Annotated in this window: 54 protein-coding genes and 1 pseudogene (1 of these 55 only partly in view); 30 read left to right on the plus strand and 25 right to left on the minus strand. The window is 71.6% G+C overall.

The window, feature by feature from the left end; all coding sequences use genetic code 11:
* Positions 1–134: 134 nt before the first annotated feature.
* The gene (locus tag ACGFYY_RS05080) at positions 135–653 is read right to left on the minus strand and encodes a hypothetical protein (RefSeq protein WP_033224047.1); all 519 of its coding nucleotides are present in this window, start codon (positions 651–653) and stop codon (positions 135–137) included.
* Between the two features lie 364 nt (positions 654–1,017).
* Between ACGFYY_RS05080 and ACGFYY_RS05085 the strand changes: the two genes are divergently transcribed.
* Entirely contained in the window at positions 1,018–1,680 is a 663-nt protein-coding gene (locus ACGFYY_RS05085; protein WP_033224048.1) for a class F sortase, read from the plus strand.
* Between the two features lie 40 nt (positions 1,681–1,720).
* Here ACGFYY_RS05085 and ACGFYY_RS05090 read toward each other — a convergent pair whose 3' ends face one another.
* Entirely contained in the window at positions 1,721–2,614 is an 894-nt protein-coding gene (locus ACGFYY_RS05090; RefSeq protein ID WP_393707151.1) for a polysaccharide deacetylase family protein, read from the minus strand.
* Between the two features lie 146 nt (positions 2,615–2,760).
* Here ACGFYY_RS05090 and ACGFYY_RS05095 point away from each other — a divergent pair, with 146 nt between their 5' ends.
* Positions 2,761–3,201: a DUF6086 family protein gene (locus tag ACGFYY_RS05095; protein WP_393707152.1), complete on the plus strand. Its 441-nt coding sequence runs from the start codon at positions 2,761–2,763 to the stop codon at positions 3,199–3,201.
* A gap of 41 nt (positions 3,202–3,242) precedes the next feature.
* On the opposite strand, the gene lysX is transcribed toward ACGFYY_RS05095, so the two are convergent.
* Complete coding sequence (gene lysX, locus ACGFYY_RS05100) at positions 3,243–6,563, minus strand: bifunctional lysylphosphatidylglycerol synthetase/lysine--tRNA ligase LysX (RefSeq protein ID WP_393707153.1); 3,321 nt, start codon at positions 6,561–6,563, stop codon at positions 3,243–3,245.
* Between the two features lie 104 nt (positions 6,564–6,667).
* Between lysX and ACGFYY_RS05105 the strand changes: the two genes are divergently transcribed.
* The gene (locus ACGFYY_RS05105; protein ID WP_030716454.1) at positions 6,668–7,129 is read left to right on the plus strand and encodes a universal stress protein; all 462 of its coding nucleotides are present in this window, start codon (positions 6,668–6,670) and stop codon (positions 7,127–7,129) included.
* 18 nt (positions 7,130–7,147) lie between these two features.
* Here ACGFYY_RS05105 and ACGFYY_RS05110 read toward each other — a convergent pair whose 3' ends face one another.
* Positions 7,148–8,347 (minus strand): CapA family protein, encoded by a 1,200-nt coding sequence (locus ACGFYY_RS05110; RefSeq protein WP_393707154.1) that lies wholly within the window; start codon positions 8,345–8,347, stop codon positions 7,148–7,150.
* Positions 8,348–8,738: 391 nt separating this feature from the next.
* Here ACGFYY_RS05110 and ACGFYY_RS05115 point away from each other — a divergent pair, with 391 nt between their 5' ends.
* From ACGFYY_RS05115 to ACGFYY_RS05125, 3 genes are all read left to right on the plus strand, one after another.
* The gene (locus ACGFYY_RS05115; RefSeq protein ID WP_030756413.1) at positions 8,739–9,278 is read left to right on the plus strand and encodes a sigma-70 family RNA polymerase sigma factor; all 540 of its coding nucleotides are present in this window, start codon (positions 8,739–8,741) and stop codon (positions 9,276–9,278) included.
* A gap of 228 nt (positions 9,279–9,506) precedes the next feature.
* Positions 9,507–9,971 carry a hypothetical protein gene (locus tag ACGFYY_RS05120; RefSeq protein ID WP_051773767.1) on the plus strand — a complete coding sequence of 155 codons (465 nt, stop codon included), beginning with the start codon at positions 9,507–9,509 and terminating at the stop codon, positions 9,969–9,971.
* Between the two features lie 84 nt (positions 9,972–10,055).
* Positions 10,056–10,760 carry a DUF4913 domain-containing protein gene (locus ACGFYY_RS05125; RefSeq protein ID WP_393707155.1) on the plus strand — a complete coding sequence of 235 codons (705 nt, stop codon included), beginning with the start codon at positions 10,056–10,058 and terminating at the stop codon, positions 10,758–10,760.
* Between the two features lie 16 nt (positions 10,761–10,776).
* On the opposite strand, the gene ACGFYY_RS05130 is transcribed toward ACGFYY_RS05125, so the two are convergent.
* The 6 genes from ACGFYY_RS05130 to ACGFYY_RS05155 all read right to left on the minus strand — a co-directional run bounded on the left by ACGFYY_RS05130 (position 10,777) and on the right by ACGFYY_RS05155 (position 17,536).
* Positions 10,777–11,163, minus strand: coding sequence for a hypothetical protein (locus ACGFYY_RS05130; RefSeq protein WP_365278425.1), 387 nt, complete (start codon positions 11,161–11,163; stop codon positions 10,777–10,779).
* A 26-nt stretch (positions 11,164–11,189) separates the two neighbouring features.
* Positions 11,190–12,050, minus strand: a complete 861-nt coding sequence (locus tag ACGFYY_RS05135; protein ID WP_393707156.1) for an Fpg/Nei family DNA glycosylase — start codon at positions 12,048–12,050, stop codon at positions 11,190–11,192.
* A 20-nt stretch (positions 12,051–12,070) separates the two neighbouring features.
* Positions 12,071–13,324, minus strand: a complete 1,254-nt coding sequence (locus ACGFYY_RS05140) for a hypothetical protein (RefSeq protein ID WP_393707157.1) — start codon at positions 13,322–13,324, stop codon at positions 12,071–12,073.
* An 81-nt stretch (positions 13,325–13,405) separates the two neighbouring features.
* Complete coding sequence (locus ACGFYY_RS05145) at positions 13,406–14,062, minus strand: class I SAM-dependent methyltransferase (protein ID WP_393707158.1); 657 nt, start codon at positions 14,060–14,062, stop codon at positions 13,406–13,408.
* Between the two features lie 101 nt (positions 14,063–14,163).
* On the minus strand, positions 14,164–16,227 hold the full coding sequence (locus ACGFYY_RS05150) for a SpoIIE family protein phosphatase (protein WP_393707159.1): 2,064 nt from the start codon (positions 16,225–16,227) through the stop codon (positions 14,164–14,166).
* Positions 16,228–16,234: 7 nt separating this feature from the next.
* The gene (locus ACGFYY_RS05155) at positions 16,235–17,536 is read right to left on the minus strand and encodes a DUF6777 domain-containing protein (RefSeq protein ID WP_393707160.1); all 1,302 of its coding nucleotides are present in this window, start codon (positions 17,534–17,536) and stop codon (positions 16,235–16,237) included.
* A 168-nt stretch (positions 17,537–17,704) separates the two neighbouring features.
* Between ACGFYY_RS05155 and ACGFYY_RS05160 the strand changes: the two genes are divergently transcribed.
* Genes ACGFYY_RS05160 through ACGFYY_RS05170 form a run of 3 tightly spaced genes read left to right on the plus strand, consistent with a single transcriptional unit; the run spans position 17,705 to position 20,639 of the window.
* On the plus strand, positions 17,705–18,649 hold the full coding sequence (locus ACGFYY_RS05160) for a YndJ family protein (protein WP_393707161.1): 945 nt from the start codon (positions 17,705–17,707) through the stop codon (positions 18,647–18,649).
* On the plus strand, positions 18,646–19,179 hold the full coding sequence (locus ACGFYY_RS05165; RefSeq protein ID WP_393707162.1) for a DUF1990 family protein: 534 nt from the start codon (positions 18,646–18,648) through the stop codon (positions 19,177–19,179). Before ACGFYY_RS05160 ends, ACGFYY_RS05165 begins: the two co-directional genes overlap by 4 nt.
* 20 nt (positions 19,180–19,199) lie before the next feature.
* On the plus strand, positions 19,200–20,639 hold the full coding sequence (locus tag ACGFYY_RS05170; RefSeq protein ID WP_393707163.1) for a lipase maturation factor family protein: 1,440 nt from the start codon (positions 19,200–19,202) through the stop codon (positions 20,637–20,639).
* Here the strand turns inward: ACGFYY_RS05170 and ACGFYY_RS05175 are convergent.
* Both ACGFYY_RS05175 and ACGFYY_RS05180 read right to left on the minus strand, forming a co-directional pair.
* A complete protein-coding gene (locus ACGFYY_RS05175; protein ID WP_393707164.1) occupies positions 20,625–21,608 on the minus strand; it encodes an NAD-dependent epimerase/dehydratase family protein in 984 nt (327 codons plus the stop codon). The genes ACGFYY_RS05170 and ACGFYY_RS05175 overlap by 15 nt on opposite strands.
* 179 nt (positions 21,609–21,787) lie before the next feature.
* Complete coding sequence (locus ACGFYY_RS05180; protein WP_365266909.1) at positions 21,788–21,961, minus strand: hypothetical protein; 174 nt, start codon at positions 21,959–21,961, stop codon at positions 21,788–21,790.
* A gap of 321 nt (positions 21,962–22,282) precedes the next feature.
* On the opposite strand from ACGFYY_RS05180, the gene ACGFYY_RS05185 reads away from it, so the two are divergent.
* Complete coding sequence (locus ACGFYY_RS05185; RefSeq protein ID WP_393707165.1) at positions 22,283–22,762, plus strand: metal-dependent phosphohydrolase; 480 nt, start codon at positions 22,283–22,285, stop codon at positions 22,760–22,762.
* Between the two features lie 40 nt (positions 22,763–22,802).
* On the opposite strand, the gene ACGFYY_RS05190 is transcribed toward ACGFYY_RS05185, so the two are convergent.
* A complete protein-coding gene (locus ACGFYY_RS05190) occupies positions 22,803–24,302 on the minus strand; it encodes an SDR family NAD(P)-dependent oxidoreductase (RefSeq protein ID WP_365266897.1) in 1,500 nt (499 codons plus the stop codon).
* A 290-nt stretch (positions 24,303–24,592) separates the two neighbouring features.
* On the opposite strand from ACGFYY_RS05190, the pseudogene ACGFYY_RS05195 reads away from it, so the two are divergent.
* Positions 24,593–25,324: pseudogene (locus ACGFYY_RS05195) on the plus strand (DMT family transporter); the annotation flags it as partial.
* A gap of 105 nt (positions 25,325–25,429) precedes the next feature.
* Here the strand turns inward: ACGFYY_RS05195 and ACGFYY_RS05200 are convergent.
* A complete protein-coding gene (locus tag ACGFYY_RS05200; protein ID WP_393707166.1) occupies positions 25,430–26,695 on the minus strand; it encodes a transglycosylase family protein in 1,266 nt (421 codons plus the stop codon).
* 196 nt (positions 26,696–26,891) lie between these two features.
* Between ACGFYY_RS05200 and gndA the strand changes: the two genes are divergently transcribed.
* On the plus strand, positions 26,892–28,337 hold the full coding sequence (gndA, locus tag ACGFYY_RS05205) for an NADP-dependent phosphogluconate dehydrogenase (RefSeq protein ID WP_393707167.1): 1,446 nt from the start codon (positions 26,892–26,894) through the stop codon (positions 28,335–28,337).
* 237 nt (positions 28,338–28,574) lie between these two features.
* On the opposite strand, the gene ACGFYY_RS05210 is transcribed toward gndA, so the two are convergent.
* The 3 genes from ACGFYY_RS05210 to panD are packed head-to-tail and all read right to left on the minus strand — an operon-like array spanning position 28,575 to position 29,974.
* Complete coding sequence (locus tag ACGFYY_RS05210; protein WP_393707168.1) at positions 28,575–29,201, minus strand: aspartate/glutamate racemase family protein; 627 nt, start codon at positions 29,199–29,201, stop codon at positions 28,575–28,577.
* Entirely contained in the window at positions 29,198–29,539 is a 342-nt protein-coding gene (locus ACGFYY_RS05215) for a GNAT family N-acetyltransferase (protein WP_393707169.1), read from the minus strand. The genes ACGFYY_RS05210 and ACGFYY_RS05215 overlap by 4 nt, the downstream gene beginning before the upstream one ends.
* Before the next feature lie 15 nt (positions 29,540–29,554).
* Entirely contained in the window at positions 29,555–29,974 is a 420-nt protein-coding gene (panD, locus tag ACGFYY_RS05220; protein WP_393707170.1) for an aspartate 1-decarboxylase, read from the minus strand.
* A 644-nt stretch (positions 29,975–30,618) separates the two neighbouring features.
* On the opposite strand from panD, the gene ACGFYY_RS05225 reads away from it, so the two are divergent.
* Positions 30,619–30,789, plus strand: a complete 171-nt coding sequence (locus ACGFYY_RS05225; protein ID WP_393707171.1) for a helix-turn-helix domain-containing protein — start codon at positions 30,619–30,621, stop codon at positions 30,787–30,789.
* Between the two features lie 13 nt (positions 30,790–30,802).
* Here the strand turns inward: ACGFYY_RS05225 and ACGFYY_RS05230 are convergent, their stop codons facing one another.
* From ACGFYY_RS05230 to ACGFYY_RS05240, 3 genes are all read right to left on the minus strand, one after another.
* A complete protein-coding gene (locus tag ACGFYY_RS05230; RefSeq protein ID WP_393707172.1) occupies positions 30,803–31,558 on the minus strand; it encodes a transposase family protein in 756 nt (251 codons plus the stop codon).
* Positions 31,559–31,978: 420 nt separating this feature from the next.
* On the minus strand, positions 31,979–32,167 hold the full coding sequence (locus ACGFYY_RS05235; RefSeq protein ID WP_393707173.1) for a DUF397 domain-containing protein: 189 nt from the start codon (positions 32,165–32,167) through the stop codon (positions 31,979–31,981).
* A gap of 5 nt (positions 32,168–32,172) precedes the next feature.
* Positions 32,173–33,039 carry a helix-turn-helix domain-containing protein gene (locus ACGFYY_RS05240; RefSeq protein ID WP_393707174.1) on the minus strand — a complete coding sequence of 289 codons (867 nt, stop codon included), beginning with the start codon at positions 33,037–33,039 and terminating at the stop codon, positions 32,173–32,175.
* 322 nt (positions 33,040–33,361) lie between these two features.
* Between ACGFYY_RS05240 and ACGFYY_RS05245 the strand changes: the two genes are divergently transcribed.
* The 6 genes from ACGFYY_RS05245 (at position 33,362) to ACGFYY_RS05270 (ending at position 39,299) form a co-directional block, all read left to right on the plus strand.
* Positions 33,362–33,844 carry a hypothetical protein gene (locus ACGFYY_RS05245; protein WP_393707175.1) on the plus strand — a complete coding sequence of 161 codons (483 nt, stop codon included), beginning with the start codon at positions 33,362–33,364 and terminating at the stop codon, positions 33,842–33,844.
* A gap of 305 nt (positions 33,845–34,149) precedes the next feature.
* Positions 34,150–34,776, plus strand: coding sequence for a class I SAM-dependent methyltransferase (locus ACGFYY_RS05250; protein WP_393707176.1), 627 nt, complete (start codon positions 34,150–34,152; stop codon positions 34,774–34,776).
* Between the two features lie 549 nt (positions 34,777–35,325).
* On the plus strand, positions 35,326–36,486 hold the full coding sequence (locus ACGFYY_RS05255; RefSeq protein WP_393707177.1) for a glycosyltransferase: 1,161 nt from the start codon (positions 35,326–35,328) through the stop codon (positions 36,484–36,486).
* Positions 36,483–37,178 (plus strand): hypothetical protein, encoded by a 696-nt coding sequence (locus ACGFYY_RS05260; RefSeq protein ID WP_393707178.1) that lies wholly within the window; start codon positions 36,483–36,485, stop codon positions 37,176–37,178. The genes ACGFYY_RS05255 and ACGFYY_RS05260 overlap by 4 nt, the downstream gene beginning before the upstream one ends.
* Complete coding sequence (locus ACGFYY_RS05265; protein ID WP_393707179.1) at positions 37,175–38,380, plus strand: hypothetical protein; 1,206 nt, start codon at positions 37,175–37,177, stop codon at positions 38,378–38,380. Before ACGFYY_RS05260 ends, ACGFYY_RS05265 begins: the two co-directional genes overlap by 4 nt.
* Before the next feature lie 25 nt (positions 38,381–38,405).
* Positions 38,406–39,299 carry a hypothetical protein gene (locus tag ACGFYY_RS05270; protein WP_393707180.1) on the plus strand — a complete coding sequence of 298 codons (894 nt, stop codon included), beginning with the start codon at positions 38,406–38,408 and terminating at the stop codon, positions 39,297–39,299.
* On the opposite strand, the gene ACGFYY_RS05275 is transcribed toward ACGFYY_RS05270, so the two are convergent.
* On the minus strand, positions 39,257–39,775 hold the full coding sequence (locus tag ACGFYY_RS05275; RefSeq protein ID WP_393707181.1) for an ATP-binding protein: 519 nt from the start codon (positions 39,773–39,775) through the stop codon (positions 39,257–39,259). The two genes, ACGFYY_RS05270 and ACGFYY_RS05275, sit on opposite strands and share 43 nt — an antisense overlap.
* A gap of 70 nt (positions 39,776–39,845) precedes the next feature.
* Here ACGFYY_RS05275 and ACGFYY_RS05280 point away from each other — a divergent pair, with 70 nt between their 5' ends.
* The 5 genes from ACGFYY_RS05280 to ACGFYY_RS05300 all read left to right on the plus strand — a co-directional run bounded on the left by ACGFYY_RS05280 (position 39,846) and on the right by ACGFYY_RS05300 (position 43,744).
* Positions 39,846–40,799, plus strand: a complete 954-nt coding sequence (locus ACGFYY_RS05280) for an FkbM family methyltransferase (RefSeq protein ID WP_393707182.1) — start codon at positions 39,846–39,848, stop codon at positions 40,797–40,799.
* The gene (locus tag ACGFYY_RS05285; RefSeq protein ID WP_393707183.1) at positions 40,796–41,419 is read left to right on the plus strand and encodes a hypothetical protein; all 624 of its coding nucleotides are present in this window, start codon (positions 40,796–40,798) and stop codon (positions 41,417–41,419) included. The genes ACGFYY_RS05280 and ACGFYY_RS05285 overlap by 4 nt, the downstream gene beginning before the upstream one ends.
* A gap of 77 nt (positions 41,420–41,496) precedes the next feature.
* The gene (locus tag ACGFYY_RS05290) at positions 41,497–42,411 is read left to right on the plus strand and encodes a hypothetical protein (protein ID WP_393707184.1); all 915 of its coding nucleotides are present in this window, start codon (positions 41,497–41,499) and stop codon (positions 42,409–42,411) included.
* Positions 42,408–43,109: an MFS transporter gene (locus ACGFYY_RS05295; protein WP_393707185.1), complete on the plus strand. Its 702-nt coding sequence runs from the start codon at positions 42,408–42,410 to the stop codon at positions 43,107–43,109. Before ACGFYY_RS05290 ends, ACGFYY_RS05295 begins: the two co-directional genes overlap by 4 nt.
* Before the next feature lie 8 nt (positions 43,110–43,117).
* Positions 43,118–43,744, plus strand: a complete 627-nt coding sequence (locus tag ACGFYY_RS05300) for a hypothetical protein (protein WP_393707186.1) — start codon at positions 43,118–43,120, stop codon at positions 43,742–43,744.
* A gap of 63 nt (positions 43,745–43,807) precedes the next feature.
* Here ACGFYY_RS05300 and ACGFYY_RS05305 read toward each other — a convergent pair whose 3' ends face one another.
* The 3 genes from ACGFYY_RS05305 to ACGFYY_RS05315 form a co-directional block, all read right to left on the minus strand.
* Entirely contained in the window at positions 43,808–44,698 is an 891-nt protein-coding gene (locus tag ACGFYY_RS05305; protein ID WP_393707187.1) for a glycosyltransferase family 2 protein, read from the minus strand.
* Positions 44,695–46,056 (minus strand): tetratricopeptide repeat protein, encoded by a 1,362-nt coding sequence (locus ACGFYY_RS05310; protein ID WP_393707188.1) that lies wholly within the window; start codon positions 46,054–46,056, stop codon positions 44,695–44,697. Before ACGFYY_RS05310 ends, ACGFYY_RS05305 begins: the two co-directional genes overlap by 4 nt.
* A 324-nt stretch (positions 46,057–46,380) precedes the next feature.
* Positions 46,381–47,763 (minus strand): hypothetical protein, encoded by a 1,383-nt coding sequence (locus ACGFYY_RS05315; RefSeq protein WP_393707189.1) that lies wholly within the window; start codon positions 47,761–47,763, stop codon positions 46,381–46,383.
* A 162-nt stretch (positions 47,764–47,925) separates the two neighbouring features.
* On the opposite strand from ACGFYY_RS05315, the gene ACGFYY_RS05320 reads away from it, so the two are divergent.
* The 6 genes from ACGFYY_RS05320 (at position 47,926) to ACGFYY_RS05345 (ending at position 55,280) form a co-directional block, all read left to right on the plus strand.
* Positions 47,926–48,330, plus strand: coding sequence for a DUF6415 family natural product biosynthesis protein (locus ACGFYY_RS05320; protein WP_393707190.1), 405 nt, complete (start codon positions 47,926–47,928; stop codon positions 48,328–48,330).
* A gap of 130 nt (positions 48,331–48,460) precedes the next feature.
* On the plus strand, positions 48,461–49,705 hold the full coding sequence (gene fxlM / locus ACGFYY_RS05325; RefSeq protein ID WP_393707191.1) for a methyltransferase, FxLD system: 1,245 nt from the start codon (positions 48,461–48,463) through the stop codon (positions 49,703–49,705).
* Between the two features lies 1 nt (position 49,706).
* Entirely contained in the window at positions 49,707–49,886 is a 180-nt protein-coding gene (locus tag ACGFYY_RS05330) for an FxLD family lanthipeptide (protein ID WP_393707192.1), read from the plus strand.
* Positions 49,887–50,027: 141 nt separating this feature from the next.
* Positions 50,028–52,997, plus strand: a complete 2,970-nt coding sequence (locus tag ACGFYY_RS05335) for a lantibiotic dehydratase (RefSeq protein ID WP_393707193.1) — start codon at positions 50,028–50,030, stop codon at positions 52,995–52,997.
* Positions 52,994–54,190: a lanthionine synthetase C family protein gene (locus ACGFYY_RS05340; protein WP_393707194.1), complete on the plus strand. Its 1,197-nt coding sequence runs from the start codon at positions 52,994–52,996 to the stop codon at positions 54,188–54,190. Before ACGFYY_RS05335 ends, ACGFYY_RS05340 begins: the two co-directional genes overlap by 4 nt.
* Before the next feature lie 79 nt (positions 54,191–54,269).
* Complete coding sequence (locus ACGFYY_RS05345; RefSeq protein ID WP_393707195.1) at positions 54,270–55,280, plus strand: thiopeptide-type bacteriocin biosynthesis protein; 1,011 nt, start codon at positions 54,270–54,272, stop codon at positions 55,278–55,280.
* 39 nt (positions 55,281–55,319) lie between these two features.
* Here ACGFYY_RS05345 and ACGFYY_RS05350 read toward each other — a convergent pair whose 3' ends face one another.
* Positions 55,320–55,501, minus strand: partial view of an NUDIX domain-containing protein gene (locus tag ACGFYY_RS05350; RefSeq protein ID WP_393707315.1) — the 3' portion only. The gene runs 73 nt beyond the window's last position; the window shows 182 of its 255 coding nt (coding positions 74–255); its start codon lies beyond the right edge, outside the window — the gene reads right to left on this strand; it ends in the stop codon at positions 55,320–55,322.

The raw sequence follows: 55,501 nt of genomic DNA on the forward strand, positions 1-55,501 counted from the left end.
CCCGGCGCGCGGGGGGTCCCCCCCCTCCCCAAGTACGCCCCCCCCCCCCCCCCCCCCCCCGCCCCCCCCCCCGCCCCGCGGGTCGGGCGGGGGCCCATGGGCGGTAGCGGGGGATCCGCGTCCGGGGAGACCGGTCAGGCCCGGCTGCGGAGCGGGCGCCGACGACGCACCACGTGGGCTCCGGCACCCAGGGCCGCGGCCCCGACGAGGCCCGCGCCGATGGCGGTCTCGGCGGTGGACGGGCCGAACGATCCACCGATGCCGCCCTGCGAGGGATTGCCCTCGAGGATCGTGAAGCGGTGCGTGGCGACCAGATTGCTGTCGTTGCACTTGACCGACAGCGTGTGGTGGCCCGGCGAGGCGTGGTTGAAGATCCGGACGGTCGCGAAGCCGATCGAGCCGGCGGACAGGTTGGCCGGCGGAAAGTTGCCGGGCGAGGCGACGGTACCGCCGTGACCGCAACCCGCCGCGCTCACCTGCATCGTGGATCCCTGGTGCACGGAGTACGGGTTGACCGAGATGTTGCTGGGGCCGTTCCCACCCCCGTTCCCACCCCGGCCCCCGGGATCCTGGTTCGCGGAGGCGAATGGGGCACTGAGGCCGATCGCGGCGCAGGCTGCCGCCGCCACGGTAAGAGCGCGCACAACACGCATGGTGGAACCTCCAGGGGAAAGCGCCCCGGAGCGTCGGCCCCGGATGATCGACGAGAACGCCTCCCACGTCGAACCCTCGGGTCGACCCGCAACCTCCGCATTTCCGGCTTTGGGCCGCCCGGTTGAGCGACACGCCGAAGCGCGGACGACGCGGCTGACGGATCCGCAGGTCACGACCCGTCAGGCATTTATGTGACGATTACCTGGATGGGCGCACCCCTTCCGGCCCCCTCCGGGTGGCGGCCACCCGTTCGCCCCTCCCCCCTCGCCGTCCCGTCGGCTCGGCCTTAGCGTGCGTGAAGTAGGGCGTACAGGGGCGGGACAGGAACGCGGGTCGGGACCCCCGCGTCGGGAAGGGAGAACGATGGGCGAGGACGAGACCGGGCAGAAACGCAGATACTCGCCGTGGGGCGTACTCGCCCTGGTCATGCTCACCGGCCTCGCCATGGTGCGCAACGGTGTGAACATCGGCGACGGCCCCCCGCAGCCCACCGCGGCCTCGGCCGTCGCGGTGACGTCCGACCAGTTGCCGGCGAATCCGCCGACTCCCCCGGCGGACATGGAGGTGCTGGAGCACTCGTCGGTCCAGCGCATCCGGATTCCCACGATCAACGTGGACGCGCCGGTGATGACGGTCGGGCTGGACGCGGAGGGCTGGATCGACGCGCCGCCGCCGCAGGACCGCAACCTCGCCGGCTGGTACCTCAACGGCATCTCGCCGGGCCAACGGGGCTCGGCGGTGATCGTGGGGCACGTGGACAACGCACAGGGCCCCGCGGTCTTCTACGGCCTGGGCTCGGTCAAGCCGGGCAACCACATCGAGGTGGAGCGGTACGACGGCCGTACGGCGGTGTTCGAGGTCTACGGCGTGGAGGTGTTCTCCAAGGAGGCCTTCCCCGGGGCCCGGGTGTACGGGGACACCGGGCACCCGGAGCTCCGGGTGATCACCTGCGGCGGCGGATACTCGAAGGCGCGCGGCTACGACGGCAACGTGGTCGTCTTCGCCCGCATGGTGGAGGCCCGCTAGGGCCTGGGCCCGGGAGCGTCCGCCGCGGCGGGCCCCCGGGTCAGCGGGGCGGCAGCACCGGGAGGGTCATCCGGTAGCCCCGCGCGAGCAGTTGGGGAAGGTACGAGGAGAGCGCCTGGACGCTCTGCGACCGGTTGCCCCCGGCGTCGTGCGAGAGGACGATCACGCCGGGGGCCGCGCCGCCCATGATCCGGGAGATGATCGTCGGGGTCCCCGGTTCGGTCCAGTCGAGGCTGTCCACGGTCCAGGCGAGCGGCTCCATACCGTGCTCCGCCCCGATCTCGAAGGCGGCCCGGTTCCAGGCCCCGTAGGGTGCCCGGAACCACAGCGGCGCCTCGCCGACGGCTCGCTGCACGACCTCGCTCGTGCGGCCGATCTCGGAGGCGAGGGCGGGCCGGCTGAGCTGCGGGATGAGCGGGTGGGTCCAGGTGTGGTTGCCGATGACGTGGCCCTCGTCGACCATGCGGCGCAGCAGATTCCGGTTCTCGGTGGCCATCTCCCCGCAGACGAAGAACATGGCGTGCACGCCGTACCGGGCGAGGGTGTCGAGGATGGCCGGGGTGTAGCGGGGATCCGGGCCGTCGTCGAAGGTGAGCACCATGCCGCCCGACGCGGCGGTCTCGGCGGGGAGTTCCAGGATGGGACGGCTTCGTACGGTCGGCTTCACGGCCGCGGCGCGCACCGGCGCGTCGGCGGTCATCGGCTGCAGCCGGTAGGACTTCTCGGGCAGCGCCCGCACGCGCGACCCCGGCGCACCCGCCGCGGGTGGCGCCCCCGGCCCCGCCGGTGCCCCGGACCCGCCCGGTCCCGGCCCGGGGCCTCCGGTACCGCTCTCACCAGTGACGCTGATCAGTCCGGAGGCGGCCGCGACCCCGAGGAAGACGGCGGTACGCAGGACCGTGCGCCGCCCTACTGTCGGCTCGTCATTTTTCATTATTACTACGTATCAACGACATCGCCGGAGTTGTCGAGAGGCGCGGAGGCGCCCTGTTCCCCTCACCCGCTCGGCTCACACCCGCGATGTCGATCATGCTGTCTACACTGGTCCGTCGGGATGATCCGGGGGGCGGCGATGAGTCAGTGAGTCAGTACTTCGACATGGGTGACGTGACGCTGTGGAACCCGTCCAACGGGGCCTCGCGGATGTTCCGGCGCCAGGTGGCGGTCTTCGAGGCGGAGCTGGGGCTCGGTTCGGGCATCGGGCCGATGGAGAACGACGAGTGCCGGATCGACCCGATCGCCTTCGCGGGCTTCGTCGACGCCCTGCTGGTACAGCACCGCAGGACGAGTCACGCCATCGTGCTCGCGCTCTCGGAGGGCTTCACCGCCACCGTGGTCGTGCTCGCGGAGCGAGCCGGGATCCGGGTGGACTGGGAGCGGCTCGGTACTGATCCGGACGGCCCGCGCGAGGACGTACAGGTCTCCGCCGCGGGCATGGCCGCTCCGCCGCCCGGCCGTGGTTGGTCCACGGGGCTGCGGGACCTGGCGGCGCGTCTGGAACGGCGGATGCCGAGGCAATGAGGGCCCGCCCCACGCGCCGACGAGGTCGCGCCCCGGGGCGGTCAGCCGCGGCGGACCAGCGGGAAGGGGAGGGTCTCCCGGATCGTCAGGCCCGTGAGGAACATGACGAGGCGGTCCACGCCGATGCCGAGGCCGCCGGTGGGCGGCATCGCGTACTCCAGGGCGTCGAGGAAGTCGTTGTCGAGCTCCATGGCCTCCGGATCTCCGCCCGCCGCGAGCAGCGACTGGGCGGTGAGGCGGCGGCGCTGTTCCACCGGATCGGTCAGTTCCGAGTAGGCGGTGCCGAGCTCGGTGCCGAAGGCCACCAGGTCCCAGCGTTCGGCGAGCCGGGGGTCCCGGCGGTGCTGGCGGGTGAGCGGGGAGACGTCGGTCGGGAAGTCCTTGTAGAAGGTGGGCAGTTTCGTCCTCTCCTCCACCAGCCGCTCGTACATCTCCAGGACCACGTCGCCGCGGGTGTCCTCCGGTCCGTGCGGCACCTTGGCGCGATCGCACAGCCCGCGCAGCACGATCTCCTCGGTGTCGGCGTCGACCTCCTCGCCGAGGGCCTCGCTGATGGCCCCGTACATGGTCTTCACCGGCCAGGTTCCGGAGATGTCGTGGACGACGAGCTTCCCGTCCGGTCCCGCCTTGTGGGCGATGGGCGAGCCGAAGGCGGCGGTGGCCGCGCCCTGGATCAGTTCGCGGGTGAGGTCGAGCATCACGTCGTAGTCGGCGAAGGCCTGGTAGGCCTCCAGCATCGTGAACTCGGGATTGTGCTTGTAGGAGACGCCCTCGTTGCGGAAGGTGCGGCCCATCTCGAAGACCTTCTCCATACCGCCGACGCAGAGCCGCTTGAGGTACAGCTCGGGCGCGATCCGCAGGTACAGGTCGAGGTCGTAGGCGTTGATGTGGGTGCGGAAGGGCCGGGCGTTGGCCCCGCCGTGGATCTGCTGGAGCATCGGGGTCTCGACCTCCAGGTAGCCGCGGTCGAGGAGGCCTTGGCGCAGGGCCTGGACCGCGCTGGAGCGGGCCCGTACGACGTCCCGGGCCTCGGGGCTCGCGACGAGGTCGAGGTAGCGGCGCCGGACCCGGGCCTCGGGGTCGGCGAGGCCCTTGCGCTTGTCCGGAAGGGGGCGCAGGCACTTGCCGGTGAGCTGCCAGGAGCGGACCACGAGGGAGAGTTCACCGGCCTTGCTCGCGCCGACCTCGCCGCTGACGAGTACGTGGTCGCCGAAGTCGACCTGCGAGGTGAAGGAGTCCAGCACCTGTGTCCCGGCCTCGTCGCGGGTGAGCATGAGCTGGACGTCCCCGGACCAGTCGCGCAGGACCGCGAAGACCACGCCGCCGAGGTCGCGTACGACCATCACGCGTCCGGCGAGGGTGGCCTCGGCGCCGGTCCGGGCGCCGGGCGGGTGGTCGGGGTGGGCCGCCTTCAGTTCCGCGACGGTGTGGGTGCGCGCGCGGATCCCCACCGGGTAGGGGTCGGTACCGGCCGCCCGGATGCGGTCCAGTTTCGCGTGGCGGACGCGGACCTGCTCGGGCAGCCGCTCGGCCGGGGTCCCCGCGTCCCCCTGTTCGACCGCGTCCAGGCCCAGGGATTCGATGGCGGGCAGTCCCTCGGTGGAGGCGATGGCGGTGAGGCCCTTGGGATGGCCGTTGCCCCACAGGGTGCGCAGGCTGGGTACGGAGACGAAGCCCTCGGCGATGCCGGAGGCGAGGCTGACCCGGGCGAGCGAGCCGGCGTCCTGGTAGCAGAGGAAGCGCGGGTACCACTCGGGGCCGTACTTGACGTTCGAGCGGTAAAGCGCCTCCAACTGCCACCAGCGGGAGAAGAAGAGGAGCAGTTTGCGCCACAGCTTGAGGACGGGGCCGGCGCCGATCCGGCCGCCCTCCTCGAAGGCGGAACGGAAGACGGCGAAGTTGAGGGAGATCCGGCGTACGCCGAGACCGGGGGCGGCGGCGCAGAGCTGGGCGACCATGAACTCCATGACCCCGTTGGGTGCGGTGCGGTCGCGGCGCATCAGGTCGAGGGAGATGCCGTCCTTGCCCCAGGGGACGAAGGAGAGCAGGGCGATCAGCGTGCCCTTGTCGTCGAAGGCCTCGACCAGCAGGCAGTCCCCGTCCTCGCGGTCGCCGAGCCGGTCCAGGGCCATGGAGAAGCCGCGTTCGGTCTCGGTGTCGCGCCATTTGTCGGCGCTCTCCACGATCATCTGCATCTCGTCCTGGGAGAGGGCGGAGTGGCGGCGGATGACGGTGGTGGCGCCGGTGCGCCGGACCCGGTTGACGGCCTGGCGGGTGACGCGCATGTCGCGGCCGTCGAGGTCGAAGTGGGCCACGTGCAGGATGGCCTCGTCGCCCAGTTGCAGGGCGCCGAGCCCGGAGCGGCCGTAGGCGGTGGCGCCGTCCTCGGAGGCCCCCATGACGGCGGGCTGCCAGCCGTAGCGGCGGGCCACGGCCAGCCAGGCGTCGATGGCGGCGGTCCAGGAGGCGGGGTCGCCGACCGGGTCCCCGCTGGCGAGGCAGACGCCGGCCTCGACGCGGTAGGTGACGCCGGCCTTGCCGTTGGGGGCGAAGACGACGGCCTTGTCGCGCCGGGTGGCGAAGTAGCCGAGGGAGTCGTTGCGTCCGTAGGCGCCGAGGAGGGCGCGGATACGGGGCTCCTCGTCACCGTGCAGGGCGGCGGTCAGGCGCTGGGAGCGGAAGAGGGTCATGGCCGCGTTGAGCAGGGCGGCGGCGCCGAAGAGGCCGAGCAGGAAGGAGAGCGGGCGGGGCGGGTGGCCGTCGAACTCCCGGGCCGAGAAGAGGCCGCCGAAGACCTCCTTGGCGGCCCAGTCCAGCCACTGGCCCTTGGGCAGGGTGCCGGGGAAGAGGGCGACGAGCCCCCAGCCCACGAGTACGGCGGCGATCAGGCCGAGGCCGAGCACGAGCAGGGCGTGCCACAGGGCTCCGGGGCGCGAGGCGGCGTAGAACTCGTTGCGGGCGGCGATCAGTAGGGCCATCGCGGCGACGGCGACGACCATGGACGGGACGCCGATCCAGTACTCGCCGACGGCCATCTCCAGCACGTCGTCGACGATCAACAGGGCCAAATAGGTGATGACGATCCGCCAGGCGACCTTCTTGCGGGTGCCGAGTGCGGCGGCGAGGAGGAAGAGGAAGACGGCGTAGGCGAGGTTCGCGCTGACCGGGACGACGATCAGGTCGAGGAAGCGCACGATGGGCCGCAGGAGCCGCCGCAGCGTGGGCGAGAGTGCGAGCAGGGCGCAGAGCAGGCCGAGCGCGCCGAAGAACGCGCCGAACCCGTCGGGTACCCGGTTCAGGAAGCGGTTCCGGGTTCCGTGCTTCTCCTCCACGGTGGCGCTGGTGGCGCTGGTGGCACTCATGGTTCGCACTGTAGGGAGGGCGGCGCCCGGGCGCGCGCCGAGCGGGAGGGGCGCTCCCCGGGCCGGGCTCCGGGCGTCGCGGGGCACGGCCTATCCTCGGCAGGGTGACGGAGCACGTGAACACGGAATTCGAACGCGGCACCGACGGCCCGAAGGTGATCCTGGCCGGGGTCGACGGATCGGAGTCCTCGCTGCGGGCCGCGGCCTACGCGGCGGGGCTGGCCCGGCGGCAGAACGCGCTGCTGGCCCTGGTGTACGTCCAGCCGGTGATCCCGGCCGGCGCCGCGCTGGGCGCGCCGGTGGCGGACACCACCGGGGAGATCGCGGAGGGACTGGTGGCCGAGATCCGCGCGTCGGCGGAGCGGCTCAAGGGCATCTACGAGGTGCGCTGGCAGTTCCACACCTTCCGCGGCGACCCGTACGCCGGCCTGGTGAGCGCGGCGGACGAGCTGATGGCGGACGCGGTGGTGGTCGGCGCCTCCGAGCAGGCCGGCCACCGCATCGTGGGGTCGGTCGCGATCCGCCTGGTCAAGGCGGGCCGCTGGCCCGTCACCGTGGTCCCGTAGGTCCCGAGCCCCCTCGGTCTACTTGCCCATGGTCAGGCCGTCCTTGGCGGCGCCGCGGCTGAGCACCGCCTCGCTGATGGCGTCCCGGGCGCTCTCGTGGTCCTCGCGGCCCGGGTCTTTGGCGAGGGCGTCGGGCAGGTGGACGACCCGGCCCGCGGACAGGTCCATCATCTGCGGCACGAACTCGGCCTTGGTGACCTGCCAGCGCTGCCCGGCGGTGGCCGGCGGGGCGAAGGTGAACCGGCCGATCGAGCCGTAGTTGCCGCGCATGTCGCGCGCGCCCGTGTAATTGAACATCTCGCCCGCGACCTGGTCACCCATGCCGTAGACGATCCAGGTCCCGTTGACCTTCTCGTAGGGCTGCGGGATGTGCGCGTGCGTGCCGAGGATCATGTCGATGTCGGGGCGGCCTCCGGTCTGCGAGGCGGTCAGCGCCTTGCCGAGCGAGAGCTGGGTGTCGTCCGGCTCGGTCTCCCATTCCGTGCCCCAGTGGACGCTCACCAGCACCACGTCGGCGCCCGTCTTCCGGGCCGCCCGCGCATCGGCGATGATCTTGTCCTGCTTCATCAGGTTGACCGCCCACGGCCGGCCCTCGGGCATCGGATAGCCGTTGGTGTCGTAGGTGTAGGCGAGGTGCGCCACCTTGGCGGAGCCCGCCGTGTACGTGGTCACCGTGGCGGCCTCGGCGGCCGTACGGGCCGAGCCGGCGTGCTTCAGGCCGACCTTGTCGAAGCGGTCCAGTGTGCGGCGCACGCCGTCGGCACCGTCGTCGAGGGTGTGGTTCGAGGCCGTGGAGCAGCCGTCGTATCCGGTGTCCTTCAGGCCGTCCGCGACCTCCGGCGGAGACGTGAAGGCGGGATAACCGGAGAAGGGCCCGCCCTCCTCCCCGTAGATGGTCTCCATGTGGCAGAGCGCGAGGTCGGCGCCGGAGACCACGGCCTTGACGCCGGAGAACATCGGTCCGAAGTCGTATCCGTCGCCGTCCGCGTCGTTCTCCGCGCGCTGGATGACGGAGGTGTGCGGCAGTACGTCGCCGCTCGCGACCAGGGTGAAGCCCTCGGCGGCGGGCGATCCGGCGGCGCTGGAGGGGGCGGCCGGTCCGCCGGAGTCCCCGAGGTGGGCCGGGGCGGAGCTGCCGGCGCCCGAGCATCCGGCGGCGGCGGACAGCAGTACGGCCGACAGGAGGGCGAGCACCTGCGGCCGGATTCGCGTGGTCATGTGCCCTGCTCTCGTTAATACGATTATCTGACATGTGATCACAAGTAATCCATATACCTACGCGCCGTAAGTCAAGAGACGGATCCGCCTCGCGGGCACACGCCCACCCGAACGGCGGACACGGCGGACACGGCGGACAGCGGCGCGGGTGTGTGGGGCGGGGGCGGCGGGAGCGAGGGGCGGCCGCCCGTAGGAGCGCCGCCTGCCGTTCGCCGCGCCGTTCGACCGTTCACCGACCGGCACGGCCGCCCGGCGGACGACCCGGGTGCTTGGGCGCACCACCGGGACCGGACGGTTCCGGCTCGGCTCCGCGCAGGTCAGGGTGGACGGAGCGCCGCCTCCACGTCGCCGCCTCCACGGCCCCCCCCACGCACCCCGGAAGGAGCCCCTCGTGCCGCTCTCCCCCACCCTCCCGCGTACGGACCCCGAGGCACTCGCCGAACTGCAGCGCGACCACGGGCGGGCCCTGTTCGGCTTCCTGCTCGGCCTGACCGCGGGGGACGCCCAGCGCGCGGAGGACCTCGTGCAGGAGACCCTCGTACGGGTCTGGCAGCACCCGGAGGCCCTGTCCAGCGGGCACGACTCCATGCGGCCCTGGCTGTTCACGGTGGCCCGCCGGCTCGCGATCGACGCCCGCCGGGCCCGACTGTCACGGCCGCTGGAGGTGGATCCGGAGGGGCTGGAACACGCACCCGAGCCCCAGGACGCGGTGGCCGGATCGGTCACGGCGATCGACGTCCGGCGCGCGGTGGGATCCCTGGGGCAGGAGCACCGGGAAGTGCTGATGCAGGTCTACTTCCGCGACCGGTCGGTGGCGGAGGCCGCCGCCGAACTCGGCATCCCGGCCGGAACCGTCAAATCCCGCACGTACTACGCCCTGCGGGCGCTGAAGAAGGGCCTCCAGGGGTACGGGTACGGCCTCGGCGCCTGAGCCGGCGGCACGGCGACGGGTCGGGTAACGCCGTGAATGGATGCGGACCGGACATAAAACGCGTCGTTTTCGGCATCAGAGCGTGCAAGTTGAGTAAACATCCCCCGCTCCGTGAGCCGCGCGGTGAAGGCTCAGGACTGACGACGGGACGCTCGAAGCGCGGGAGAAGGTGGAACGGTGCAGCCCGAGGGTAGTAACGGCACCAGTGACGGCGGGCTCGCGGTGCCCATGGCCTGGCTGTACGCCGAGTACATCGCGGACGAACTGCTGCGTACGGGCCGGCTCATCCCGGTCAGCACCCTGGAGTTCAGGGCCGGACGGGACACGCTCGCCCTGACGATCTACCTCTCGGACGCGGCCGGCGAGCTCTCCGGCATCCGGGTGGTCTCGCAGCTCGACGAGTGGCTGTCGCTCACGGCGTACGGACACCCGTGGCGCGACTGGGTGCACACCCGGTTCCTCGCGCTCGGCGAGGAGGCCCGCGAGCGCGGCGACGGCGGGGACCCCGACCTGGAACTGGCCCGGGCGGCCTGGCGCTGGCTGGACAGCACCGAGTTGTTCGCCACCAACCTCGACCCCGGCCGGCCCGACCACACCGACATCCCGCCGGGGCTGGACGAGAACGCGCGCGTGTGGACCCCGGCCTGGCAACTCGGACTACCTCTGGGTCACTTGGCGATGCATCTGTTCTGACGGAGCCGCGAGCACAGGCACGTGACGCTGAACTCATATGATCAGCGCACCCCTTACCTGGCTCGAAAGGCGCTCATCAGTTCCATGGACAGCAAAGCGATCGAGAACGCGCAGCGGGTGGCGGCGCGGGTGACGGCCGAAGCCGATGGCGATGCCTGGAAGGAACACCAATGGGCGGTGGCGCGCTTCCTGTCGGGGTCCCGGACGGCCGTCGAGGAGGAGCGCTGGCGCAAGCAGTTGGGCGAGTGGCGGGAGCGGATCGTCGCCTCCCTCGCGGTGGACGCGTACGCCGAGGTCGCCGAGTCCCAGGACCTCCTCCTGAGCTGGCTCCTGACGGAGCTTCGACGCGGCGACGACGCCCTCGGCTCGCTGCTGGCGCTGTACCCGCTGCCCCGGCCGGAGCCGGAACCGATCTCCGTTTCCGGCACGCCGACGCCCGAGACCAAGGGCGAGTTGGCCGAGTTCTACTTCGCGGACGTCTTCATCTTCGTCACCGACTACCTGGCGGCCATGATCCGCCGCCCCTTGGACGGTACGTCCGCGACCTGGTGCCCGTCCTGGTGGGAACACCCCGAGGCGGGGGCCCGGTTGTCCGCGCTCTGGCTGGCCTGGGAACACCTGCGGCACGACGCGGCCCTCGGCATGACGACGTGGTGGATCCAGCACGCCGATCCGCACCTCAAGGTCCTGATGGACCCCCGCCAGGGCCCGTTCGCCGCCTGCTCGCCCGAGGGCCACGCGCGGGAACCCCTCGGCCCGCTCCCGGTGGAACCGTACGAGCCGACGTAGGCCCCGCCCAGGCCTGTCAGCCGCGGTCGGCCGGGTCCATGACGAGGCCGGTGAAATCGGCCTCGTTGCGCTCCGCCCGGGTGACGTACCAGCGGGCGATGAGCCACATCACCGGGTACACCAGTACGCCGAGTGCCACCCACACCAGCGGACCCGACGCGTCGCGCGAGAGCGCGAACACCAGCGGCAGGGTTCCGATCAGTGCCACCAGCCCGGCCAGCGATCCCAGAGCCGCCCGCAGTTGGCTGCGCATGAGGGCCCGGACGTAGGTGGTTCCGAGGGTGGTCTGCTCGGAGATCTCCGAGCGGGCGGGGGTGTGCGCGGGCGGCCGGCGACGGGCGCCCCGGGGGACCCCGGTGACGATCTCGCGCCGGGGCGGCGACTGCTGCTGCTCCTCGGCCATGGTGCCGGAGTCTACGCAGCGACCGGCTATTTGAGGAGGCGCGAGAGCCGTCGGTCGGCCAGGGGCTTCCCGCCGGTCTGGCAGGTGGGGCAGTACTCCAGCGAGGAGTCGGCGAACGACACCGAGCGTACGGTGTCCCCGCACACCGGGCACGGTTCACCGGCCCGGCCGTGCACCCGTAGGCCGCTCTTCTTCTCGGCCTTGAGTCGGCCCGCCGCGACCCCGTGGGCCCGGCCGACGGCCTCGCCCAGGGTGCTCCGTACGGCCTCGTAGAGCCCGGTGAGCTGCTCCTGCGTGAAGGAGGCGGCGAGTTTGAACGGCGAGACCTTGGCGGCGTGCAGGATCTCGTCGCTGTAGGCGTTGCCGATTCCCGCGATCACGCTCTGGTCCCGCAGCACGCCCTTGATCTGGCGCCGCTCCCCCGCGAGCAGCGCGGCGAAGGCGTCCCGGTCGAAGCCCTCGGCGAGCGGATCGGGGCCGAGGCGGGCGATGCCGGGCACCTCCCGCGGGTCGTGGACCACGTACACGGCGAGGCGTTTTTGCGTTCCGGCCTCGGTGAGGTCGAAGCCTCCGCCGCCGACCAGGCTGACGCGCAGGGCGAGCGGGCCCTTGCCGGGGCGCGGCGGCTGCGCCGGCAGGGTGTCCTGCCAGCGCAGCCAGCCGGCCCGGGCCAGGTGCGTGACGAGGTGGAGCTCGCCGACCGGCAGGGCCAGGAACTTGCCGTACCGGGCGGTGGCGCCGGCCGGCTGCCCTTCGAGGGCGGTCAGCGGCGGATCGTAGGTCTTGAGCACGCTCACCGCGAGCGGGAGGACGCGCTCCACCACCCGCCCGGTGAGGTGCTCGTCGAGGTACTCCCTGAGGGCCTCGACCTCGGGCAGCTCCGGCATGGTCCCAGCCTGCCGCCGGCTCAGGCGAAGCGCGAGCTGGGCACCGGGCCGGGCGAGGCGACGCGGTCGCGGGGCGAGGTGAGCCAGCCGTCGCGGACGGCGGACACGAAGGCTCGGAAGGCCTCGTCGGGGTCGGGCGGGGTGGCGCCGTCGCCCTCGTCCGGGTCGGCGGCGGCCCGCACGATGTCCTGGGCGATCTCTTCCTCGGGCCTCTCGTCGTCCTTCCACCGTGGGGAGACGAACTGGCACAGCAGCGTGCTGAAGTCCGCGCCCACCGCGGGCGGATCGGTCCAGCAGGTGGCGTGCTCGAACAGGATCTGGCCGTCGGTCCGCGCGTGCAGGGTACGCAGCAGGTCCGGGTCGGTCGCGTTCAGGTCGTAGGCGACGACGAGGGTGTCCGTCCGTGCGGGGTCGTACGGTACGGCCGGCAGCCCGAGCACCTGTGCGGCGGCGAGCCCGAGGATCCGGTCGGACCGGCCGGGCAGCAGGGAGACCGTGGCGGGGCGGCGCCCGGCGGCCTCCAGGGCGAGTGCCAGCCGGCTCAGGCCGCGGTGACACGTCTCGGGGGTGTCCCCGAGGTAGGCGAACCGGCCGGTCATCCCGGCGTCCCAGCCGTGCTCGGAAAGGGTGCCCAGGACTCCGCCGGTCAGGCCGTAGTGCCAGCCGCGCAGGTCGGTGCGGCCCAGCGGATCCGGATGGCCGGCCGCGCTCTGGGCCCGGCGTGCCCGGTCCGTGCGGTGCAGCCGGTGCCGCTGGCGGGCGTGGGCGCCGGACCACTGCGGGTCCTCGGGGGCGGGGAGGTCCGCGCCGATCCGCGCGGCGGTGTCCAGGTCCCCCGCCAGCAGGGTGTGGTGCACGAGGAGGTACGTCTCGGGCCAGGCGGGCAGCTCCGGGCCGCGGCCGGTGAGCAGGTCGACCACCTCGGCGTGCCGGTCGTCGTCCTCCAGGGCGGACACCAGCTCGGTGAGGAGCGCCCGTGAGTCGGGGAGCAGCCGGAGGCCCTCACGGAGCGGTGCGACGGCGAGGAAGGCTATGCCGCGCTCGACGCAGGCGTAGCCGAGGTCGTAGAGGGCTTGGGGCTCGCCGGGCCGGTCGGCGGCGGCCCTGGCGGCGCCGGCCAGGTCCTCGAACCCGGCGGCTTCGGCCAAGGCCCGCGTGGCCTCGGCGAGTTCGGTGATCGATGCCGTCTCGGCGTGCGGGCGCAGGGACCGCACCGCTCCGGGCAGATCTTCCTTTTTCAGGAATCGGCGTACTTCGTCCATGGCGTTGGTCATCGCCCCTGATCCTCACGGAGCGGGGCCGGGCCCGCAACGGACTTTCGGGGGCCACCGAGCGCGCCCGGTGGCCCCGGGCGGTCAGGTCCGGGCGATCAGCGCGTAGCGCTCGTCGGTGACGGGGCCGCCGCACAACTCGGTCTCGTCGCTGAGCGGTTCGATGCTCAGGCCGGACACGAGGGGCCGGACCGCGGCGGCCAGGTCCTCGGCGGTGATCCCGCCGTACCAGGGCAGCGATGCGGCTCCGTCGACATAGGGGACGCCGCTGTCGCCGGCTTCCCGCCACCGCCCCTCGACGAGAACCAGCCGCCCTCCCGGGCCGAGCCGCGCGACCCAGGCGCGGAGCGCGGCGCCGGGATCGGGCAGGGTCCACAGCAGATGTCGGCAGAGCAGGACGTCGTACCGGGCCGGCCCGGTCGGCGGATCCGCGGCGTCGCCGACGAGGAATCGTCCCGCGAGGCCCGCGGCCGCGAGTTTGGCCTCGGCCCGCTCCACCATCCGGGGCGCGAGATCGACCCCGGTCACCCGGTGCCCGGCCTCGGCCGGCAGCAGGGACAGCGAGCCGGTACCGCAGCCGACGTCGAGGACGTCGGCGGGTGCGCCGGGCAGCCAGGATCTCAGCAGCCGGGACCAGGCGGCACGGGTGTGCTCCTGGCGCAGGCCGTGATCGGGCTCGTCGTCGAACGCGGCCGCGGCGGCGTCCCAGTACGCGGTGATGGCGCGGGTGGTGTCGGACATGCCGGTGATCCTGCCGGAGGCCACCGACAACGGGCCGGTGACGAGGCCTCGGTCCCACCACGCGCGGGGCAGGGCGGGGCCGGGGCCCGGACCGGACCGGGTCAGCCCATCACGAACTCGCACCACACGCACTTGCCGCCGCCCCGCGGCTCCACGCCCCAGACGTCCGCCAAGCGGTCCACCAGCATCAGGCCCCGCCCCGAGACGCCCGAATCCCCCGCCTCGCGGCGGCGCGGCAGTGCGCTGGAGCGGTCCTCGACCTCCACCCGGAGACGGCGCTGGGGGCCCGCCAGGACCCGTAGGGTCACGATCGCCGGGCCGTCCGTGTGCATCAGGGCGTTCACGATCAGCTCGTCCGCGACCAGTTCGATCTCGTCGGCCCGTTCCCGGGCGCCCCAGGCCCGCACCGCCGCCCCGATCATGTGCCGGGCGGCCACCAGGGCTTCCGGGTCGCCCGGTGCCACGTGCTGCTGGAGGCGGCCGCCGCCTTCCTGGGCGGCCACCACGTGGCGGCGCAGCAGGAGCAACGCCATGTCGTCGTCCCCGCCCCGTTCGTCGACGATCTCGCACAGCAGGTCCGCGAGGAGCTGCAGGTCCGCGGGCCCGCGCCGGATGTGGGAGGTCAGGAGCTGGATCCCGTCGTCGAGATCGGCGCCGGGCTGTTCCACGAGGCCGTCGGTGCACAGCAGGATCGTTTCCCCGGGGTCCAGCTCCACCGTGGTCACCGGGTACTCCAGGCGGCCGAACTCCGCCGAGAGGCCGAGCGGCATCCCGCCGGCCACCGGGAGCCGGTGGCAGTCCCCGTCGCGGGTGCGCAGCAGGGGGTCGATGTGGCCGGCCCGGACCACCTGGAGGACGCCCGTCGCGAGGTCGGCCTCCACGTACGTGCAGGTAGCGAACCTGTCGGTGTCCAGCTCGTGGAGGAAGACGGAGGCCCGGGCCATGACCGTGCCCGGCGAGTGGCCCTCGGCGGCGTACGCGCGCAGCACGATCCGCAGCTGGCCCATGACGGCCGCCGCGTGCGTGTCGTGGCCCTGTACGTCGCCGATGACGGCGCCGACCCGGCCGCCCGGCAGCGGGATGACGTCGTACCAGTCGCCGCCGATGTCCTGGCCCATCCGGGCGGATCGGTAGCGCACGGCGATCTCCCCACCGGCCACCGAGGGGATCCGTCGCGGCAGCATGGCCTGCTGGAGGCCCTCGGCCAGGTCGTGCTCCTGCTCCAGCAGCATGGCCCGCTGGAGGCTCTGCGCGATGCTGCTGCCGAGGGCGACGAGCAGGTTGCGCTCTTCCTGCGTGAAGCCGTCCTTGTCCTGGTAGAGCAGCCCGATCGCGCCGATCGGCCGGGCCTGGGCGATGAGCGGCAGGTAGGCGGCGGCCGAGATCCGCATGTACGAGATCCTCGACCAGAGCCCGGGGTAGTCGCGGGCGAACTCCTGCGCCGAGTCGAGGAAGCGCGGCTCCAGCGAGCGGACGACCTCGCTCATCGGGTACTGCTCGTCGATGCGGGTGTAGCGGGTGCCGGGGACGAAGCTGTCCTCCGGGCCCTCGGCGACCAGGTGGATCCGGCCGGCTTCGACGAGGCCCATCACCATGCCCATCGAGCCGAGCCGTTCCAGTCCGTGGGCGTCGCCGATGACGTCGATGACGTCGCGCACGGTGCGGGCGTGCGCGAGGGCGGCGGTGGTGGACTCGACCACCGATGTCTGGCGGCGTCGCTCCTCGTCCAGGCCGAGCCGCTCCGCCGAGTGGCTGAGCTCGTCGGTGGCGTCCCGGACGATGCCGATGATCCGGTACGGGCGGCCGTCCTGGTGGCGCATCACGCGGCCCTGCGTGTGCGTCCAGCGCAGCCGCCCGTCGTGGCGGCGGATCCGGAAGTAGGCGCCGTAGCTGTCCTCCCCGCTCTTGAGGGCGGAGGCGACGAGGGCGTCCAGCCGGCTCGCCTCGGTGGCGGGGACGCGCGGGTCGAGCGACTCCGGCCGGCCGTCGTACTCGTCGGGAGTCGTGTCGAAAACGTCGAGGGCGGCTTCGTCCATGTGCATGAGACCGGTGACCAGGTCCCAGTCGAAACTGCCCATGCGGTTCAGCGAGAGCGACCGGTCCGGGTGTGCGGGCCAGTCGTCCGGCAGCGATACGGTGGTCGGCACCGATCCACCATGACACACGGGCCGGTCAGGCGCTCTCCAGCGGAATGCTCCCGTCCGAGGGCTGCGGCTGCAGGGCCGGGTCCACCGCCGTGTCGGGAACGATCGCGTTCGGGTCGTAGGGGGCGTTGGGGAGGTCTGGGTCGGACGAGATGTCCGGGCCGAACGGATCCGCGGGGTCGACGGGCAGCGCGGTCGATCCGTCGGGAGCCTGCGGAAAGGCCTGCTCATCGGGGTTCGCCGGCTGCATGTCGGTCGTCCCGTCCCCGGGGTTTCCGGACGGCGGCCGCTGGGGCTGCTCCGGCTGTCGCGGCCGGGTGGACGGGTTCGACGGTGTGCCAGGGTTCCGGGGCTGGTTCCCGCCGGGCGAGTTCTGCGAGGCCTGCGGGTCCCGCGCGCAGTCCGTCGCCCCGGGTGTCGGCGCCGCGGGGGCGTTCGGTGCGGCCGGTGCGGCCTGGTTCGGCGGGCAGGGCTCGCCGGACGCGGCCCCGGACGGGGTGATCGGTCCGTCCGGGATGCCGGCGGACGGGTCGTACGGGGGCAGTGCGGTCGGGGTCCGGTCCTGTGCTCCGTCGTCGCCCCGCTTGCGCTCGATCCAGGTGTTGTCGGCGATGTTGACGATCACCAGGCTGTTGATCACGTGGGCGGTGGGTTCGATGACGACGACCTGGTTGGCCTGGTAGCCGCTCCACGGGTCGCCCTTGTGCAAGGGGGACCCCTTGGCGGTGCGCGGGGCGGCCAGCGGGTTTCCGCAGCCGCAGCGGACCCGGGGCATGCCGTGTTCGTCGACGAGGACGGCGGTGCCGGCCTGGAGGACGGACTGGAAGTCGTCGGCGGCGCCGTCGCGGAAGGCGTGGTTGGTGACCCGGGTGTCCGCGCGCAGGACGACGGGCGTCAGGCCGCGCAGGAATTCGGGGATCTTCTCCTCCTGGATGTTCGACGCCTCGGCGAAGGCGCGGGCCTTGGCCTCGTCGCCGGTCAGGAAGCCGACCTGCTGTTCCACGTCGCAGCTGCCGAGCCGCTGGGTGCCTCCGTACAGGCCGGGGGTGGCCGCGTTGACGGTGCGGATGCCCTGTCCGGTCGCGTTGGGCAGCGGGGGCTGTACGGGGGCGGACTCGGCGGTGGCCGAGGAGGGGGTGAAGGGGTCGGGGCCGGCGGAGGCCACGGGCTGGAGGTAGACCTCCTGGCTCTCGGCCCCGGGGGCGCCCTTCGGCTCCTCCGCGCCGCCGCACGCCGCGGCGAGCAGGCCGAGGAGGGCGAAGAGGGCTGCTCCTGCGGGTGCATGACGACGCGACGTCTGACGCGGTGTCGGAAGTGACGGTCCGTTCACTTGAATCTCCCTGTTCGCCCCGATTGCTCCCTCTTGTCTGCCGCATCCGCGCAGGAGTCGCAACCGGAGCGCGCCTTGAACATGTTCAAGGAACGCCGTAGGCTCACCAGCGTGAGTTGAACGCGTTCAAGGCGTTGGCCGCGGTGTGGGTGTTGGGGGGAGTCCAGGGTGACGGTACTGGTGAATGTGATCGTCACCCTGGGCATGCTCCACGTCGTCCCGGCAGGCCTGCGGCTCATCGACCCGGTCCGGTTCCTGCGCACGGCCCGCCACTGGCCGCTCGCGGCCGCACCCGGTGCGCTGTGCCTGTGGCTGCCGCGCGGAATGCCCGCCACCGCACTCGCCGCGCTGTACGCGGCGGCCTGCCTGGCGCTCGCCGCCCGAGCGCCGCTCCGGCTGCCGCGCGGTCGCCCCCTCACCCCGCCCGCGATCGCCGTCACCACCGCGCTGCTCTCGCCGTCGATCGCCGCCACCGCCCTGGTCGCCGAGCGCGCGGGGTACCGGCTCTTCGGCTTCGAGCTCGACATCCTGGCGCTCACCGTGCCCCACTTCCACTTCGCCGGGTTCACCGCCGCGCTGGTCGCCGGGTTGGTGTGCCGCGCGGTGGGCGGCACCGCCGGGACCGGCGGCCTCGCGCGCTGGGCCGCGTACAGCGTCCCCGCGGGCACCCTGCTCGTCCTGGTCGGCTACTTCGTCGACGACTGGGCCGAGCTGCTGGGCGCGGTGGTCCTGACCGGCGGGATGTGGGCCGTGGCCCTGCTCACCTGGCGGGAGATCCGGCCCACCGGCCCGGACCGGACCACACGGACCCTGCTCGCCACCTCGGCGGGCGTGCTCGTGGCCACCATGCTGCTCGCCCTGTGGTGGGCGGTCGGCGAGGCCACCGGGATCACGCACCCCACCCTGACCTGGATGGCCGCCACCCACGGCCTCGGCAACGCCCTCGGTTTCGCCCTGTGCTCGGTACTCGCCTGGCGCCGACTGACCGCCGAAACCCGTGAGGCCCGTGAGGCCCGTCCTGCGGATCAGGCCGCCCTCGCGGTGCCGGGCCCCGGCACCGGACCTCGACCACGACCACGCACCACCTCCGACCGAGTGGAGATCTCGCCATGACCCGCCTCCTCAGCGCCGGCCGGGACACCGTCAACTACCCCGACCGGGGCGCGACGGCCCACCGGCCACTGCCCGCCGGCTACAACCACCTGCACCACCGCACCCGCCTCGGACACGGCCGAGCCGTCTTCGAGACCGCCGGAACCGCGGTCACCACCTTCCACGCCCACCGGACCTCGGGCATGCGCGTACAGGCCGAGGACGCCGCGGTCCGGCCCGGCGGCCGGGTGATCGTCGGGATCGGCCTCGGGCCGCTGCGCATCGACGCTCCGTGCGAGGTGATCTGGACCGCGTACGAGCCCTCCCGCATCGGTTTCGCCTACGGCACCCTGGCCGGGCACCCCGAGTGCGGCGAGGAGTCCTTCGTCGTGGACATGGACCCGGACGGCACGGTGTGGTTCACGGTCACCGCCTTCAGCCGCCCGAACACCTGGTACACCCACCTCGCCGGCCCGCTGATCCCCTTCCTCCAGCGGAGCTACGCCCGCCTGCTCGGTCACCACCTGCGCAGGCTGGCCGTCACCGGCTGACCGGTCCGATACTGGAGGCGATGGACTGGTTCACGGCGCCCGGGTACTGGCTCGCCCGGCTGGTCTTCCAGCGGGCCCTGGCCGGGGTCTACCTCGTGGCCTTCCTCGGGGCCGCCCTGCAGTTCCGGGCCCTGATCGGGGCGCACGGCATGACGCCCGTACCGCGCTACGTACGGTACGTGCCCTTCCGTCGTGCCCCGAGCCTCTTCCAACTGCGCTACTCCGACCGGCTCTTCGCCGGCTGCGCCTGGGGCGGCGCGGCGCTGGCCGCGGCCCTGGCGGCCGGGGCCGGCGACGAGGTGCCCCTGGCCGCGGCCATGGCGATGTGGGCCGTGCTGTGGCTGCTCTACCTCTCGATCGTGAACGTGGGGCAGACCTGGTACTCCTTCGGCTGGGAGTCGCTGCTGCTGGAGGTGGGCTTCCTCGCCGTCTTCCTCGGCAACGCGCGGGTCGGTCCGCCCGTGCTGGTGCTGTGGCTGCTGCGCTGGGTGCTCTTCCGGGTGGAATTCGGGGCCGGGCTGATCAAGATGCGCGGGGACCCCTGCTGGCGCGAGCTGACCTGCCTGTACTTCCACCACGAGACGCAGCCGATGGCCGGGCCGCTGAGCTGGTTCTTCCACCGGCTGCCGAAACCGCTGCACCGGGTGGAGTGCGCGGCCAACCACGTGACCCAACTGATCGTCCCGGTGCTGCTGTTCACCCCGCAGCCGGTGGCCTCGTACGCCGCCGGGATCATCATCGCGACGCAGCTGTGGCTGGTGCTCTCGGGCAATTTCGCCTGGCTGAACTGGATCACGATCACCCTGGCCGTCTCGGCCGTCGACTTCACCGGCCTGGTGGGCGCGCCCCCGGCCGCCGCCGCGCGCACGGGTCCCGTGTGGTTCGTGGCCCTGGTGTGCGCGGTCACCGTGCTCGTCCTGTTCCTCAGCCGGCACCCGGTGCTCAACATGGTCTCGCGCCGCCAGGTGATGAACCGCTCCTTCGACGCGCTGCACCTGGTCAACACCTACGGGGCCTTCGGCTCGGTCGGCCGGGTCCGGATGGAGGTGGCGGTGGAGGGCACCGCGGACCGGGTACCGCGCGCGGACGGGGACTGGCGCGAGTACGGCTTCAAGGGCAAGCCGGGCGAACCGAAGCGGCTTCCACGCCAGTTCGCCCCCTACCACCTGCGGCTGGACTGGTTGATGTGGTTCGCCGCCCTCTCCCCCGACTACGCGCGGGACTGGTTCGGGCCGTTCGTGGAGCGGCTGCTCGCGGGCGACCGGGACACGCTGCGGCTGCTGCGCGCCAACCCGTTCCCGGACGCCCCGCCCGTCCATGTCCGCGCCCTGCTGTACCGCTACCGGTTCACCACCTGGCGGGAGCGGCGCGAGACGGGGGCCTGGTGGCACCGGACGCTCGTGCGCGAGTACCTCCCTCCGACCCGCCTCGCGGACGCGCACCGCTCAGAGCCCGAGTAGGGCGGCCTCCCGCTCCGCGGAGATGCCCTTGGTCGGTACGTCGGCGCGCTGTGGGGCGGCCCCGCCGAGCGTGCGCAGCCAGGCCCAGGTGTCGGCCACGGTCTCCTCGACCGGCCGGCACGTCAGACCGGCCGCCAGGGCCTTGGCGACGTCCCCGCGGTGCATGTGGTCGTGGGCCTCGCCCTCGGGAACCCAGACGGGCATCTCGGTCCAGGGCTCCACCCCGGCCTCCAGGAGCCGTTCCGGGTCGGTCCAGCGCAGTTCGGCGCCGCCCCCGGTGGTGGCGACGCAGGCGTCGAGGAGCCCGCCCATCGTGGCGTGTCCGGACGGGGCGACCACGTTGTACGCGCCCGCGCGCCCCGCCTCGGCGGCGTCCAGGGTCCAGCGGGCGAGGTCGCGTACGTCGACGTACTGGATCGGGAGTTCGCGCGGTCCGGGAGCGAGCACGGGGCCGCCGCGAGCGGTGCGGTTCAGCCACCAGGGCAGCCGGCCGACGTTCTCGTACGGGCCGAGGATCAGCCCGGCGCGTGCGAGCAGGGCACGGTCCCCGAAGGCGTCGAGGGCGGCGAGTTCACCGCCCCGCTTGTCCTCGGCGTAGGCGGTCGACCCGGCGTCCGGCGAGCCCTCGACCAGGGGGCCGTCCTCGGCGAGGCCGGCCGGGGCGGGGTAGGCGTACACCGAGCGGCTGGAGACGTACGCGTACCGCGCGGCCCGGTCGCGCAGCAGGCGGGCGCTGTCGCGTACGGCCGTGGGGGCGCCGCCCCAGGTGTCGACGACCAGGTCCCACTCCCCCGTACCGAGGGCGGCCGACCCACCGGGGGCGGTGCGGTCCCCGTGGAGGGCGGAGGTGCCCGGTGGGGGCGCGTGGTGTCCGCGGTGGAAGACGGTCACCTCCCAGCCCCGGGCCAGGGCGTCCTCGGTGATCGCGCGTCCGACGAATTCGGTACCACCCAGCATCAGCAGCTTCATGCCCGCCAGCCTGCAGGGGCGAGCGGGGCGGCGGAAGAAGTGATCGCCGTGAGCGATGACGCTCAGGGCGTAGCCGGACGGGGAACCTCACCGGAGCCGGCGCGGTGGCCCGTCATCCGGGCAGGGCAGCGCCCCCGGTGCTCGTGGGCACGAGGGGGCGCTGGGCACCGCTGTACGGACTAGTCGATTCCGGGAAGGATGTGCGCCTCCGCCAGGTCGTCCTCGTACCCGGCCAGCCGGATCGGGGCGGATCGGGCCCAGACCTCGAGGCTTCCGAGTTCGTCGGTCCGGGGCTTCGCCCGCGTTCCCGTCCGCTCCATCGCCGTCGGTTCGGTCTTCGTCTTCTCAGTCACCGCGCACTCCTTCGTGTCGCGCAACCCGGCAAGCGGACCGCGCGCCGGGCAAGGGATTGAAAGGTTTCCGGACGCGGTGGCGCCTTGGTGGAGCGCGGCCCGGATGGGGGCCGTCTTGATGCCCCAGAGTACACATATGAGCGGACCTCCGCTCGATAGGAAGGCAAAATCCGCTGCGCCCTCTTACTTTCGCCCCTGGTTCAGCAAGTCGTGGTCCTACGGGTACGGGAGAGGTGATCTGCTCGACCCCGGACGCGCGGGGCGTGACGGAGGGGGTCGGCGGTGGTGAGGTCCGAAATACCCGAGGCTCAAGTCCCTTATGTGACAAGCGTTTTGGAGCTGATGGAGCTGTTGCGCGCCGACCCCGACGACCGGGGCCTGCGCACCGCGGCCCTGCTGCGCCGCTCACACCCCTTCGACAAGGAACTGCAGATCGCGGGCTTGGTGCACCGCCTGGCCAGTTTGCTCCGTCTGAGTGACGGAGCGGTTACGGTCGGAGTGGCGGCGGAGTCGATCCGTCCGTTGCTGGGTGAGCGGGTGGCCCGGCTGGTACGGCTACAGGCGCCGCACCGGAGGACCGACGAGCCCGCCGGGCACCGCGCCGGCGGGGACGCCGACGCGGTGGCCACCCTGCGTCAGGCCCGGGACGCGGCCGCCGCGGCCGGCCTGGACGCGGGCGTACTGGAGGACTGGCAGCCGCTGCTGGAACTGGTCGCGGCCGGGGCCGCCTGCCGGGCCGGGTCCCCCGGGAACGCACTCGACCCCCTCGGTTCGTCGAGGGGGTCGAGCGGGCCGTACTAGGGAGCGCCGGGGCCGAGGACCGTCCCGGGCTCCCCGGTGGCTACCAGTTCGCCGGGGCGTAGTCCTTGAGGAAGACGCCGAACAGGTCCTCGCCGGCCTCACCGCGGACGATCGGGTCGTAGACGCGGGCCGCGCCGTCGACCAGGTCCAGCGGGGCGTGGAAGCCCTCCTCGGCGAGGCGCAGCTTGTCGAAGTGCGGACGCTCGTCGGTGATCCAGCCCGTGTCGACCGAGGTCATCAGGATGCGGTCGGTCTGGAACATCTCCTGGCCGCTGGTCCGCGTCACCATGTTCATCGCGGCCTTGGCGGCGTTGGTGTTCGGGTGCCCCGCGCCCTTGTAGCCGCGGCTGAAGACGCCCTCCATCGCGGAGACGTTGACGATGTACGCCCGGCCGGTGGCGGCCTTGCGGGCCGCCTCCGCCATGGCCGGTCGGAGTGCGCTGATCAGGATGAACGGCGACGTGTAGTTGCACAGCTGGGTCTCGAGGAGCTCCACCGGGGAGATCTGGTCGATGGTCTGCACCCAGGTGTTGCTGTCGACGACGTCCGGCAGCAGGCCGCCCGCGTCGATGGCGGTGCCGGCGAGGTGCCGCTCCAGGCTGGCGTTGCCCGCGACGAGCGCGAGGTCGGCGACCTTCTGCGCCTCGAGCCCGCTCACGCCGACGGGCAGCGCCGCCAGGCCGTCGACGGCGCCGGAGTTGAAGGCGCCGATGACGTGGTGGGCGGGGAGCTCACCGGCGGGGAGCGGGGCGCCCTCGCCCTCGACCAGTGCCGCGTAGGCGCTGGGCAGGCGGCGCACGGTCTGCGTCGCGTTGTTGATCAGGATGTCGAGCGGACCGGCCGCGGCCACCTGCTCGGCGAGGGCCACGGACTGGGCCGGGTCGCGCAGGTCGATGCCGACGACCTCCAGGCGGTGCATCCAGTCCGCGGAGTCCTCCATCGCCTTGAAGCGGCGGATGGCGTCCTTGGGGAAGCGCGTGGTGATCGTGGTGTGGGCGCCGTCGCGCAGCAGCCGCAGCGCGATGTACATGCCGATCTTGGCCCGGCCGCCGGTGAGCAGCGCGCGCTTGCCGGTCAGGTCGGCGCGGGCCTCCCGCCGGGTCCGGTTCTCGACGGCGCAGGACGGGCAGAGCTGGTGGTAGAAGTAGTCGACCTCGACGTAGCGCGTCTTGCAGACGTAGCAGGAGCGCGGGCGCTGGAGTATCCCGGCGATCCGGCCGGCCTCCGTGACCGAGGAGGGCAGGATGCCTTCGGTCTCGTCGTCGATGCGCTCGGCGGAGCCGGTCGCGGTGGCCTCGGTGACGGCCTTGTCGTTGGCGGTCTTGGCGGCGCGACGCTCCTGGCGGCGGCGCTGCTTGACCGTCCGGTAGAGGCCGGCGGTGGCACGGCGTACGGTGATCGCGTCGGGGTGGTCGACGTCGAGCTTGTCCAGCTCGTCGAGCACGCTGAGGCAGAGGGCCAGCCGGTCGGGGTCGATACCGGGCCCGAAGGCGTGCCCGTACTCGTGGCCGTAGTCCTGGCTGTCTTCGGTCACCGTCATCGCCGCTGCCGTTCCTTGATCACTCGTCCGCATCCGCCTGCTGCGGAAGTCCTCAAAAGGGCAACTGTACGGATGCCACACGCCCGGAGACAAACCTGCTCCCGTCCACCTCACGCATCGCGAGCGGATCGTCACCGTGCGCGGCCGATCGGTGACGCCGGGGCACGACGGGAGTCGCTTTCCGCTGCCTGAATGGCCACGCTGCGTACTCCCGTACTACGTCGGGAGTATGACTGATCACCACCTGTGGACGGAGGAATAGCGCAGGTGGGTCGGGCATTGTGGAGCTTATGAGTGCACTGGCGCTGTCGGTCCTGCTCTGCCTCGTGTCCGCCGTGGCGTACGCGGGTGGCGCGATCGTCCAGGAACGGGTCGCGGCGACCACGCCGGACCGCCCGTACGCCCCGCTGCGCCGGGGTGGCTGGTGGGTGGCGGTGGGGCTGAACGGCCTCGGTGCGCTGCTGCACGTGGTGGCCCTGGCGTACGGGCCGCTGAGCCTGGTCCAGCCGTTGGGCGCCCTGACCATCGTCTTCGCCCTGCCGATGGCCGCCCTGTTCGTACGGCGCCGGGCGGGAGCGGCCGCCTGGCGCGGGGCGGTGCTGGCCACGGTCGGGCTGGCCGGGCTGCTGGCGCTGACCGGCGGGAGCGGACGGGCGGAGCAGGCGCTGGCGCAGGACGAGCGGCGCGTGTTGCTGATCGTGACCGGGGCGGTGGTGCTGGCACTGTTCCTGGTGGCGCACCGGATGCACCGGGCGGTGCTGCACAGTGTGCTGCTGGCCGCGGCCGCCGGGACGGCCTTCGGCATGGCTTCCGTGTTCACCAAGTCGGTGGCCGAGGTCTTCGGGCCGGGTGCGCCTGCGGGTCTGTGGCCCGACCTCGTGGCGATCGCGGTCCTCGCGGCGATCGGGCTGCTGCTGTCGCAGGCGGCCTACCGGGGGGCCGGGCTGACCGCGCCGCTGGCCACGGTGACGGTGATCAACCCGGTGGTGGCGGCGACGGTCGGCATCACGCTGTTCGACGAGGGCTTCCGGTTCGGGGCCGCGGGCGCGACGGCGGCGGTGGCCAGCGCGACGCTCGCCGCGGCCGGCCTGATCCTGCTCACCGTCGTGCCCTCGCACGTGCGCGGGTCAGATGCGGACCCCGTGGCCTCGGAGGTACTTGAGCGGGTCGATGTCGGAGCCGTATCCGGGTCCCGTGCGCATCTCGAAGTGCAGGTGCGGTCCGGTGGTGTTGCCGGTCGACCCGGAACGGCCGATGCGCTGTCCTCCGGAGACCTGCTGACCGGCCTTGACGCCGAGGGCGGAGAGGTGGGCGTACTGGGAGTACCGGCCGTCGGTGTGCCGGATGACGACCTGGTAGCCGTAGGCCCCGGCCCAGCCGGCGGAGACGACCGCGCCGGGTCCCACCGACTTGACGGTGGTGCCGGTCGCCACCGGGAAGTCGACGCCCGTGTGGTAGCCGCTGGACCAGGAGGATCCCGAGACGCGGTACGCGGTGCCGAGGGCCGCGTCGACGGGGGCGGAGAAGCCGCCCGCCGCCGGCTTCTGCTGCGCTGAGGCGGGCTCGGGTGCGGGCTTCTCGGCGGGCTTCTCGACCGGCTTGGGTGCGGGCTTCTCCACCGGATCGGGTGCCGGCTTCTCGGCGGCAGGTTCCACGGGTGTCACCGGGTCGGCGGTCCGCGGCGGCTTCTCGGGGTCCTGCCTGGGCGGCGGCGGTAAGGCCGGCCCCGTGGTGATCCGCAGCGTGAGCCGCTGACCCGGGAAGATCAGGTTCGGGTCGGCGCCGATGGTGGTGCGGTTGGTCTCGTACAGCGCCTGCCAGCCGCCTTCGACGTGCTGGTCGGTGGCGATCGCCGAGAGCGAGTCGCCGGGTGCGACGACGTACGGGTTCGGCAGGACGGTGGTTCCCGTCGGAACCGGTCCGCCGCCCTGCTGCGGGGCCGTCCGCGCCGCGGGCACCACGGGCGCCACCGGGGACCGTCCCTGCGTCTGCGGGGTGACGGCGGGCGCCGGGCCGCTGCGCGAGAGTCCGGCCCGCTTACCGCATTCGGGCCAGGCTCCGGGCCCTTGGCCCTTCAGGACCTTCTCCGCCACCGCGATCTGTTGGTCCTTGGTGGCCAGGTCGGCGCGCGGGGCGTAGGCGGTGCCGCCGAAGGCGCGCCAGGTGCTCTGGCTGAACTGGAGGCCGCCGTAGTAACCGTTGCCGGTGTTGATGCGCCAGTTGTTCGTCGACTCGCAGGACGCGACCTTGTTCCAGGTGTCCACGGAGGCCGCGTGGGCGACTCCGGCCCCGATGAGCGGGAGCGCGATCCCGGCACCGCCGGCGGTGACGGCCAGTGAGGCGCGGTTGATGCTGCTCGGCTGATACCGGCGGTGCCGGCCCCGTACACCCATGGGAGCCCCCATCGAAGACATCAGGAACCGCACAACTTAACGTCACGACCAGAGCGTGACAAGAGGCGCAACGGGGCGCATGCCAAGGGAACTTGACTGTATCTCCGTGAGTAAAAGATCCGCCGGTGCCGGCGCGGGGGTAGCTTCGGTGCTCCCCGTCCACCGAAGGCACACCGAAGCAAGCAGGAGCGCACCGATGAGCACCAGCACAGCCCAGATCGGCGTCACCGGACTCGCTGTCATGGGCAGCAACCTCGCCCGCAACTTCGCCCGCAACGGATTCACCGTGGCCGTCCACAACCGGACGGCGGCCAGGATCACCGCGCTGGTCGAGGAGTTCGGGCACGAGGGCACCTTCGTGGCGGCCGGGTCGGCGAAGGAGTTCGTCGACGCGCTGGAGCGCCCCCGGCGCATCGTCGTCATGGTCAAGGCCGGGGAGCCGACCGATGCCGTGATCCGCGAGTTCGCCCCGCTCCTGGAGGAGGGCGACGTCATCATCGACGGCGGCAACGCCCACTTCGAGGACACCCGGCGGCGCGAGCGTGAACTGCGCGAGCAGGGGCTGCACTTCGTGGGTGTGGGCATCTCCGGCGGCGAGGAGGGCGCGCTGCTCGGCCCGAGCATCATGCCGGGCGGCTCGACGCAGTCGTACGCCTCTCTCGGGCCGCTGCTGGAGAAGATCTCCGCGAAGGCCGCCGACGGCACGCCCTGCACCTCGCACGTGGGGCCCGACGGCGCCGGACACTTCGTCAAGATGGTGCACAACGGCATCGAGTACGCCGACATGCAGCTCATCGCCGAGGCGTACCACCTGCTGCGCCAGGTCGCGGGCTACTCCCCCGCGAAGATCGCGGAGACCTTCCGGGCGTGGAACCGGGGGCGCCTGGACTCGTACCTGATCGAGATCACGGCGGAGGTGCTCGCGCACACGGACGCCGCGACCGGGCGCCCGTACGTCGACGTCGTGGCCGACGCCGCCGAGCAGAAGGGCACCGGGCGCTGGACGGTGCAGATCGCCCTCGACCTCGGGGTACCGGTGTCGGGGATCGCCGAGGCGGTCTTCGCCCGCGCGGTCTCCGGCCACGCGGACCTGCGGACGGCGGCGCGCGGGCTCGCGGGCCCGGCGGCCACCGCGCTCGCGCCGGAGGCGGCGGAGGCCTTCGCCGCCCAGGTGGAGCAGGCGCTGTACGCGTCGAAGATCGTCTCGTACACCCAGGGCTTCCACCAGATCCGGGCCGGCAGCGAGGAGTACGGCTGGAACGTGGACCTGGGCGCCGTGGCCTCGCTGTGGCGCGGCGGCTGCATCATCCGGGCCGCGTTCCTGGACCGGATCCGGGCGGCGTACGACTCCCGACCGGAGCTGCCGAGCCTGCTGGCGGACGCGCACTTCGCCGAGGAGATCGCGGCCGCCCAGGACGGATGGCGCTCCGTCCTGGTGGAGGCGGTGCGCCAGGGCATCCCGGTGCCCGCCTTCGCGGCCTCACTGGCCTACTACGACGCCCTGCGCACGGAGCGCCTGCCCGCGGCCCTCACCCAGGGGCAGCGGGACTTCTTCGGGGCGCACACCTACCGGCGGACGGACCGCGAAGGCTCGTTCCACACCCTCTGGAGCGGCGACCGCTCCGAGGTCCGCACGTCGTAGATCCGGTCGTCAACTCAGGGGCCCGGGCTGCGGGATCGGCGCGGGCCCCGGCGGCGGCGGAATCGGGTCCGGCTCGGGCACGGGGCCGGGCACGGGCGGTACGGGCCGCGGCATGGGCTCGGGGTCGGGGAAGGGGTCGGGCCCCGGTACGGGCGGCTGCGTCTCTTCTGCATCTCGCTTCGACACCATATGGGCCACCTTCCCTCGATTGCGGCTGGTATGCCAGCGCGACGCCCGCTATGGCATGGAACGCATCGACAGGCCCGCGGCCAGGCCCGGAGCGGGGCTGGACAGCACCGGGATCGGGCTCGTGGCCAGGCCCGCGGCCTCGGCCATGGAGGCCTGGGCCAGCACGACGACGTCCGCGCCGGTGACGGAATCGGCCGCCGCGGCGATGCGGGCGAGGTAGCCGGTCGTGTCCCCGGCCTCGAAGCGCTCCCAGGCCCCGGAGACCAGGTGCGTACGGATCGACACGGGCCGCTCACCGGCCTCCTCGGCCAGCAGCTCCCCGGTCGGGGCGAGGGTGGACTCCAGGGCTGCCAGTACGGCGATCCGCGGCCCCGTCCGTACCGCGGCGGCGGCCATCGGCCGGTCCACCCGGAGCACCGGGACACCCAGCACGGGCGCCAGGGACTCCGCGGTCGCCCCGATGGTCGAGCAGGTGACCAGTACGGGCGTCGCTGCCCGCGCGAGCAGGCCCCGAAGGGCCGGAGTCACCGACTCCGGCCCTTCGACACGGGCCCGGTCCAGCAGCTCCGGGACCACCAGGTGCCGCAGGACGGCCCCCGGATGGTTCCGGTCACGCAGCGCGTCGAAGACCGGGACGTGCACGGGCGAGGTGTGCAGCAGGAGCAGATCGGTCACCGGAGGTCGCGGGCCGCGGCGAGCTGCGCCTTGGCGGCCGACACGACCTCGGCGGCCGGCTCGGGCGCCTCGTCGGGATGTTTGGCGGCCCAGCTCGCCGCGTAGGGGCAGAGCGGTACCACGGGTACTCCCTCGGCGGCGGCGATCCCGTAGAAGGTCCTCACCAGCCCGCCCGCGATACCCCGACCTTCGTGCTCCCGCTCGACGACGGTGTGCACCGCGACCAGGGCGTGAGGCGCTTCGGCGAGCACGAAGTACGCGATGTGGCCGACCACCGTCCCGTCCTCGACGGCGAGCAGCCGTCCGGCCGGGCGGTCGTCCCGGAACTCGATCGACATGATCCCCGACTCCTCTCAGAGAGCCACGGCGTGCGGGCCGCGCCGCTGGTCCGTACCCGGCACCGGGGCGGACGGGTCCGCACCCAGCTCGATGATCCGATTGTCCCCGTCCACGTGCACGACGCGGGGCTTCAGCACCCGGGCCTCGGCGTCCTCGACCTGCGCGTAGCTGATGAGGATGACCAGGTCCCCGGGGTGCACCAGATGCGCGGCGGCGCCGTTGATCCCGATGACCCCGGATCCGCGCTCGCCCTCGATGACGTAGGTCTCGAGGCGCGCACCGTTGGTGATGTCCACGATGTGGACGAGTTCCCCGGGCAGCAGATCGGCGGCGTCGAGCAGGTCGGCGTCGACGGTCACGGAGCCGACGTAGTGCAGGTCGGCCTGGGTGACGGTGGCCCGGTGGATCTTGGACTTGAACATTGTACGCATCATCGAGGTACCCCTGGATCTAGGCTCCCTGCCTGCGTTTTTGCAGGTCAAGGGCGGTTTCCTTACCCTACAACGAGTCGCATGTTCGGGCAGCATTCCCCAGGTTTTTCAGGACTCATGCTGACCAATTGCTGACTTTTCTGACGCATCGTCAGGACGGTTGCGCAGGCATCAGCCACTCCCCGCGCTCCCGTTCCGCTTCGACGACGCCAGCCTACGCAACGCCACCTCGGGCACCTCAAGGACCACCAAGATCGGCGGACGGCCGGAGCGTCCAGAGGTGCCCCCGCGCCGCGTCGACGGCGATCAGGCACCCGGCCGGCTCCCGCGCACCCGCCGGCGGGCACCGCAGGAGCGAGGGCCGTCAGCGAGCAGCGCGGCAAGGTAACAGTGAATCCCCGGTTAGCAAAACCGGGGATTTTCCAGACTCTTGTTGCTGTCCGTAGGAGTGGCGCTTGGCGGTGGCACTCCTACGGCTCCGTACCCGTAACCCGGAATATCCGGCGCGGGCGTGATCACCCACTGGTCATAACCAAAACAGTCCCGCCGAAGGAGCAGCCTTGCACAACGAGCAGCACGCACACCCGACTGAGTCTCGCTTCGAAAGCGACTCGCGGCACGGGCGACGCACTGTCGAGCCCGTCCTCATGTCCACTTTCGAAGTCGCGACCATGCTGAACATGTCCACGAGCTGGGTGTACCGGGAAGCCTCCAAGCTGGGTCTGAAGGGCTACAAGCTCGGTCGGGGCCGAAGCGCCAAGGTGCTCTACAAGCGGGCCGAGGTTTTCAAGTGGCTGGAACAGCAGAAGATCCACTGAGCTCTTTCCAACCTCATGTTGAGGCGTGGTGAAGTACGAGGATGGCCTTCACGATGTCGGTGATCCGGTTGGTGCTGCAGCGGAGTTTTCGGAGCAGGCGCCAGCCCTTCAGGACGGCCATGGCCTGCTCGCCGACGCATCGGATCTTGGCGTGAGTGGTGTTGTGCCGTCGCTTCCAACGCTTGAGGCGGCGGCCCCGGAAGGGGACTCGGATGTGCCGGCCGGCGCCTTGGTAGGCCTTGTCCGCCCAGCAGTTCAGTCCCACAGCGGCGAGTGCGTCGACGATCCCGTGGCCGCGGGCGGCCGTCAGGTCGTGGGTGGCTCCGGGTAGGGCCGGTGATGCCCAGAGCAGTCGGCCGAACGGGTCGGTGAGGACCTGGACGTTCATGCCGTGCCGCTTGTGTTTTCCCGAGTAGTAGGGGGTGTCGGCGGCGATCCGGTCGATCGGCAACAGCGTGCCGTCCAGGATCACGAACGCCTTCGTCCGGGCCGTCTCCATAGCCTCGGCGAGGGTCGGTGCGCGAGCGGCCAGGACTTCGATGGCCTCGCGTATGTACCGGTAGACGGTCGCGATGCCGATTCCGAACCCTGCGGCAAGCTTGGCGTAGGTGTCGCCGCACCGCAGGTGGGCCAGGGCGAGCAGGGCCTGACGGCCGACGGACAGTCGCCGCCACCGCGTACCGATCTCCCGTTGCCGAACTGCGAGCTGCTCGGTCAGATGCCGCAGAGTACTGCTGGACAGATCGATCGACGACGGGTAGACAAGCACACGAAGCTCCTGGCAGACACGGGTGATCTTGGTTGAGAACCCGTCTACCAGGAGCTTCGTCGTTGCGTACAGTCGTTGAACCCCAACGGCCCTGCACCGCTGTCAGGTTGGAAAAGGCTCGTTGACATGCCCGGGCGGAAGGTTCCAGTCTTTCGGGCATCCTTCCCGTCTGCCGTGAGCGGACTGGAGCCGATCGGCGTTGCTTCGGCTGCGGAGCGGCGGCCGACAGGCCTTCTGGATGTCAGTGCCGTAAGGGAGGCTGGACATGGGTGCGCCCTCCCTGATTCCTGCAGGGAGGGCGCAGCCACAGACCGACTACCACCCGTCAGTGCGGCAAGGCCCGAACGCGGCGGCGGTGTCTGGCCCCGGCCCAGTCCGGGGCATCGTCCCAGGTGGATTAGGCCTGTTCGGGCCCGGTGGTCAGAGGGCGCCGGTAAAGGCCGCCCAGGCCTCCGCGGAGAAGTCGAGCACGTCGTGCTGAGGGTCGCCTACGCGCTTGGAGTCGCGGATGCAGACCGCGTGGGACTGCGCCTGGGCTTCTACGCAGTTGCCGTTAGGGTCTCCGCTGTACGAGGACTTGAACCAGCCGTCGTTGGGGGTGGTGCTCATGTTGATCAGACCTCTTTTGCGAGTTGTTCTAGGAACTTGACTGTGTCATAGCGGGGCAGCGCTCCCTGGGTCAGAACCTCGAATCGCCGCTGGAACTGCTTGGCCTGGCGCTCCTTCGAGGAGACGCGTGTGGTGCCGTCGACCGTTGCACTGGCGACCGCGGGCTCCAAGCGTTGTGCCGGGTCAAAACTGAAGATCCCGAAGTCACCCCCGATGGCACGGTAGGTGGGAGCCCTTCTCGGGATGATCAGGATGATCACATTAGGCAGCTCGGTGAACTCGATGAGGGCCTGGAGCTGCCGACGCATAAGCCCGGAGCTGCCAACCATGTTGGTAAGCGCGGCCTCGTCCATGATGCAGGTGAGCTTCATCCCTTCTTCCGTGATCCGCCTCTGCCGTTTGATGCGGACATCGACGGCCTGTTCGATGAACGCGTCCGTCGTGTCGTGGGCCGCCTTCGCGGACAGGATCAGCTCGTGCGCGTACTCCTGGGTCTGGAGCAGGCCGTTGATGACGCCGTAGCACCACCACTCGGCGGCGTTCGCCCCTGACTCCATGGCGAGATAGAGGTTCATGCCGGAGGGGAGGTGGGCAACGCTGGTGGTCCACCAGTCCTCGCCTTTGGCCTGGCGGTGCCAGTCCATGAGCATCGCCCGGTCCGTCTTGTTCAGCCTGTAGGCGCCCAGGAGCGCGGCGAGCTGCTCTATGCGCCGGAAGCCGCTGGTTCCGCTCTCGACATTGTGCACGGTCGACGTCGCGCAGCCGGCGTCTTTCGCCGCCTGCGCGAGCGTCAGTCCGGCTTGTTCCCGCAAGCGCGCGAGTTCCTGTCCCAGCACGATCCTAAGGAACGTCTTGCCGACAGTCGCTGCCACGTTCTCACCCCCCGTTCGGTTCGCCGCCGCGTCGTGCCGGTTCGCCTCCGGGTCGCAGGGTGCGCCGTGGAGAGCTGCCGGCTTCCTTCGAACACTTTCCGGTGCGCGGCGAGTTGGCCTCGGTTCGCGTCTGTCATATACCACTTCGGGTTCAAGGTGCAATCACCCGTGGATGCAGATTGAAATTCAACTTGGATGCGAGGCAACGTAGATGACGGCTGCTCCGCGGCAGCCCCCCTTGGGTGCGGGGCCGGGCTGTGAGTTCTTGACTCCGCCGTAAGCCCGGCTTCGCACCGCCCCCGACGAGACGGAGAGGGCATCGATGGAAACGACCAGCAGGTTCCGGCCCACGCACCGCACCGGACACGAACGGTCCGAGGAGTCTCCGAGCGGGGGCCCGGGCCGCCAGCGCGAGCAGATCCTCGGGGAACTCCGCGAGGACTTCAACGCGGAGGCCACGGCCCGAGTCCGGCTCGGGGACGCCTCACGGCGCCTGGTGGCGTACGCGCTCGTTGCCCCCGGGGAGTCCCCGGTGGTGGCACTCGCTGCCGCGCGCCGGTTCGCCGAGCGGGAAGGCCACCAGGTAGTGCGCGAGCTCGCCGACGCGATGGGTCCCCTGGACCCGAGCCGGCGGCCGGGCTACCTGGAAGCGCGCCGCTTGGTACTGGCTGGGTACGCGGAGGGCTTGGTCGTACGGGCGATGGGTGACATCAGCGCCGAGACGGACGTGTACGAGCGGGAGATCCGCGACCTGGGCGAACGCTTCGCGCTGGTGTTGCTGGCCCGGCCGGAGACGCAGGCGTGAAGTTACGGGACTGGGCGGTCAAGGTGGCCGCCTGGATGGATGAGCAGGGGTGGGGATGGAGGCAGTGGGTGTTGCAGGCGCTGATGGTCTCGGTCACGGTGGCGGGCGTGGTCCCGGCAGTGGCATCGGCGGCGGGAAGGTGAACCTGCCTCGGCCGGACCTGGCCACGATCCCGGGTGGGTTCGGGGCGGGGCCGCCTGCGACCGATCGGCTGGGCAGGAGCAGGCCTGGGCTCCTGCCGCTGGTGACGGCACCGCGCCGGAGGTCGACGGGCTTCGTCCTGTTTCCCTGTCGGGAGGCCTGAGATGGCCCGGCAGCGGACGGCACGTCGGGTGCGGCCGAGGACCATCCAAGGGGTTCGGCTTCACACGGTCGAGGACTGGCAGGCGTTCAATCTGGAGCAGCCGGGTCGCGAGGTCAGCTCCACGGAGTTGGACATGTTTCGCCGGCGGGTGCCGCTCCAGGAGAAGATGCGGGTCCTGGACATCGGGTGTGGGAACGGGCGGTGGACCCGCGAGCTCGCCAAGCTCGGGCTTGAGGTGACCGGGTTCGACTGGGACTCCGCGGCCGTGGAACGTGCCAGCTCCTTACCCGCCCTGTGCCCGCGGCCGGACTACCAGGTGTGGGACGCGATGTCGCAGGATCCGCCGGATTGGATCGAGCCGGGCACCGTGGATCTCGTGACGTTCCGTTATTCGCTCGGAGCGATGAAGCCCGCGCTGGTCCTGCCGGTGGTCGGGACGATGCTGAAGGCCGGCGGACAGGTCTACATCCTGACTGACCTGGACCGCGTGAACGTCGACGACCGCACGCAGCTCACCCCAGGGCTGACCGAGGCGAAGATCCGTTCGCTGGGCAAGGGCTGGGGCCACATGGAGGTGTGGAGCTTCGGCCTGCGTACCGCAATCACGCTCGCCGGGTACGGCACATAGCTGCCGTCCCGGGCCCGGTGTCCCTCCACCCGGGCCCGGGACGGTCTTCCACTCCGGCAGCCCTCCTCCTCGCGCAGGCTGCCGGTCCCGCCACCCCGCTGTCACGGCGGGTGGCGTCGGCCCGGGGACCCGAGACCAGTCAGGACTGATCTCGGAGGGCCACAGGCCGGGCCGACCGTCCCCGGGAGACGGGCGGCCCGGTCGGCAGCGGGGTCCCGAGTTCCCCACCCCGGCGTGCAGGCCCCCGTACCGGGAGGGCCACCCGGCGTGGGCGCACGGTGCGTGCTTCCCACCTGACCGAGGAAGCGTGCACCGCCCCGGCCCGCCCCGCCTCCCCGAGTTCGAAGGGGCGGGCCGCACCCAGCACTATCCGTCAACGCCGAGCGGCGACCGCACCTGCCGGTCTCAAGGACGCACGAGCTCTGCCACACACCCGCCGGCGACCGCACCGATATCCCGCCAGCGGGCTGTCCCGCTCATCTGCTGCCCTCACGCAGTTTCCCGGCTTGCTCCCCGTCGCAGGCCGCACCCAGAACAGGGAGATCCACAGTGCCCCAGATCCTGTACCTGCTGAACATCTCGAACCCGGACAAGCTCGCCTCCGACTCCGGATGGATCTTCGCCGACCTGCTCGCTCCCGCGATGATCGACCAGGGGGCCGAGTTCGTAATGGCCGCACCGGCCCGCGTGAGCGACGGCCGGGCCCACTTCGAGCGCACGGCCGTGCCCGCGAATAAGTACAGGGCGCGCTTCGATCCCGGCATGGACGAGCTGGTGGCGCTCATCAAGCGCACCACCCCGGACATCGTGATCGCGAACCAGGTCGAGGCTGCCCCCGCGGTCCGCGCGGCCCTGCTGGAGGCGAAGTCGGACGCCCGGCTGGCCGGCTACTGCCACTACCTTCCCTTCTCGACGGAGCACGGCGGGCTGGTACGCGACCCGGCGCTGAACGACCGCCAGCTGGGCTGGCCGGTGTGGCTGTCCTTCGCCGCGGGCCTCGCCGCCTGCGACCGGATCCTGGTGCACTCCACCACGGCGGCCACCTGGGTCGATGACGCGGCCAGCCACGCGGGCGCCGACATCACCGACAGGATCCGCGTCGTCCCACCGCCCAGGGACGAGCGCCTGGTCCGCCACCCCGACGACCTCACCGCCCCCGCGCCGGACACGACGGTCACCGGGATCTACAACCACCGCCTCTACCAGCACTACGGCACCCCACGGTTCGTGACGCTCGCCGAGCAGCTCACCACGCAGACCAGAGCCCAGCTGCGGGTCATGGACCTCTTCGGCACCCGCAGCGCCGAGCGAGTAGCCCTGGACGACAGCCCGGAGCGGATGCGGACCAACCTCGCCGCCCTCCCCGGCGTCGAGATCCGCACCGATCGCGGCGACCGTGAGGCCTACCGGCGGATGCTGGAGGAGTGCCAGTTCGGCATCGCGCCGTTCCGCCCCGGCTGCCCGTGGGCGATGTCGGTGATCGACTGCCAGAGTATGGGTCTGCCGGTGATCGCGCCTCGGCTGGACTGGTTCACCGAGCACATCGCCGAGGACCTCCTGTTCACCACCGACGCCGAGGCCATCGCCCTCGTCGAACGCCTCACCTACGACGAGGCCTTCTATCTCGAACACGCCAAGAGGGCGATGACCTCAACGGCCGCCCTGCACCCGGCGATGGTCGCCGCCCGCTACCTGGAGGCCGTCGCATGATCACAGCCGACGCGATCATGCTCTCCTACGACGAGCCACTCGCCAACGACCTCCACGCCCGCGTCCAGCGGGTGCTGGACCGACCGGTGAAGCGATTGCACGGTGTACGGGGGATGCGCCGCGCCTACCAGCTGACCGCCGAACTGACCGACTGCGAGTGGTACTTCCTCGCCGACGGCGATTTCGCCATCAACGAGGACTTCAACCCCGAGAGGGTCGCCCCGCTCGCACCCGAGGCATCCATGAGGGTGTGGCAGGCACTCAACCCGCTCAACGGCCTCGTCTACGGCTACGGCGGCCTGAAGCTGATGCGCCGCTCGGCGCTGCTTGAACTCGGCCACGCTGTCGATGTCCTGGCCGCTCTCCCCGGACGCGTCGAATTCAGCAAGGACGTCGCCGGTATCACCCGTTGCAACCAGAGTCCTTACCACGCTTGGAAGGCCGCGTTCAGGGAATGCGCGATGCTCTCCCACGGCAGCGAGTACGGGATGAGCGAGCAGGGCACCAAGGACCGGCTCACCGCGTGGACGGCCTGCGGCCAGGGCGGCTTCGCCTCGTACGCACTGGCCGGCGCACACGAGGGAATCGCCTTCGCCGCCGAGCGCAGCGGCCTCGACTCCATCAACGACCCCGACTGGCTGCTGGACCGGTTCACCACCACCCACGGCCAGAACGTGGCAGCGACGCGGTGAAGGGGAAACTCGTCCTCGTCGAGCGCAACGCGCACCTGCCGAGCGGTCACCACCACGGTGCGCTGATCGCCCTCGCACGCGCCCACCAGCCGACCGTGGTCATCGCACCGTACGGAATCACCACCGAGACCCGCACCGCCCTGATCGACGCCCAGGCCCTCGTCGTCGACCACCCTCACGGTACGTCCGCCAGAATTCTGACCGCTGCGGCCCGGACCTCCGAGGCGGTAGCCCGGATCGCGCTGGCCCTGTTGCCGCCACAACGCTGGCCCCGGGCACTGCGCCGTTCGCCGCACCAGATCACGGCCCTGGCCCGCTGCCTGGCCGAAGCCGCAGCCCTCCGTACCGCCCGCCGCGTGGCCGGCGAATGCCCGGTCGCCGTCCTGTCTGCCGGGGAAGCGCTCCACGCGGTAGCCGGCCTGCTGGGCGGCCGGCACGCCCGCTGGGTCCACGAGATCAACACCACCGAGGACCTCCCGCTCCGCCTCCTCGGCGCCCTGGCCCGCCGCGGCGAAGGACGTATCACGCTCCTCGCGCCGACTGACACCGTCCGCGACGAACTGGCCGACCGGTTTCCCCGCCTGCGCTGTGTCACCCGCCCGTTCGCCGTCACCGACCGCGGGGAGAGGATCAGAGAGAGCGAGCGCATCGCGGCCCGGCAGTCGGCCGGGCTCAAGGCCGCCGACCGGGCCGTGTGCCTGGTCGGCGGATGGTGGCCTTCCAAGGACATCGCCACCATCGACGCCGCCCTGCACCACGTCACCCGGCCCCTGACCGTCCTCGTCATCGGCACCCCCCTCGACGAACCCATGCTCCGCCGGTGGCGCGATCTGCCCCACATCCGTCTCCGGGCCACCCACGCGGCGGCCACGCAGGCACAGATCCGGGCCGTTTACGCCGCCGCCGACGCTACAGTCCTGGCACGCCACCAAGGCGTCGGCAAGGAGTCTGGCCTACTCGCCGACGCCGTGCGCCTCGGCATCCCATTGATCGTCTCCGATCACGATGCCGCGCTCTCCGTGCGTCTGCGGGGACTGAACTGGGTTTGCATGTTCCCCGCAGGCGATGCCCCGGTCCTCGCCGACCACCTGGACCGCCTCACCAGTAACCCGCCAGGGCGGCCCAGCCCGAGGGCCGCACACCAGATCGGGATTCCGACCGCGACCGAGCAGGCGAGCTTCCTCCTGCGCCTCCAGCACTGATCCACCGCAACAAGGAGTACCGCCCATGCCTCCCATGCCCACCCTCGTGGCCCTGATCGGCCCCGTCGAACCCGAACTCCTGGAGACCTGGCTGGACCACTACCGCGGCCTGGGCATCGAGCGGTTCGCCCTCGGCTTCCACTACCCCGACCACGTCACCCAGGAGGTGAAGGACCTACTGGCCGAGGTCTGCCAACGGGCGGGCATCGCGCCGGCACTCGTCAGGGAAGGGCCCTGGCACGAACACACCAATCCGCGGCTGACCGCCGAACTCCGGACACTCGCGGGCCAGGGCTGGCACCTGATCGCGGACTCCGACGAGTTCCACTCCTACCCGGCCCCGCTCCCTGACGTCCTGAACGACGCGGTGTACCGGGGGACGCTGACGGTAGGCGGGCTGATGCTCGACCGCGTCAGCGCGAACGGCGCCCTGACCGGCTGGGACCCGATCGCCGGGCTGGACTCCAGCTACCCGCTGGGCTCCTTCCTCACCCACCGCCTCCTACAAGGCGACCCCCGCAAGGTCGTTCTGGCGCACTCCAGCATCGCCCTGTCATCCGGCAACCACCGCGCGCCCGGCCACCGGCCCGTCAACCGGCCACCGGTCCTGGTCCACCACTTCAAGTGGCGCTCCGGCATCCACGAAGACCTCACCCGCCGCTATCGGCACAGCCTCGACGGCAGCTGGCAGACCGACTCGCCGGCCATCCCCACTGAAGCCCGGCGGATCCTGGAGCACCTCGACGACCACGACGGCCGGATCAACGTTCACGACGAACAGCTGGGGTTCCGGCCCGTCTCCCTGACACGCACGCCCTCTTGGTGGGCCGCAGACGCCACCTCGATCGTCGAGACCTGGAAGCCGCCGGTCGCCGGTCACAGCCATCCGGGCTCGACGATCTCCTCGCCCTCGCCCTGAGGCGCCTCGAACCGCGCGAAGAAGTCGTCCAGCGCCTCCGCCGAGACGAACAGGGAGTTCGCGTCCTCGCGCCGGTTGCGTTCCTCGAGTCTTCTGAGAAGCTCCGCCCGTTCGACAGGGAAGTACAGCAGGCGCCACCGCCCGCCAGCCTCCTGTACCAGCTGCTTCATCTCGTCCCGGTGCTTGTGCGGCCACAGCCCGTGGTCCCACACCACATCCCGGCCCTCCGCCACAAGCCGCTTCAGCCGTCCCTGGAGCTCGGTGACGACGGGGCCCTCCTTCGCGAAGTACGTGTTCTCCGGGTAGTCGACGCCGTACCGGCCGTGGCGGTCATGCACGACCTCGTCCACCGACAGTCGCACCGCACCCGCAGGTTCGAGTACCCGCCGGGAGTAGGTCGTCTTCCCCGAGCCCGTCAACCCGACGAGCAGATACACCACCGGCACACCCTCGCGCCCCACCGTCACACCCTCCACCGACTGATCCTGCCGACGCCCAGCCTGCCACCGACAGCCCGCTGAGCGGGCCAGAAACCGAGGAGCCGTAGTGATCCCGAGCCACGGACCGCTGATCAGCGCCCTGCGCGCCTACATCCGGCACGCGCCTCCTGCGCTCAGCCACGCCCCGCTGATCCGCTACGTCGACCAGGAGCTGGCCCGTCACCCGCGGACCGCCCTCACCCGGACCCGTGACGGTGACCTGGTCGCCGTGGTCACGAACGACCTCATCCAGCGATACCTCTACCTCCACGGGGTGTGGGAGCCGAACCTCACCGCCTGGATCCGCCGCAGGCTCTCCCCCGGCGACACGTTCATCGACATCGGCGCCCACACCGGCTACTACACCCTCCTTGCCTCCCGCCAGGTAGGACCGTCCGGCCGCGTCGTCGCCATCGAGGCATCACCCGTCTTCCACACCAGCCTCACCGAGGCCATCCACCGCAACACCTGCCACAACGTCCGCACCGCCAACATCGCCGTCGCCGACGCCCCCCGCACCTTGACGCTCTACCTCCAGGACGCCGCCAACCTCGGCAACACCTCCGCGGTACGGCCCAAGACCACCCACTCGTCCTTCGAGGTCAAGGCCCTTCCCTTGCCGCAAATCCTGCGTCCGGAGGAACTCGCGGCAGCCCGGCTGATCAAGATCGACGTAGAGGGCACGGAGGCATCTCTGATGCAGGGCCTAGTTCCGGCCCTCGGCCAGCTGCGCGACGATGTCGAACTCGTCATCGAGGTCACGCCGCGCTCCTTGGCCAAGCAGGGACAGAGCGTTAACGACGTCGTGGGTCCACTGCGCGCGGCGGGGTTCCACGTCTACCGGATCGCCAACGACTACGACCCCGCCAGCTACCCCGGGGCAGTGCGACGGCCGGCCGCTCCCGTCCGCTGGGACGGACCGGTCAGCGACATGAGTGACCTGGTCTTCTCGCGCAAGGACTCCCACCAACTCGGTTCGGTTCGGGAAGCGAACCGAACCGCGTTCGGAGGTGCCTTGTGACCGCGCCCGTCCACGTTCGGTTCCCGACCCTGGGCGTCGAACCCCGCAGTCCGGACACTTCAGCCCTGCCCGGCCGCCGGCCACTGACCGGTACAGAAGCCGACGAGTTCACGCAGACCGCGGTGGACGTGCTGCGGCTGCTTGGTGACGGACACACCCTCGAGAAGGCCGCCCGGATCCTCAACATACGCCTGCCACAGGCGTCCTCCGCCTTGTCGATGATGCACGAACGAATCTTCGGCGCCCCCTTGGGCAAGGGCTACGCCAGGGTCCGCATCCAGTTCCTGCGGCTCCTGGCGTACGCCTACTCACGTGAGATCCTCACGGCTTCGCCGGTAGCGCCAGTGGTCCTCGGTGACTTGCCGGGGCAGATACTTCGCCTCGTCGTGAAAGGCCGCTCCTCCGAAGAGATCGAAGAGATCCTCGGGCGGGGTGAGGCGGAGGTACGAGCGGGAACAAGGCGCCTGCGAGTGGCGGCCGGCATGTCCCCCAACGAGTCCTGGAACAAGATCGTGGCTTGGGGTCATAGAACCGGCAATCTGACGTCAACCGCCAGTGGCCCCGCGGACCCTCCGCCCTCCGCGCCCCGCATCACGGTGGGCGAAGGAGTCCCACGGTGATCGCACCGCCTCTCCCTGAGCACGCTGCGCACGACTGCGTGGACCTCGGCATCGATAGAACCGGCGATGTCGTCCCCATGGATGAGGCACCGGGGTCCGAGGCGCCATGGCGCGAGGTCAGGGACGCCCTCAGTTACCTCCGGCAGATCGGGCAGGTCGCTGGGCTCCTTGTGCGGGCGGGAATCCTGCCGGAGGAGCGGGACGATGTTGCCGAGATCGCGGCAACTCTGCGGGCCGCGATCGGCTACCGCCTATACACCAGGACCCAGCCGCTGACGGCTCCCCAGCTCAGCGACGACCTCGGCCTCGGCACACCGCCACGGCTCACCGCTCACGCACTGGAGACCCTCCGCGAGGAGGGAGCACTGGTCCGCAAGGGCGGCCTGTACTGGGTGCGGGACGACTGCGAGCCCCTGCCCACCGCAAGGGACCTGAAGCTGGCGCGGCTGCGGTCGCAGCTCGCCGGCGGGGCCCATCCCCGTGGCCGCGCCATCTCGGAGGATGCTGTAGCGGCCACTCTGGGCATCGGAAAGTACGAGGCAGCGGGCTATCTCGGGATCCTGAAAGGCGAGGATCTGGTCTGGGGCACTGCGTGGGCGTGGGTCCCCACGATGTCGGCCGCCAGGACAGCTGGCCCGCCGCGGCTGCCGTTGCCCGTGCTGCCGGGGTTGTACAGCCGTAAGGAGATCCTTGACGCGGTCACGCCGCTGACCCACAACCACCACCGCCTGATGGCCGTGGCAGTGCCGGACAGTGCGCCGTGGCACCGTACCCGGGCGATGGCCGCGCAGGTCATCGCCGCCCTGCCGCCAGCCCGGGACGGAAAGCAGGAACTCGCCTTTGGGCTGCTTCGGGAGATCGCCACGGCGCTCGCACCGTACGAGCCGTGGGCCAGGGCCTGGCACACCGCATGTCTGGCCCACGCCACCGTGGCCGCACTCGTTCTCCTGCCGCTAGCCCTGCCCGGAGATCCATCCGGGGCCGAAGGATGAGGGGGCGAGTCAGCGTGCCCCGCTCGCGCTCTGAGGGCCGCGAGCCGATCACTGGACGGCGGGGCGGAGTCCCCGGCGGTGCTGGGCCCGGCCGGCAGTCGCTGCGAGGAGAACGCCCGCTGGCCACGTATCTGGTCGGCGAGAGTACGAGCCTGGTGGGGACCTCCGTGCACGCGGTGGCCCTCCCGGTCGTCGCGGTCCTCTACCTGCACGCCTCTGCCACCGAGACCACGTGGCTCTACCTCCTCGGCCAGCTGCCGAACTTGATCTGTACCTTGCCGGCGGGGGCCCTCGCAGACCGGTATCCGACAAAGAGGCTGCTGATCGGTGCGGACCTCGCATCGGCCGGTCTAGTCGCTTTGATTCCTGTCGCGGCAGCGGCCGGGGTGCTGTCGGTGCCAATGCTGGCCGGCGTCGCTCTGCTGCTGGGGGCCGTCACGGTGCTCCGCCAAGCCGCGGCGTGCACGATCCTTCCCCAGCTCGTCGCCCCGAGCCTGCTGCACCGGGCTACCGCGGTCCAAGAGGCGGCGAGCGGCGCTTCCTCGACGGGGGCACGTTCCTGGGCACCGCCGTCATCGCTGTCACCGGGGCCGCCCACGCCATCGCCCTGGACTGCATCTCCTATCTGGTGTCGGCCTGGTGCACGAGACGCGTCCCAGCCCAACCCAGGCTCCGCCGCGGCCCGAAGGGGAACCTGAGCACCGAAGTGTGGGAGGGCGCGCTCTACGTCGGCCGCCATCCGGTCCTCCGGCCGCTGGCGTTATGCCTGGGCGGGACGGGATTCGGCGCGGGCATCATCTCCGCCGTCTCCTCGTGGTACCTGCTGAGTGTCGTCAAAACCGGTCCCACCGGCCTCGGCGTGATCATGGGCGTGTCCGGGGCCGGATACGTTGCCGGAGCCCTCGCCTCCCGCCGACTCACCGAACGCATCGGGCCCGGAAGGGTGCTGGTCGCGAGCGTGGCGCTCTACCCGCTGATGGACGTGGCGCGCCTCATGGCGGGCCCCGGCCCGTGTTGGGTGGCCGCGCTGGCGGTTGCCGGGGCAGTGCAGCTTGCGACGGCCGCCTGCGCGACCGCGACCGTACGGGTCGTGCGCCAGCAGCTCTGCCCGCCCGAGCTCTACGCCCGCACCCAGCAGACCGCGACCTGGCTCGTGGCCGGCAGCCGCCTCCTCTCGGCGCTCGCCGCAGCCGCGCTCGCCGCCACAGCCGGGGCCTGGATCACTCTCCTCACCGGCACCTGCGTCCTGACCGGAACCGCTGTGGCCCTGTGGGCCTCCCCGGTTCGCCACCTGGCTGGCATGCCCGCAGACAGCGGCGAGGGCGCTCCGTAAGGATGCTTCGATGCCGATGCGGCGTGTGTGAGGGCGCCGCGTCCAGCCGTGCCCCGGGGCGGGTTAGATCACCGGTGGGCGGCCGAGGCGGGTCATGCGCCACACGGTCCGCCACCGCATCGGCTTCCGTGGTGGGCAGGGCACCCGCACTCCCTCGAAGAATCCGGCCCACCACGACTTCAGGCCGGCGAGCGGGGGGCGCTGGGCGAGGGTGTACGCCGCCCACGTGGCGAGGTAGACGGGGATCAGGACTGCGGGCAGGTGTCGCTTGGCCAGCCAGACGCGGTTGCGTCCGGTGTTGCGGTAGTAGACCGCGTGACGGGACGCAGCGGTGCGAGGGTGGGTCAGTACCAGGTCTGCCCGGTAGTCGATGTCCCAGCCGGCATCGAGGGCACGCCAGGCGAAGTCGGTCTCCTCGTGGGCGTAGAAGAACGCTGCGGGGAAGTCGCCCACCTGGTCCATTACGTCCATCCGGATGGCGTGGGCGCCGCCCAGGAACGTCGTGACCGGGCCGGAGATCAGTGGGTCGGCGCCTGCGAGGCGGGGGACGTGCCTGCGCTGGGAGAGGCCGTCTTCGTCCGCGATGCGGAAGCCCACGATCCCGAGGCGGGGGTTCGCGGCGAACGCTTCCCTGACCAGTCGCAGGGTGTCGGTGTGGGGCAGCAGGCCGTCGTCGTCCAGGACCAGGACGATGTCGACGCCGCCGTGTTCGCGCAGCCACCGCACGCCGGCGTTCCTGCCGCCGGGGATACCCAGGTTCTTCGGCAGCTCGACGGCAGCGATGCGGTCGGGCAGGGCTGGGAGCTTGACTCCCTGGCCGAGTACGACGACTTTGGCAGGTTCGCCTTCCTGGGCTGCCACGGAGTCGAGGAGGGCCCGGAGTTCCTTCTCGCGGTCTCCCATCGTGATGGTGACGACGCCGACCGTCGGCAGGTTGCTGCGGGAGTCGCTCATGCCTGGGCTCGCAGCAGGTCGGTGGCGCGCTGGTTCAGGGCGTCGGCTCCGGGGATCTGGCGCTTGCCGTAGCCGGCGGCTGTGGACTGGATCGACCGGAGCTCCTTCTGGCTCCGGTCGGAGATCACGCCGTCCATGAAGTCGAGGGACCGGGTCCACAGGACCACAGCCTCCTCGTACCGGTGCTGGGCCGCGACCGAGCGCCCGAGGTTGACCATGGTGAGGCCATGCGTGCGCTGGTAGGTACCCGGTGCCCGACCCTTGAGCGCCGTCCGGTAGTGCTTCTCTGCTGCCTGGTGGTCCCTCATCTCGGTGAGGGTCTTGCCGGTGTGCGAGGCGACGGTGGCCGTGACCGGTCCCGCTGCGGCGGCGTAAGAGGCCACGGCATCATCTCCGGCCAGCATCGCGTCTTCGGCCGACAGTAGGGCGGCTGCCGCCTTCTCGCCTTCCCCGCTGGCTCCGTACGCTCTGGCGCAGGTGACCAGGAGCAGGGCTTCGGTCTGGCGGTCAACCCTGCCTGCTGCCCGCCGCAGTGCTTCGTCCGCCAGGCCGATGCACGACTGCGGGTGCCCGAGGTCGAGTGCCTGATGGGTCAGGGCTCGCATCATCCACGCGGCGTGCCCACCCGGGTCGGACTCGCAGGCCAGCTGGAAGCCGAGAAGGTAGTAGCGCTGGGCGGCGCCTTCACGGCCCAGGTCGTGGTGCTTCCAGCCGACCAGGCACGCCAGGGTCGCGGCGGCTCCGAAGGCGCTCCGCCGCAGCGAGTCGGACGGGAAGCGTCCCTCCAGCATGGGAACGACGGTGTCCGTGAGATACGCGGTCACCATCGTCAGGCCGTGGCCGCCGCCGAGGCGGTCGTCCACGCTCCGGAACGTCTCGGTGAGTTGGCGCACGGTGGCGACTTCCTCGGCGCCGACGGCGCCGACGCGCTCTGCTGCCCGCAGGGTGGCGGCGACCGCTTCGTGGTCGTAGGAGAGCGGCAGACCGACGGCGGCCGTCGCGAACGCGGCGTTGAGGAAGTCCCTGCGGCGGAGCAACACGAATCTCCCGAGGTCGGTGGCGCTGGCCAGCGGATCGGCCCCCAGGGCCTCGCCAATGCCCGCGCAGCCTAGACCGATCTCGGTGAGCGTGACCTTCCGCTTCATCCTTCTGGTGAGGGCTTCGGCGATGTACGCGCGGGTCTGGCCGCTTGGTGTACCGCCTGTGACCCAGGAGTGGACGGCCGAGCGGGAGGTGTGCAGCGTGACCCCGGATTCGGCTGCGACGGCACGGACTTCCCTGGCCAGCACCTCGTAGGTGCATCCGGCCTCGGCGATGACGTCCGCCAGCGCGGTGTTCGGGCTCCGGCTCTCCGTCAACTCGCACTCCCCACAGTGATCTTGAACAGATTGAACAGGTTGCCGCACCGGCCACGGTACCCCTGGCCCATCACTCCCAGTTGAATATCCGTGACGCCAACCGGCACCAGTGCAGGCCATGGCCGATCCCGTACGGGGAGCGGCTGGTTGTGGCGTCATCCGCGCCGTCCTGAACCACTCAACCGTGAACAGGAGCTATGCCAGATGCCCCGCGTGTCAGCACGGTTCCGTTCCTTCGCCTTAGCCGAAGCAGGCCCCCCGCCGCCCCCGCGCATGGCCGAAGGCGGGGAGCATGCGGCCGGCGCTGGTGCCCGCGGTCGCCTGTCACGCCGTGGCGAGGAAGTCCGCTGCACGCTCGTCGAGTTCGGCTGTGCAGCGAAGGCCCCGGGCCCGGAAGGGTGCGAGGTCGGCCCGCATGGCCTTGACGGCCTTGCGGGTACGCACGGAGCGGACGCCGTCCATGTGGTCCATGGCCTGCCCCCACGTCGCGCAGGCTTCCTCGATCCGGCCGCGCTTGAGGTGTATCTCCGCCCCGGCCACCAGGTCCAGGGCGACGATCCGCGCGTACGTACCGGCGGGCCGGGCGGACGCCGCGCGCAGGTACTCGGCAGCGGCGGCCCGGTGATCTCCGAGGGTCTCGAAGACCTTCGCGGTCCGGGAGAAGACCGAGGCGTCCGGCGGGCCCCAGGCCAGGCCCCAGAACGGGACCTCGTCACCACGCTCGGTGCCCTGCTCCAGCAGGGTCCGCGCGTGGCCGACTTCGGCGAGGGCCGCGCTGCGGAGTCCGGCCTTGGCCAGGGTGTGAGCGTGGACGACACGGAACAAGGCTTCTGTCTGGGCGTCCACGCGTCCCTTGGCCCGGCCGAGGCCGGTCTCGGCGAGGCCCTGGCAGTGCTCGGGCCGGTGGAGCTTGAGGCCCTGCATGGCCATGGTGCGCATCACGAAGCCATCGTGACCGGGGAGGCCGGACTCGACGGCCAGCCCGTAGGACTGGAGGTAGTAGCGCTGGGCGAGGCCCTGCTGCCCGGCATCGTAGCTTTTCCAGCCCAGGAGGTGCACACCCCGACTGGCGGCCGACAGCAACTGGCGGCGGACCTCGTCGCTTCGGAATCGGCCCCGGCACAGCGGGGCGACGTCGTCCCGGAGGTAGGTAACCAGCGCGGAACGCCCGTGCTTGCCTCCATGGCGTTCGTCCATGTCGGAGAACATGGCGACCATGTCGCGGACGGCGTGGACCTCGGCCATGCCGATGACGTGGCTCCCGGTGCGGGCCGCCGCGGTCCGCTCTGCCATGTCGCGAATGTGGGCCAGGGGCAGCGCGGCGGCGGCAACCGAGTAGGCGGAGGTCGTCAGGAAGCGTCTGCGGTCCAACTCGGCCCTCCACATCGGGATCAGGGAGTCGAGGGGATCTCCACCCAGGTTGAGGCCGATGCTGTCATGGCCATCCGCATCGGGGGCGGCCAGGCCCAGGTCCGCGGGGGTCAGCACGCGCCCCAGGCGCCGGGAGAGGGCCACGGCCAGGTAGCGGGCGGTATCCGAGTGCGGCTTGGCCCCCTGCACCCAATGGTCGACAGCGGACTTGTTCGTGCGCAGCGTCGTCCCGCACTCGGCGGCCACGGACCTTACGGCCTTGGCGACCGCCTCGTATGTCAAGGCGGATTCGGCGACCACGTCCCGGAGCCGGTCGTTCGGTGTGCGTGTGGCCATGAAGCACCTGCCCATATACCCGATATACCGGTTGCCCTCGATCACACGGTACCCCCGCCCGATCTCCGCGAGTTGAATAGCCGTCAAGCCCGAAGAGACAGCCGCAAGGCACTCCCCTCGGCGCTGCTCTCAACCGGATCACCCGCGAACAGGAGCCCGCGCATGACCCGCACGTCGGCACCCACGCTCCCCGCCCTGCACAGGACGTCGGTCGCCTCGCAGGCCACGATGCTGTCGATCTTGCCCGGGGACGTGGCCCAGGACGTGGAGATCGCGCTCGCTCTGGCCGCCCACGCCCCCCATCGCACCGCTGCCGTCGATGTCCGGGCACGGCTCCGTGCTCACATCGCCCACCTCGTTGATCCCGCCGAGCAGTTCGCCGACACCCTGCCGGAGGGCCGGGCCCGCGACATAGCCGCCTCCACCGTGCGCCACGCCCGCGATCTCATCGGGACACAGGGCGGCAACCCGGCTGCCTGCCTGACGCTGCTGGCCAAGCTCACCCAGCACCTGGCCTGGTACGCCGCGGACCCCCGTGCCCACGGCACCAGCAGTCAGGCCGCCTGACCGGTTCCGGCCGTGCCCTGGGTGAATCGGCCCCGGCCGGGACCGTCCAACCCGTGTCAGGTGCTGTCCAGTACCTCGCTGGCACACACAGCCCACACCACCTTTACCGACCGACAGAAAGAAGAGGACATTGACCACCACGCCCATGGACGACAAGGCGAGCGCCCTGCGCCAGGCAATGACCGGCGCCTTGGTGAAGGCCGGGACGATCAATAGCAAGGCGGTCGAAACCGCGTTCGCCACGGTTGCCCGCGACCGGTTCGCGCCCGAGGCGACGATGGAGAAGGCGTACGACCCTGACGACGTCGTCCGTACGAAGACGAACGAGCACGGGATCACCATCAGCTCGGTATCGGCGCCGCGTATCCAGGCCATGATGCTGGAGCAGGCCGGTCTCCAGAAGGGCCAGAAGGCAGGCGAGGTCGGCTCGGGCGGCTACAACGCCGCGCTCATGGCCGAACTCGTCGGCCCCGACGGCACGGTCACCACCATCGACATCGACGCCGACGTCACCGATCGGGCCCGCAAGCTGCTGGACGAGAACGGCTACGGACGGGTGAAGGTCCTCACCGTCGATGGCGAGGGAGGCATTCCGGATGCCGGGCTCCTGGACCGGCTGATCGTCACCGTCGGCGCCTGGGACATCCCGCCCGCCTGGACCGACCAGCTGAACGACGGGGGCCGCATCGTCGTCCCGCTGCGGATGCGCGGCCTGACCCGGTCTGTGGCCTTCGACCGCGACGGAGACCGTCTGGTCTCCCGGTCCGCCGAGATGTGCGGCTTCGTCACGATGCAGGGTGCCGGCGAGCACCAGGAACGCCTGCTCCTGCTGCGGGGCAAGGAGATCGCCCTGCGCTTCGACGAGGGCTGGCCCGAGGACCCGGACGCCCTGAACGGCGTTTTCGACACCGAGCGGGCCGAGGTCTGGTCCGGCGTCACGGTGGGCCTGCGCGAGCCGTTCACCGGCCTGCAGATGTGGCTGGCGACCGCCCTGGACGGTTTCAGCCTTATGTCCGTGGACGAGGACCTGGACACCGGCCTGGTCACGCCGCAGAACAAGTCGGCCTGCATGTCCCTCCTGGACGGCGCCTCCCTCGCCCATATGACCCTGCGCCGCGATGGCGACCGGGCCGAGTTCGGCGCGCACGGCTACGGCCCCGCCGCCGAAGCGGTGGCCCAGGCCCTGGCGGAGGAGATCCGTGTCTGGGACCGCGACCACCGGAGCAGCGAGCCGGTCATCTACGCCTACCCCGCCTCGACCCCCGAGGCCGAGCTGCCCGCCGGCCGGGTCATCACCAAGCGGCACCGCCGCATCGTCATCTCCTGGCCCCACGAGGACCAGGCCAGCCAGAGCACCACCGACAGGGAGAAGTGACATGACCAAGCAGATCAGCAACGCCGCCACGAGCCTCCACGACGAGTTCAGCCTCGACGTGCGTGTGGTCGAGGCCGGGGCGCCCGTCGCGAGCCTCCTGCGCAGCACCGACGACAACTGCGGGTCGACCTGCTCCAACGGGGCCACCGCGTGCGCGTCCTCCGTCAACGACCCCGCCTGACCGGCTCGTCACGAAGGTGAGAGGTAGCACCTGGCCGACGGCCGTACTCCCTCTCACCTGCACCACCCCGCCGTCGGGCACACAGCGTGTGCCCGACGGCGCCACGACCACACCACGACAGCTGCCAGGGGGCGAGGGTTCATGGCGCGCGGAGCACGGCTGTACCGGCACACGCAGGCTCTGATGGTTCGGGCCACGACGTACCCCGCCTCGGGTGCCCCTGAGCCCAACGTGAACCTGCACGGGCCCGACGGCCTCGAACGCGGCAGGGCCTGGCTGGCAACCGTCTGGGACCACCCGCAGGCCCGCCGGGCATTGGAAGCCGCCAGCCCCGTCCTGGCCGCCCAGACCGCCACCCTGCTTGCCCTTCGTACGCCGAGCGGGAAGGAGATTCGGCGGCTCGTGCACTCCACCGCCGCCTACCTGCTGCGCTGGCAGGGCAGAGCCACCCCGTTCGGCCATTTCGCCGGGGTCGCCCCCGCCCGCATCGGGCCCGCACCGCAGGCCCTCTGGGGCACGGGGCACCGGGCCGTCCTACGACCGGACGCTGCCTGGCTGGGCGCCGTCACCGACCAGCTCGCAGCACACCCCGACGTCCAAAAGCGCCTGCTTGTGGTGGCGAACCCTGCCGCTCATGTCCGGGGAGGGCGGATCGTCGTACCCGGCCGGGCGCCCGCCGACGGCCTGGCCCCCTTGGAGGTGTCCATGGCGGCCACTGGGCCCGTCCGCTCTGCCCTGGCCGCCGCCACATCCCCCGTCGCGTTCCCCGACGTCGCCAAGGCCGTCGCCGACCGATATCCGCACGCCGACCACGCACTCGTCCACGGCCTCCTCGCTCATTTCTTGGAGTACGGCGTGCTGCTGTCCGCCCTGGACGCCACGGCCACGGCCGCCGACCCACTCGCCCAGATCCGCACCCTCACCGACCCCGCCAGCACTCCCGCCCCTCTCCTGTCCCCCACCGCTGAGGTGACCGGCAGCACCCCGCCAGCCTGGCCGGACACGGTCCTCGACGCCCAGGTGACGATTCCCGCAAGCGTGCTGTCCGAGGCCGAGACGGCTGCGTCCGTGCTGGCCCGGCTCTCGCCGTACCCATTCGGTAATCCGGCCTGGAAAGACTTCCACCAGCGATTCCGGCAGACGTACGGGGTCGGCGCGGCCGTGCCCGTGACGGAGCTGGTGGGCGACGGAGGGCTCGGCTTCCCGCCCGGTTTCCTGGGCGCCGACCGTCCGGCCCCGGCCCGAATGCTGTCCGCCCGCGACGAAGCGTTCCTCGCAGTGGCCCAACAAGCCGCCCTCGACGGGGCCTGCGAGGTGGTCCTCACCGAGCGCTTGGTCGCCTCGCTGGCCGTAGTCGAGGCCGCGGAGCTGGCGTTGCCGCCGACGGTGGAGCTCGCCTTCCAGCTCCGTGCCGACGACGCGGACGCCCTGCGGCGAGGCCGGTTCGAGCTGTGGCTAGCCTCGGCGGCACGGCCCTCGTCCTCCATGGCCGGACGGTTCACCGATCTCCTGGCCGACACGAACGCCACCGAGCTGGCCGCCGCCCTGGCGGGCCCGGCCGGGCCTTTGCCGGCCCAACTGGTCTTCCCCGCACGCAGACACCACAGCGCCAACGTCATCAGGACCCCGCACCTGCTGGAGCACAGCATCTCCCTCAGCTGGCCCGAGCCCGGCCCCGGGAGCATTCCTCTCGATGACCTGGCCGTCACCAGCGATACCCGCAACCTGTACCTGATCCGGACATCCACCGGACAGGCCATCGAGCCGCGTGTGCTGCACGCGCTGGAGCCACGCGTGCTGACGGCTCCGCTGGCCCGGTTCCTCGCCGAAGTAGCCGGCGCCCGCCGCGCCGTCTGGCGGCTGCCCGACTGGGGCGCCGCCTCACGCCTTCCGTTCCTGCCCCGGCTGCGGCACGGCCGGACGGTCCTTGCCCCGGCCCGCTGGCTGCTGGCCGCGACCTCGTTACCCGGACCGGCCGCCACCCTCGCCACATGGGAGGGCGCTTTCGAACGGTGGCGGGACCGCCAAGGCGTTCCGGCGCACGTGATCCTCACCGAGACCGAGATGCGGCTGCCGCTCGATCTCGACGTGCCGCTCCACCGCGAGCTGCTGCGGGCCCGCCTGGCACGGGCCCTGGAGGTGGAAGTGCGTGAAGCACCTGCGCTGGCCGCAGGCTCCACGTCATCTTCCGCGGGCGGATTCATGGGCCGCGCCCACGAGTTCCTGACCATCCTGCACGCCACGACGCCCGTACCTTTTCCGGCCGGGCCTGCGGTGGCGGTGGCCGAGCCGCAGACTCCCGGCGTGTCCCGCACCCTCTGCGCCCACCTGCACGGGCACCCCGCCCGGCAGGACGAGATCCTGACCGAGCACCTTCCCCGCCTGTTCGACGGATGGAGTCCGGCCCCGGCGTGGTGGTTCACCCGCCACGACGACGCCGCTCACCCCGACCGCGACCGTCACCTGGCCCTGATCCTCCACCTGGACGACGCCACCGGCTACGGGCGGGCCGCTGAACGCCTCGGCACCTGGGCCGACGAGCTGCGGCGGCATCAACTCGCCTCCCGGCTGGACCTGGCCGCCTACCGGCCGCAGGACGGCCGCTACGGGCACGGGCCTGCCCGTGAAGCCTCTGAGCGGGTGTTCGCCGCTGACAGCGCCGCCGCGCTCGCCCAGATCACGTACGCGGCGCATGCCGGCGTTCCGGCCGAAGCCCTCGCCGCGGCCTCCCTCGCCGAGCTCGCCACCGCCTTCGCCCCCTGCCCGGCTGACGGCTGGAGCTGGCTCGCGGCGAACCTTCCCCGGGAAACCGGTCCGGTCGATGGCGCGCTGACCCGTCACACCCTGGCCCTAACCGCCCCTGGTGCTGCCTGGCGTCACGAGCCGGACGCGCTCGCCGTAGTCGAGACCTGGGCAGCCCGCACCGACGCGCTCTGCGCCTACAGGCAGACCATCGACGCCCAGCGCGAGCCGATGACCGTGCTCCGCTCCCTCCTCCACCACCACCACGTCCGCGCCCTCGGCGGCGGACCGGACTCCGGGCGCATCACCCACCGCCTCGCCCGATCCGCTGCACTCCCGCACACCCACCGCCGCAAGGCCCGCCCGTGAACGCCGCCAGCGTCCTCCAGCAACGCTTCGGCCGACGCCTGGCCGCCCCCGACCCTGCTGCGGACACCGCGCTCGGACAGTCCCTCGTGGCCGGCCCGGCAGGGGTAGCGCTGTGGCACATCGAACGCGCCCTTACCGGGGCCAGCACGTGGGAGCCGGTCACGGCATGGCTGACGGCCGCAACCCGCACCGACGTGACCGCCGCCGACACCGCCTGTCTCAGCTACGGGGCCCCTGCACTGGCATTCGTCCTGCACACGGCCGGGGCCGACGGCCACGACCGTTACCAGCAGGCACGCGACCAGCTCGACGCGGGCACCGCCGGCCTCGCGCACCGACGCGTCGAAGCCGCCCACTCCCGCATCCGGCGCGGCGAGCTGCCTGCGTTCGCCGAGTACGACCTCCTGCACGGGCTGACCGGCATCGGCGCGCACTTGCTGCGCCACACCCCCGGCAGCGATGCCCTCGGCTCCGTCCTCGGCTACCTCGTCGCCCTCACCCGGCCCCTGACCGTGGACGGGGAGGCGCTGCCGGGCTGGTGGTGCGCCCACGATCCGTACCGCCGCTACACCCCGGGCGGGCACGCGAACTTCGGAATGGCCCACGGCGTCACCGGCCCCCTCGCGCTCCTCGCCCAGGCCCAGCGTCGGGGCGCCGTCGTGGACGGGCAGGGCGAGGCCATCGCCACCATCACGGCCTGGTTCGACCGGTGGCAGCAGCTCAACGAACACGGCCCCTGGTGGCCCGAGAGCATCACCCGGGTCGAGGCCGCCGCCGGACGGCCCCAGGTCACTGGCCCCGGACGTCCGTCCTGGTGCTACGGAACCCCGGGCATCACCCGCGCACTCCAACTCGCCGCCATCGCCACCGCCGACGCCCCCCGGCAACAAGCTGCCGAGTGCGCGCTGGCCACCTGCCTCGCCGACCCCCGCCAGCTCGGCAGCATCACTGACCCGGGCCTGTGCCACGGCGCGGCCGGACTGTTCCAGACCGTGTGGCGGGCAGCGCGAGACGCATGTGTCCCTGGCCTCGGCTCCGCCACCCACCGCCTTGCGGACACGCTCACGGGCCACCACGCCCACCAAGAGGACGGCTTCCTCGAAGGCGCCGCCGGACAGGCGCTCGCCCAGGCCACCGCGTCCCGCGACCAGCCGCCCACCTCAGGCTGGGACGCCTGCCTCCTCATCGACTGACACCACCTGGCCCAGGCGCTTCAGCACAAGCGCGGGCCGCGGGCTTCCCGTCACCTTCCACGGAGAGGAACCACCCCTGATGAACGCCGCACCCGTCTCCCAGACGACCGAACACGCCGTCCTCGCAGTCCTGTCCGGGCAGTCCCTCGCCGCGACCGCCGCTCGTTCGGGCATCGACGCCGAAGAACTCGGCGACGCCGTCACCCTCTACCGGTCAGCAGGCCAAGCCGTCCTGGCCGAGCAAGCTGCCCGCCACGACTGGCACCAGGTCCGCATCGAGTTCGCCGACTTCGACCGCGCCGAAGAAGCCGCCGCCACCCACCTGGCCCCCCGCCTGCGCATCCTGCAGGACAGCGGACTCCTGGCGGCATGGTGGTACATCCGAAAGGCACCCTGCTGGCGGCTGCGCATGCTCCCCGCACCGGGCACCGACCCCGCCCGCCTCCACCTCGCCACCTCCGAACTCCTCGGAGCGCTCGTCCAGTCGCAAGAGATCATCCGCTGGTGGCCGACCGTCTACGAACCGGAAATCCTCGCCTTCGGCGGCCGGGAAGGCATCGACACCGCCCACAGGCTCTTCCACGCCGACAGCGACCACTTCCTCGCCCGCACCCACCAGCCGCCCGGCCTGGGACGACGCGAGACCTCAATGCTGCTGTGCACCGCCCTGTTCCGGGCAGCCGGACTGGAGTGGCACGAGCAGGGCGACGTGTGGGACCGCGTGGCCCGAATGCGGCCCCTGCCCGCCACCGTCACCGCCGAGAACCTGGCCCAGATGGGCGAGGGGCTCCGACGCCTGTTCGCCCTCGACATCCGGCCCCTGGTCTCCGCCGGCGGAGCGATGGAACCGATTGCCCCATGGCTCACCGCCTTCACCCATGCCGGGCAGACCATCGCCACCGCCACCCAGAGCGGCACCCTCCAGCGCGGCCCCAGAGACGTCCTCGCCCACCACGTGATCTTCCACTGGAACAGGCACGGTCTGACCAGCCGCGCGCAGGCATCCCTCTCGCACGCCGCCCGCGCCGTGATCCTGGCCCCCACCGACAGCACCAACCGGGAGGCGACCGGTGCCGGAAGGGCTACCTGATCCCAGCAGATGCGGCGGCCGCCCGCGCCATCCGGGGCCCTACCAGGCGTTCGGCCAGATCCAGCGGGACCAGGCGGCCCCCGTCACCTCGGACTCCTGGATGCGTCCAACCTCCGCTGCGGCTGTCGCGAAGGCATAGCCGATGTCCAGCTGGTAGTGGTCTGGCTCATCCTTCGCGGGCCTGGCCGGCACCTGGCCGAACTCGACATATGCGGGGCGCG

This window comes from Streptomyces sp. NPDC048331 (genome assembly GCF_043201215.1).
Taxonomy (GTDB): domain Bacteria; phylum Actinomycetota; class Actinomycetes; order Streptomycetales; family Streptomycetaceae; genus Streptomyces.

What these genes read in the sequence shown, in the direction of transcription:
- ACGFYY_RS05080 (WP_033224047.1), bottom strand. Translation starts at nt 653, where the DNA reads ATGCGTGTTGTGCGCGCTCTTACCGTGGCGGCGGCAGCCTGCGCCGCG.
- ACGFYY_RS05085 (WP_033224048.1), top strand. Translation starts at nt 1,018, where the DNA reads ATGGGCGAGGACGAGACCGGGCAGAAACGCAGATACTCGCCGTGGGGC.
- ACGFYY_RS05090 (WP_393707151.1), bottom strand. Translation starts at nt 2,614, where the DNA reads ATGAAAAATGACGAGCCGACAGTAGGGCGGCGCACGGTCCTGCGTACC.
- lysX (WP_393707153.1), bottom strand. Translation starts at nt 6,563, where the DNA reads ATGAGTGCCACCAGCGCCACCAGCGCCACCGTGGAGGAGAAGCACGGA.
- ACGFYY_RS05110 (WP_393707154.1), bottom strand. Translation starts at nt 8,347, where the DNA reads ATGACCACGCGAATCCGGCCGCAGGTGCTCGCCCTCCTGTCGGCCGTA.
- ACGFYY_RS05120 (WP_051773767.1), top strand. Translation starts at nt 9,507, where the DNA reads ATGGCCTGGCTGTACGCCGAGTACATCGCGGACGAACTGCTGCGTACG.
- ACGFYY_RS05125 (WP_393707155.1), top strand. Translation starts at nt 10,056, where the DNA reads ATGGACAGCAAAGCGATCGAGAACGCGCAGCGGGTGGCGGCGCGGGTG.
- ACGFYY_RS05130 (WP_365278425.1), bottom strand. Translation starts at nt 11,163, where the DNA reads ATGGCCGAGGAGCAGCAGCAGTCGCCGCCCCGGCGCGAGATCGTCACC.
- ACGFYY_RS05135 (WP_393707156.1), bottom strand. Translation starts at nt 12,050, where the DNA reads ATGCCGGAGCTGCCCGAGGTCGAGGCCCTCAGGGAGTACCTCGACGAG.
- ACGFYY_RS05140 (WP_393707157.1), bottom strand. Translation starts at nt 13,324, where the DNA reads ATGACCAACGCCATGGACGAAGTACGCCGATTCCTGAAAAAGGAAGAT.
- ACGFYY_RS05145 (WP_393707158.1), bottom strand. Translation starts at nt 14,062, where the DNA reads ATGTCCGACACCACCCGCGCCATCACCGCGTACTGGGACGCCGCCGCG.
- ACGFYY_RS05165 (WP_393707162.1), top strand. Translation starts at nt 18,646, where the DNA reads ATGACCCGCCTCCTCAGCGCCGGCCGGGACACCGTCAACTACCCCGAC.
- ACGFYY_RS05170 (WP_393707163.1), top strand. Translation starts at nt 19,200, where the DNA reads ATGGACTGGTTCACGGCGCCCGGGTACTGGCTCGCCCGGCTGGTCTTC.
- ACGFYY_RS05175 (WP_393707164.1), bottom strand. Translation starts at nt 21,608, where the DNA reads ATGAAGCTGCTGATGCTGGGTGGTACCGAATTCGTCGGACGCGCGATC.
- ACGFYY_RS05190 (WP_365266897.1), bottom strand. Translation starts at nt 24,302, where the DNA reads ATGACGGTGACCGAAGACAGCCAGGACTACGGCCACGAGTACGGGCAC.
- ACGFYY_RS05200 (WP_393707166.1), bottom strand. Translation starts at nt 26,695, where the DNA reads ATGGGTGTACGGGGCCGGCACCGCCGGTATCAGCCGAGCAGCATCAAC.
- gndA (WP_393707167.1), top strand. Translation starts at nt 26,892, where the DNA reads ATGAGCACCAGCACAGCCCAGATCGGCGTCACCGGACTCGCTGTCATG.
- ACGFYY_RS05215 (WP_393707169.1), bottom strand. Translation starts at nt 29,539, where the DNA reads ATGTCGATCGAGTTCCGGGACGACCGCCCGGCCGGACGGCTGCTCGCC.
- panD (WP_393707170.1), bottom strand. Translation starts at nt 29,974, where the DNA reads ATGATGCGTACAATGTTCAAGTCCAAGATCCACCGGGCCACCGTCACC.
- ACGFYY_RS05225 (WP_393707171.1), top strand. Translation starts at nt 30,619, where the DNA reads ATGTCCACTTTCGAAGTCGCGACCATGCTGAACATGTCCACGAGCTGG.
- ACGFYY_RS05235 (WP_393707173.1), bottom strand. Translation starts at nt 32,167, where the DNA reads ATGAGCACCACCCCCAACGACGGCTGGTTCAAGTCCTCGTACAGCGGA.
- ACGFYY_RS05245 (WP_393707175.1), top strand. Translation starts at nt 33,362, where the DNA reads ATGGAAACGACCAGCAGGTTCCGGCCCACGCACCGCACCGGACACGAA.
- ACGFYY_RS05250 (WP_393707176.1), top strand. Translation starts at nt 34,150, where the DNA reads ATGGCCCGGCAGCGGACGGCACGTCGGGTGCGGCCGAGGACCATCCAA.
- ACGFYY_RS05260 (WP_393707178.1), top strand. Translation starts at nt 36,483, where the DNA reads ATGATCACAGCCGACGCGATCATGCTCTCCTACGACGAGCCACTCGCC.
- ACGFYY_RS05270 (WP_393707180.1), top strand. Translation starts at nt 38,406, where the DNA reads ATGCCTCCCATGCCCACCCTCGTGGCCCTGATCGGCCCCGTCGAACCC.
- ACGFYY_RS05290 (WP_393707184.1), top strand. Translation starts at nt 41,497, where the DNA reads ATGGATGAGGCACCGGGGTCCGAGGCGCCATGGCGCGAGGTCAGGGAC.
- ACGFYY_RS05295 (WP_393707185.1), top strand. Translation starts at nt 42,408, where the DNA reads ATGAGGGGGCGAGTCAGCGTGCCCCGCTCGCGCTCTGAGGGCCGCGAG.
- ACGFYY_RS05305 (WP_393707187.1), bottom strand. Translation starts at nt 44,698, where the DNA reads ATGAGCGACTCCCGCAGCAACCTGCCGACGGTCGGCGTCGTCACCATC.
- ACGFYY_RS05315 (WP_393707189.1), bottom strand. Translation starts at nt 47,763, where the DNA reads ATGGCCACACGCACACCGAACGACCGGCTCCGGGACGTGGTCGCCGAA.
- ACGFYY_RS05320 (WP_393707190.1), top strand. Translation starts at nt 47,926, where the DNA reads ATGACCCGCACGTCGGCACCCACGCTCCCCGCCCTGCACAGGACGTCG.
- ACGFYY_RS05330 (WP_393707192.1), top strand. Translation starts at nt 49,707, where the DNA reads ATGACCAAGCAGATCAGCAACGCCGCCACGAGCCTCCACGACGAGTTC.
- ACGFYY_RS05335 (WP_393707193.1), top strand. Translation starts at nt 50,028, where the DNA reads ATGGCGCGCGGAGCACGGCTGTACCGGCACACGCAGGCTCTGATGGTT.
- ACGFYY_RS05345 (WP_393707195.1), top strand. Translation starts at nt 54,270, where the DNA reads ATGAACGCCGCACCCGTCTCCCAGACGACCGAACACGCCGTCCTCGCA.